Annotated in this window: 53 protein-coding genes and 1 riboswitch (1 of these 54 running past the window's edge); of the genes, 20 read left to right on the forward strand and 33 right to left on the reverse strand. The window is 62.5% G+C overall.

Annotated features, from left to right (window positions below):
- Window positions 1-16 precede the first annotated feature (16 nt).
- The 3 genes from AC1Q80_RS09255 to AC1Q80_RS09265 all read left to right on the forward strand — a co-directional run bounded on the left by AC1Q80_RS09255 (window position 17) and on the right by AC1Q80_RS09265 (window position 1,809).
- Complete coding sequence (locus tag AC1Q80_RS09255) at window positions 17-439, forward strand: SRPBCC family protein (protein ID WP_492360219.1); 423 nt, start codon at window positions 17-19, stop codon at window positions 437-439.
- Complete coding sequence (locus AC1Q80_RS09260; protein WP_209791366.1) at window positions 432-785, forward strand: VOC family protein; 354 nt, start codon at window positions 432-434, stop codon at window positions 783-785. Before AC1Q80_RS09255 ends, AC1Q80_RS09260 begins: the two co-directional genes overlap by 8 nt.
- A 127-nt stretch (window positions 786-912) precedes the next feature.
- Window positions 913-1,809, forward strand: coding sequence for a hypothetical protein (locus tag AC1Q80_RS09265; protein WP_209791367.1), 897 nt, complete (start codon window positions 913-915; stop codon window positions 1,807-1,809).
- Window positions 1,810-2,052: 243 nt separating this feature from the next.
- Here AC1Q80_RS09265 and ccoP read toward each other — a convergent pair whose 3' ends face one another.
- From ccoP to ccoN, 4 genes are read right to left on the reverse strand one after another with little or no spacing between them, the layout of a single operon-like run.
- Entirely contained in the window at window positions 2,053-2,916 is an 864-nt protein-coding gene (ccoP, locus tag AC1Q80_RS09270; protein WP_492360220.1) for a cytochrome-c oxidase, cbb3-type subunit III, read from the reverse strand.
- A 3-nt stretch (window positions 2,917-2,919) separates the two neighbouring features.
- Entirely contained in the window at window positions 2,920-3,072 is a 153-nt protein-coding gene (locus AC1Q80_RS09275) for a cbb3-type cytochrome c oxidase subunit 3 (RefSeq protein ID WP_077503813.1), read from the reverse strand.
- A 13-nt stretch (window positions 3,073-3,085) separates the two neighbouring features.
- Window positions 3,086-3,817: a cytochrome-c oxidase, cbb3-type subunit II gene (gene ccoO / locus AC1Q80_RS09280; RefSeq protein ID WP_209791369.1), complete on the reverse strand. Its 732-nt coding sequence runs from the start codon at window positions 3,815-3,817 to the stop codon at window positions 3,086-3,088.
- 13 nt (window positions 3,818-3,830) lie between these two features.
- Window positions 3,831-5,453 (reverse strand): cytochrome-c oxidase, cbb3-type subunit I, encoded by a 1,623-nt coding sequence (ccoN, locus tag AC1Q80_RS09285; protein WP_173420254.1) that lies wholly within the window; start codon window positions 5,451-5,453, stop codon window positions 3,831-3,833.
- Window positions 5,454-5,507: 54 nt separating this feature from the next.
- Here ccoN and AC1Q80_RS09290 point away from each other — a divergent pair, with 54 nt between their 5' ends.
- Entirely contained in the window at window positions 5,508-6,167 is a 660-nt protein-coding gene (locus AC1Q80_RS09290; protein WP_492360221.1) for a hemerythrin domain-containing protein, read from the forward strand.
- Window positions 6,168-6,322: 155 nt separating this feature from the next.
- Here the strand turns inward: AC1Q80_RS09290 and AC1Q80_RS09295 are convergent, their stop codons facing one another.
- The 8 genes from AC1Q80_RS09295 to hemN all read right to left on the reverse strand — a co-directional run bounded on the left by AC1Q80_RS09295 (window position 6,323) and on the right by hemN (window position 14,340).
- Window positions 6,323-7,030 carry a PAS domain-containing protein gene (locus AC1Q80_RS09295; protein ID WP_492360222.1) on the reverse strand — a complete coding sequence of 236 codons (708 nt, stop codon included), beginning with the start codon at window positions 7,028-7,030 and terminating at the stop codon, window positions 6,323-6,325.
- Window positions 7,031-7,370: 340 nt separating this feature from the next.
- Window positions 7,371-8,300 carry a lipid A biosynthesis lauroyl acyltransferase gene (locus tag AC1Q80_RS09300; RefSeq protein ID WP_173421031.1) on the reverse strand — a complete coding sequence of 310 codons (930 nt, stop codon included), beginning with the start codon at window positions 8,298-8,300 and terminating at the stop codon, window positions 7,371-7,373.
- A gap of 11 nt (window positions 8,301-8,311) precedes the next feature.
- The gene (locus AC1Q80_RS09305) at window positions 8,312-9,340 is read right to left on the reverse strand and encodes a zinc-binding dehydrogenase (protein ID WP_173420257.1); all 1,029 of its coding nucleotides are present in this window, start codon (window positions 9,338-9,340) and stop codon (window positions 8,312-8,314) included.
- 158 nt (window positions 9,341-9,498) lie between these two features.
- Window positions 9,499-10,782, reverse strand: a complete 1,284-nt coding sequence (locus AC1Q80_RS09310; protein ID WP_173420258.1) for a beta-ketoacyl-ACP synthase — start codon at window positions 10,780-10,782, stop codon at window positions 9,499-9,501.
- Between the two features lie 12 nt (window positions 10,783-10,794).
- On the reverse strand, window positions 10,795-11,997 hold the full coding sequence (locus AC1Q80_RS09315; RefSeq protein ID WP_176352469.1) for a beta-ketoacyl-ACP synthase: 1,203 nt from the start codon (window positions 11,995-11,997) through the stop codon (window positions 10,795-10,797).
- Window positions 11,998-11,999: 2 nt separating this feature from the next.
- Complete coding sequence (locus AC1Q80_RS09320) at window positions 12,000-12,485, reverse strand: 3-hydroxyacyl-ACP dehydratase FabZ family protein (protein WP_492360223.1); 486 nt, start codon at window positions 12,483-12,485, stop codon at window positions 12,000-12,002.
- Window positions 12,486-12,601: 116 nt separating this feature from the next.
- The gene (locus tag AC1Q80_RS09325; RefSeq protein ID WP_115420040.1) at window positions 12,602-12,886 is read right to left on the reverse strand and encodes an acyl carrier protein; all 285 of its coding nucleotides are present in this window, start codon (window positions 12,884-12,886) and stop codon (window positions 12,602-12,604) included.
- A 104-nt stretch (window positions 12,887-12,990) separates the two neighbouring features.
- Complete coding sequence (gene hemN / locus AC1Q80_RS09330) at window positions 12,991-14,340, reverse strand: oxygen-independent coproporphyrinogen III oxidase (protein WP_492360224.1); 1,350 nt, start codon at window positions 14,338-14,340, stop codon at window positions 12,991-12,993.
- Between the two features lie 215 nt (window positions 14,341-14,555).
- Here hemN and AC1Q80_RS09335 point away from each other — a divergent pair, with 215 nt between their 5' ends.
- A complete protein-coding gene (locus AC1Q80_RS09335) occupies window positions 14,556-15,293 on the forward strand; it encodes a Crp/Fnr family transcriptional regulator (RefSeq protein ID WP_173420262.1) in 738 nt (245 codons plus the stop codon).
- 18 nt (window positions 15,294-15,311) lie between these two features.
- Here AC1Q80_RS09335 and AC1Q80_RS09340 read toward each other — a convergent pair whose 3' ends face one another.
- The 6 genes from AC1Q80_RS09340 to AC1Q80_RS09365 form a co-directional block, all read right to left on the reverse strand.
- Window positions 15,312-15,701, reverse strand: coding sequence for a L,D-transpeptidase (locus AC1Q80_RS09340; RefSeq protein ID WP_492360372.1), 390 nt, complete (start codon window positions 15,699-15,701; stop codon window positions 15,312-15,314).
- A 277-nt stretch (window positions 15,702-15,978) separates the two neighbouring features.
- Window positions 15,979-16,953 (reverse strand): adenosylcobinamide-phosphate synthase CbiB, encoded by a 975-nt coding sequence (gene cbiB / locus AC1Q80_RS09345; protein ID WP_492360225.1) that lies wholly within the window; start codon window positions 16,951-16,953, stop codon window positions 15,979-15,981.
- A complete protein-coding gene (gene cobD, locus AC1Q80_RS09350) occupies window positions 16,954-18,027 on the reverse strand; it encodes a threonine-phosphate decarboxylase CobD (protein ID WP_492360226.1) in 1,074 nt (357 codons plus the stop codon).
- Window positions 18,024-19,328, reverse strand: coding sequence for a cobyrinic acid a,c-diamide synthase CobB (locus AC1Q80_RS09355; RefSeq protein ID WP_492360227.1), 1,305 nt, complete (start codon window positions 19,326-19,328; stop codon window positions 18,024-18,026). The genes cobD and AC1Q80_RS09355 overlap by 4 nt, the downstream gene beginning before the upstream one ends.
- A complete protein-coding gene (gene cobA / locus AC1Q80_RS09360) occupies window positions 19,325-20,167 on the reverse strand; it encodes a uroporphyrinogen-III C-methyltransferase (RefSeq protein WP_492360228.1) in 843 nt (280 codons plus the stop codon). The genes AC1Q80_RS09355 and cobA overlap by 4 nt, the downstream gene beginning before the upstream one ends.
- 136 nt (window positions 20,168-20,303) lie before the next feature.
- The gene (locus tag AC1Q80_RS09365; protein WP_492360229.1) at window positions 20,304-20,756 is read right to left on the reverse strand and encodes a cobalamin biosynthesis protein; all 453 of its coding nucleotides are present in this window, start codon (window positions 20,754-20,756) and stop codon (window positions 20,304-20,306) included.
- 454 nt (window positions 20,757-21,210) lie between these two features.
- Here AC1Q80_RS09365 and AC1Q80_RS09370 point away from each other — a divergent pair, with 454 nt between their 5' ends.
- The 5 genes from AC1Q80_RS09370 to AC1Q80_RS09390 all read left to right on the forward strand — a co-directional run bounded on the left by AC1Q80_RS09370 (window position 21,211) and on the right by AC1Q80_RS09390 (window position 25,714).
- On the forward strand, window positions 21,211-21,996 hold the full coding sequence (locus AC1Q80_RS09370) for a TSUP family transporter (RefSeq protein WP_492360230.1): 786 nt from the start codon (window positions 21,211-21,213) through the stop codon (window positions 21,994-21,996).
- Window positions 21,997-22,298: 302 nt separating this feature from the next.
- Entirely contained in the window at window positions 22,299-23,597 is a 1,299-nt protein-coding gene (locus tag AC1Q80_RS09375) for a lipoprotein-releasing ABC transporter permease subunit (protein ID WP_492360231.1), read from the forward strand.
- Window positions 23,598-23,940: 343 nt separating this feature from the next.
- Window positions 23,941-24,531 carry a hypothetical protein gene (locus AC1Q80_RS09380; protein ID WP_492360232.1) on the forward strand — a complete coding sequence of 197 codons (591 nt, stop codon included), beginning with the start codon at window positions 23,941-23,943 and terminating at the stop codon, window positions 24,529-24,531.
- 124 nt (window positions 24,532-24,655) lie between these two features.
- A complete protein-coding gene (locus AC1Q80_RS09385) occupies window positions 24,656-24,832 on the forward strand; it encodes a hypothetical protein (protein WP_492360233.1) in 177 nt (58 codons plus the stop codon).
- Between the two features lie 288 nt (window positions 24,833-25,120).
- Complete coding sequence (locus AC1Q80_RS09390) at window positions 25,121-25,714, forward strand: methyltransferase family protein (RefSeq protein ID WP_209791381.1); 594 nt, start codon at window positions 25,121-25,123, stop codon at window positions 25,712-25,714.
- A gap of 14 nt (window positions 25,715-25,728) precedes the next feature.
- On the opposite strand, the gene AC1Q80_RS09395 is transcribed toward AC1Q80_RS09390, so the two are convergent.
- The 6 genes from AC1Q80_RS09395 to cobU form a co-directional block, all read right to left on the reverse strand.
- On the reverse strand, window positions 25,729-27,171 hold the full coding sequence (locus tag AC1Q80_RS09395) for a hypothetical protein (protein ID WP_492360234.1): 1,443 nt from the start codon (window positions 27,169-27,171) through the stop codon (window positions 25,729-25,731).
- 100 nt (window positions 27,172-27,271) lie between these two features.
- Window positions 27,272-27,697, reverse strand: a complete 426-nt coding sequence (locus AC1Q80_RS09400) for an EamA family transporter (protein ID WP_173420275.1) — start codon at window positions 27,695-27,697, stop codon at window positions 27,272-27,274.
- Entirely contained in the window at window positions 27,697-28,341 is a 645-nt protein-coding gene (gene cobO / locus AC1Q80_RS09405; protein WP_112815655.1) for a cob(I)yrinic acid a,c-diamide adenosyltransferase, read from the reverse strand. Before cobO ends, AC1Q80_RS09400 begins: the two co-directional genes overlap by 1 nt.
- Window positions 28,342-28,459: 118 nt before the next feature.
- The gene (gene cobN / locus AC1Q80_RS09410; protein ID WP_492360235.1) at window positions 28,460-32,236 is read right to left on the reverse strand and encodes a cobaltochelatase subunit CobN; all 3,777 of its coding nucleotides are present in this window, start codon (window positions 32,234-32,236) and stop codon (window positions 28,460-28,462) included.
- Between the two features lie 62 nt (window positions 32,237-32,298).
- Complete coding sequence (cobW, locus tag AC1Q80_RS09415; protein ID WP_492360236.1) at window positions 32,299-33,363, reverse strand: cobalamin biosynthesis protein CobW; 1,065 nt, start codon at window positions 33,361-33,363, stop codon at window positions 32,299-32,301.
- A gap of 3 nt (window positions 33,364-33,366) precedes the next feature.
- A complete protein-coding gene (gene cobU, locus AC1Q80_RS09420; RefSeq protein ID WP_492360237.1) occupies window positions 33,367-33,891 on the reverse strand; it encodes a bifunctional adenosylcobinamide kinase/adenosylcobinamide-phosphate guanylyltransferase in 525 nt (174 codons plus the stop codon).
- A 138-nt stretch (window positions 33,892-34,029) separates the two neighbouring features.
- Window positions 34,030-34,431: riboswitch (cobalamin riboswitch) on the reverse strand.
- A gap of 212 nt (window positions 34,432-34,643) precedes the next feature.
- On the opposite strand from cobU, the gene AC1Q80_RS09425 reads away from it, so the two are divergent.
- On the forward strand, window positions 34,644-36,872 hold the full coding sequence (locus AC1Q80_RS09425; protein WP_492360238.1) for an adenylate/guanylate cyclase domain-containing protein: 2,229 nt from the start codon (window positions 34,644-34,646) through the stop codon (window positions 36,870-36,872).
- Between the two features lie 184 nt (window positions 36,873-37,056).
- Here AC1Q80_RS09425 and AC1Q80_RS09430 read toward each other — a convergent pair whose 3' ends face one another.
- Both AC1Q80_RS09430 and AC1Q80_RS09435 read right to left on the reverse strand, forming a co-directional pair.
- Window positions 37,057-37,587, reverse strand: a complete 531-nt coding sequence (locus tag AC1Q80_RS09430; protein WP_492360239.1) for a dihydrofolate reductase family protein — start codon at window positions 37,585-37,587, stop codon at window positions 37,057-37,059.
- A gap of 112 nt (window positions 37,588-37,699) precedes the next feature.
- A complete protein-coding gene (locus tag AC1Q80_RS09435) occupies window positions 37,700-39,157 on the reverse strand; it encodes a cobyric acid synthase (protein WP_173421032.1) in 1,458 nt (485 codons plus the stop codon).
- A 250-nt stretch (window positions 39,158-39,407) separates the two neighbouring features.
- Between AC1Q80_RS09435 and AC1Q80_RS09440 the strand changes: the two genes are divergently transcribed.
- The 4 genes from AC1Q80_RS09440 (at window position 39,408) to AC1Q80_RS09455 (ending at window position 43,644) form a co-directional block, all read left to right on the forward strand.
- Window positions 39,408-39,551: a hypothetical protein gene (locus AC1Q80_RS09440; protein ID WP_107027614.1), complete on the forward strand. Its 144-nt coding sequence runs from the start codon at window positions 39,408-39,410 to the stop codon at window positions 39,549-39,551.
- Between the two features lie 869 nt (window positions 39,552-40,420).
- Window positions 40,421-41,419 carry an ABC transporter substrate-binding protein gene (locus AC1Q80_RS09445; protein WP_173420281.1) on the forward strand — a complete coding sequence of 333 codons (999 nt, stop codon included), beginning with the start codon at window positions 40,421-40,423 and terminating at the stop codon, window positions 41,417-41,419.
- A gap of 274 nt (window positions 41,420-41,693) precedes the next feature.
- Window positions 41,694-42,605, forward strand: a complete 912-nt coding sequence (locus AC1Q80_RS09450; RefSeq protein WP_173420282.1) for an ABC transporter permease — start codon at window positions 41,694-41,696, stop codon at window positions 42,603-42,605.
- Window positions 42,598-43,644, forward strand: a complete 1,047-nt coding sequence (locus tag AC1Q80_RS09455) for a quaternary amine ABC transporter ATP-binding protein (RefSeq protein WP_492360240.1) — start codon at window positions 42,598-42,600, stop codon at window positions 43,642-43,644. The genes AC1Q80_RS09450 and AC1Q80_RS09455 overlap by 8 nt, the downstream gene beginning before the upstream one ends.
- A gap of 218 nt (window positions 43,645-43,862) precedes the next feature.
- Here AC1Q80_RS09455 and AC1Q80_RS09460 read toward each other — a convergent pair whose 3' ends face one another.
- Together AC1Q80_RS09460 and AC1Q80_RS09465 are read right to left on the reverse strand one after the other, a co-directional pair.
- Window positions 43,863-44,729, reverse strand: a complete 867-nt coding sequence (locus AC1Q80_RS09460; RefSeq protein WP_492360241.1) for a D-alanyl-D-alanine carboxypeptidase family protein — start codon at window positions 44,727-44,729, stop codon at window positions 43,863-43,865.
- A 200-nt stretch (window positions 44,730-44,929) separates the two neighbouring features.
- Window positions 44,930-46,045 (reverse strand): acyltransferase family protein, encoded by a 1,116-nt coding sequence (locus tag AC1Q80_RS09465; protein WP_492360242.1) that lies wholly within the window; start codon window positions 46,043-46,045, stop codon window positions 44,930-44,932.
- Between the two features lie 438 nt (window positions 46,046-46,483).
- Here AC1Q80_RS09465 and AC1Q80_RS09470 point away from each other — a divergent pair, with 438 nt between their 5' ends.
- Both AC1Q80_RS09470 and bmt read left to right on the forward strand, forming a co-directional pair.
- Window positions 46,484-47,773, forward strand: a complete 1,290-nt coding sequence (locus tag AC1Q80_RS09470) for an O-antigen ligase family protein (RefSeq protein ID WP_492360243.1) — start codon at window positions 46,484-46,486, stop codon at window positions 47,771-47,773.
- Between the two features lie 83 nt (window positions 47,774-47,856).
- On the forward strand, window positions 47,857-48,873 hold the full coding sequence (bmt, locus tag AC1Q80_RS09475; RefSeq protein WP_492360244.1) for a betaine--homocysteine S-methyltransferase: 1,017 nt from the start codon (window positions 47,857-47,859) through the stop codon (window positions 48,871-48,873).
- A 147-nt stretch (window positions 48,874-49,020) separates the two neighbouring features.
- On the opposite strand, the gene AC1Q80_RS09480 is transcribed toward bmt, so the two are convergent.
- Together AC1Q80_RS09480 and AC1Q80_RS09485 are read right to left on the reverse strand one after the other, a co-directional pair.
- Window positions 49,021-50,175 carry an aminotransferase class I/II-fold pyridoxal phosphate-dependent enzyme gene (locus tag AC1Q80_RS09480; protein ID WP_173420288.1) on the reverse strand — a complete coding sequence of 385 codons (1,155 nt, stop codon included), beginning with the start codon at window positions 50,173-50,175 and terminating at the stop codon, window positions 49,021-49,023.
- Window positions 50,176-50,233: 58 nt separating this feature from the next.
- On the reverse strand, window positions 50,234-50,869 hold the full coding sequence (locus AC1Q80_RS09485) for a helix-turn-helix transcriptional regulator (protein WP_492360245.1): 636 nt from the start codon (window positions 50,867-50,869) through the stop codon (window positions 50,234-50,236).
- A 134-nt stretch (window positions 50,870-51,003) separates the two neighbouring features.
- Between AC1Q80_RS09485 and AC1Q80_RS09490 the strand changes: the two genes are divergently transcribed.
- Window positions 51,004-51,351: a hypothetical protein gene (locus tag AC1Q80_RS09490; RefSeq protein WP_492360246.1), complete on the forward strand. Its 348-nt coding sequence runs from the start codon at window positions 51,004-51,006 to the stop codon at window positions 51,349-51,351.
- A gap of 234 nt (window positions 51,352-51,585) precedes the next feature.
- Window positions 51,586-52,029 carry a CBS domain-containing protein gene (locus tag AC1Q80_RS09495; protein WP_492360247.1) on the forward strand — a complete coding sequence of 148 codons (444 nt, stop codon included), beginning with the start codon at window positions 51,586-51,588 and terminating at the stop codon, window positions 52,027-52,029.
- Between the two features lie 221 nt (window positions 52,030-52,250).
- Here AC1Q80_RS09495 and AC1Q80_RS09500 read toward each other — a convergent pair whose 3' ends face one another.
- The 3 genes from AC1Q80_RS09500 to AC1Q80_RS09510 form a co-directional block, all read right to left on the reverse strand.
- Window positions 52,251-54,398 (reverse strand): vWA domain-containing protein, encoded by a 2,148-nt coding sequence (locus tag AC1Q80_RS09500; RefSeq protein WP_492360248.1) that lies wholly within the window; start codon window positions 54,396-54,398, stop codon window positions 52,251-52,253.
- Window positions 54,399-54,400: 2 nt separating this feature from the next.
- Window positions 54,401-54,928 (reverse strand): RNA polymerase sigma factor, encoded by a 528-nt coding sequence (locus AC1Q80_RS09505; RefSeq protein ID WP_492360249.1) that lies wholly within the window; start codon window positions 54,926-54,928, stop codon window positions 54,401-54,403.
- A gap of 100 nt (window positions 54,929-55,028) precedes the next feature.
- Window positions 55,029-55,778 carry a phosphodiester glycosidase family protein gene (locus AC1Q80_RS09510; protein WP_492360250.1) on the reverse strand — a complete coding sequence of 250 codons (750 nt, stop codon included), beginning with the start codon at window positions 55,776-55,778 and terminating at the stop codon, window positions 55,029-55,031.
- A gap of 155 nt (window positions 55,779-55,933) precedes the next feature.
- On the opposite strand from AC1Q80_RS09510, the gene AC1Q80_RS09515 reads away from it, so the two are divergent.
- On the forward strand, window positions 55,934-56,266 hold the 5' portion of the coding sequence (locus tag AC1Q80_RS09515; RefSeq protein ID WP_492360251.1) for a hypothetical protein. It continues 54 nt past the right edge of the window; the window shows 333 of its 387 coding nt (coding positions 1-333); it begins with the start codon at window positions 55,934-55,936; its stop codon lies off the right edge, out of view.

Here is a 56,266-nt window from a genome sequence, read left to right on the forward strand (position 1 = left end):
CAAGGTGAGCGAGCGCATGACGACACTGGCAGCGAACATCATCCACATCTCCATCGAGCGCGACTGGCGCGACGTCTACGCTTTCATGGCAAAGCCGGAAAAGATGCCGCTCTGGGCATCGGGCCTGTCGTCCGGCCTCACGCGCGACGGTGACGACTGGATCGCTCCGGGACCGCTCGGCAATGCGCGCGTGCGCTTTGCGCCAGACAACGCCTTCGGCGTCGTCGACCATCTGGTGACGCTTGAAAACGGCCTGAAGGTGCAGAACGCCCTGCGCGTCGTGCCGAACGGCGATGGTGCCGAGGTGATGTTCACGCTGCTGCGGCAGGCCGATATGAGCGATGAACAATTCGCCGGCGATGCCGAATGGGTGGCAAAGGATCTGGCCGCGCTGAAGTCAATTCTGGAATCTGAAAACGACAGGACACATCATGGGTAACAAGGGCAATGACCGCCGCATCGACTATGTCGAGTTCAACGTCTCCGACATCGCCGCAAGCAAGGCGTTCTATGGCGGCGCCTTCGGCTGGACCTTCACCGATTACGGCCCGCAATATTGCGAGTTCCAGGACGGCCGGTTGACCGGCGGTTTTACCACGACAGGCCCGGTCAGATCAGGCGGGCCGCTGATCATCATCTATGCCGACAAGTTGGAAGATGCCTTGACGAACATCGAGGCTGCCGGCGGAAAAATCCTGCAGCCGATCTTCCCCTTCCCCGGTGGCCGGCGCTTCCACTTCGCCGACCCTGACGGCTACGAGCTGGCGGTCTGGTCGGCGCAATAGCGGGCAAAGGCGCCGGCTTCATTCCACTGTGGACAGCCGGCGCTCACGTCTTGAGATTTTACGCCGACTTAATCTTTGCAGCCCAAGATTGTGCGCGAAAACGAAAAGCGGCAAAGGGCGCTGGGCAATGTCAGACGAGCACGAGTTTCTGCGCAATTCAGTCATCATCGGCGCCCATCCCGACGACGAGCTTTTGTGGTTCACCTCGATCCTGAAGAAGGTCGACGAGGTCATCATCCTCTACCGCGACATCTGGTCCGAGCCGCAGATGGGCGACGCGCGCGTTGCCGCGATCAAGGCCTATCCGCGCGGCAATATCCGTTTCCTCGAGATGGAAGAGACCGGCTCGTTCGACTGCGCCGACTGGACGAACCCGAAGCCCGGCCCCTATGGCATGGAATTCGGCACCGAAGGGACACGCCGCGAGGCCAAGCGGGTGGTCAAAAAGTCGCTGTCGCAATTCATGCCCGGCAGCTTCCGCCACTCGACGCGACCGATCGCCCAGGCCTATCGCGACAACTACGAAACGCTCTACCGCACGCTGCTGCCGCTGCTGAAGCCCGACATGAACGTCTTCACCCACAATCCCTGGGGCGAATATGGCCACGAGGATCATGTGCAGGTGTTTCGCGTGCTCGACCGGCTGCGCGACGAGATCGGCTTCAAGCTGTGGATGTCGAACTATTGCACCGAGCGGTCGATGCCGATGGCGATGCAGTATTTCAGCCGCAAGCCGGTCAACTATATCAGGCTGCCGGCCGACAAGGCCTTTGCCGAGGAGGTCGCTGCCGTCTATCGCGACAACGGCTGCTGGACCTGGCGCGACGACTGGATCTGGTTCGACGACGAATGCTTCATGGAAGCGCCGCGCAGCAAGCCCGAGGGCAACGGCTTTCACCTCCTGCCGATGAACCTGTTCAATTTCGGCACCGTCGTGCGCCGGCCGGTCAGCGCGCCGCTCATTCTGGGTGCTGCCCTTTCCAGCGTCGTCGTCGGCGCCACCATCGCTGCAGCGCTCGAATGACAAAGGCCGCGTCTTTCGACGCGGCCACTTCCTGTAACTCAAAGATGGGTGCCGCCCCTCATCCGCCTGACGGCACCTTCTCCCCGCACGCGGGGCGAAGGCAGCCAGCCTCACCGGCCGCGCCAATCATCAACGTTGAGGTTGGGCGAGAGTATCGCTTCCAGCGGCTCTCTCCCCGCTGGCGGGGAGAGATGTCCGGCAGGACAGTGAGGGCAAAACCTCACGCCAACCGCCGGCGTTCCCTTACTCGCCCCCACCCAGCGAATGCACGAACACCGCAAGCTGCTTGACCGTGGTGTCGCCGAGGCGCGGCAGCCAGGCGGGCATGACGCCGTGCTTGGGTGCCTTCATCTGCGCGGCGATTGCCTGCTCGCTCGAACCGTTGAGCCAGAGCGCATCGGCAAGATCGGGCGCGCCGAACTCGCGGTTGCCCTTGGCGTCGGCGCCGTGGCAGGAGGCGCAATTGGCCTCGAACAGCGCCTTGCCCGGCTCAACCATTGCCGCATCCGAAGGCGTGCCGGTGAGGCTGACGACATAGGCTGCCGTCTGCTTGATTTCCTCCGGCTTGAGGATCTCGGTAAAGGACGGCATTTCGGAGACGCGCGTGTCGTCGTCGCCAGTATAGCGAATGCCATGCGCCACCGTCTGGTAGATCTCCTCCGGCTTGCCGCCCCACAACCAATCGTCATCGTTGAGGTTGGGGAACCCGGCCGAGCCGGCAGCACCCGAACCGTGGCACTGCGCGCAATTGACCTTGAAGGCCGAGGCGCCGGCTGCCACCGCGAACTGGTGAAGCTGCGGGTCGGCGATGATCTGATCGAGCGAACTTGCCGCGATCTTTTCCAGGTTGCCGGCCTGAGCCGCCTTGGCATCAGAAAGCTCGACGCTGAGCTCCGCGCGGCTGGAGTAGCCGATGACGCCCTTGGTCGCATCGGTCAGAAGCGGCACCGCCGGATAGACGACCATATAGCCAATTGCCCAGACGATGGTGGCGTAGAAGGTGTAGACCCACCAGCGCGGCATCGGGTTGTTGAGTTCGCGGATACCGTCCCATGCGTGGCCGGTTGTTTCGACGCCGCTGATCTCGTCGACATGTTTGTCCGCCATGGATCAATCCTCCTTCAGAGGTATGGCTGCGGCCCGTTCGGCGGCCTGCTTGGCGCCTGGCCGGAAGATGAAGGCGACGACGCCCAGGAAGAAGATCACCATGCCGAGCAGTGCCCAACTGTCGGCGAATTGGCGCATGGCCGTGTAGGTTTCCATGTGCGTATCTCCCTTAGCGATAGCCGGTGGTGTCGTCATAGGTCGAGAAGTCGACGAGCGTGCCGAGCATCTGGAGATAGGCGACAAGCGCATCCATCTCCGTCAGCCTCTGCGGATCGCCGTCGAAATCCCCGAGCTTGGCCTTGGGGTAGCGCGCCTCGATGCCTGACGTATCCGCATTCGGGTCGGCCTGCGCCTTGATGTCGGCGGCGGCGTTCTCCACCATTTCGTCCGAATACGGCACGCCGACGGCCCTGTTGGCCTTCAGCTGGCCGGCGACGTTGCGCACATCGAGCGGCGTCGCCTTGAGGAAGGCGTAGCTCGGCATCACCGATTCCGGTACCACCGAGCGCGGCTCGATCAAGTGCTGCACGTGCCACTCGTTGGAGTAGCGGTCGCCGACGCGGGCCAGATCCGGCCCTGTGCGCTTCGATCCCCACTGGAACGGATGGTCGTACATGGATTCCGCCGCCAGCGAATAGTGGCCGTAGCGCTCCACCTCGTCGCGGAACGGACGAATCATCTGGCTGTGACAGACGTAGCAGCCTTCGCGAATGTAGATGTCGCGTCCTGCGAGCTCCAGCGGCGAATAGGGCCGCATGCCTTCGACCTTCTCGATGGTGTTTTCGAGATAGAACAGCGGCGCGATTTCAACGATGCCGCCGATCGAGACGACGAGCAGCGAACCAACGAGCAACAGCGTTCCGTTGCGTTCCAGGGTGGCGTGTTTGTCGAGAATGGACATGGTCTATGCCCTCCTATTCCGCAGCCTTGAGCACGGGCGTCGAACCGAAGATCGGAGCTTCGTCGCGCACGCGGCCGAGGATGGTCATTGTTACGTTGAAGGCCATGAGCAGAGCGCCGGCGAGGAACAGGGCACCGCCCAGTGCACGCAGCACGTAGTAGGGCAGCATGGCCGCGACCGATTCCGCGAAGGAATAGACGAGGAAGCCCTGGTCGTCGTATTCGCGCCACATCAGGCCCTGCTGGATACCGGCAACCCACATGACGGCGGCGTAGACGACGATGCCGAGCGTGGCGAGCCAGAAGTGCCAGTTGACCATGCGCACGCTATAAAGGCGCTCGCGGTTCCACAGCTTCGGTGTGAGATAGTAGATCGCGCCGAAGGTGATCAGTCCGTTCCAGCCGAGCGCGCCCGAATGCACGTGGCCGATGGTCCAGTCGGTGTAGTGGCTGAGCGAGTTGACGGTCTTGATCGACATCATCGGACCTTCGAAGGTCGCCATGCCGTAGAACGCGACGGCCATGACCATCATGCGGATGATCGGGTCGGTGCGGATCTTGTCCCAGGCGCCCGAAAGCGTCATCAGGCCGTTGATCATGCCGCCCCAGGAGGGCATCCACAGCATGATGGAAAAGACCATGCCGAGCGTCTGCGCCCAATCCGGCAGAGCCGTATAGTGCAGGTGGTGCGGGCCGGCCCAGATGTACATGAAGATCAGCGACCAGAAGTGGATGATCGACAGGCGGTAGGAATAGACAGGGCGATTGGCCTGCTTCGGGATGAAGTAATACATCATGCCGAGGAAGCCGGCCGTCAGGAAGAAGCCGACGGCGTTATGGCCGTACCACCATTGCGTCAGCGCGTCCTGCACGCCTGCAAAGGCCGAGTAGCTCTTGGAGCCGAGGAAGGACACCGGGACCGCCAGGTTATTGACGATGTGCAGCATCGCGATGGTGACGATGAAGGCGAGGTAGAACCAGTTCGCCACGTAGATATGTGGCTCCTTGCGCCTGAGCAGCGTGCCCATGAACACCGCGAGATAGGCAACCCAGACGATCGTCAGCCACAGGTCGACATACCATTCCGGCTCGGCATATTCCTTCGACTGGGTGATGCCCAGCAGATAGCCGGTGGCAGCCATGACGATGAACAACTGATAGCCCCAGAACACGAACCAGGCGAGATTGCCGCCGAACAGGCGGGCGCGACTGGTGCGCTGGACAATGTAGAACGAGGTCGCGATCAGCGCGTTGCCGCCGAAGGCGAAGATCACCGCCGAGGTGTGCAGCGGCCGCATGCGGCCGAAGTTGAACCACGGCTCGATGTTGAGGTCCGGAAAGGCCAGTTGGAGCGCAACCACAACGCCCACGAGGAAGCCGACGACGCCCCAGAAGACGGTGGCGATGACGCCATACTTCACCACGTCGTCGGAATATTCCGACAGCGGCGCGGCCGCCTTGCCTGCGGATGCCGTGCTGAAATCGAGGCGTCGCAGCATGACAATGGTGCCACCGAGCAGCACGAAGAACAGCACCCACATATGGGCTTCAAACTGCCGGTCCTGGGCAAACCCGGCGCCTAGCAGCGCCAGGAATGCACCGATCCCGAGCAGGATCGTCTCGAAAGTGTATTTCATGGTTGGGTCCCCAACTTTATCCGATGCAGACGCGTGCGCACACCGAGAGATGGCATGGCAGCGCAGCTTGCCGGAACCTGTCAGAATCGGGGCGCCTGCACCTTGATTCAGATCAAGGCCAGCCACGCCGACTTGCATCACCCTCAGGAAACAATGAGGGAGCGCCATAGGAGTTGGCGTCAGAACAGCATGAAGAGAACGAATGACAACGGCCGGATCAGGCCATGGACCGGTTTGCCGCCACGCCCTGCCCTTTCGGGCGAACCGCGGGCCTGGCTGGCGCGCGCGCATCAGGAGCAGCTTGCGCTCTGCAACAGCCTGGAGGAAATCGCCGACAGCCTGCCGGCCGAAATCGACCGGCAAAAATGCGCCTACGCCGCCAAGATGCTGGAACCGCTGATCCGCGAACTGCATTCCGGCGAAGAAAGTGCGGTGTTCCGCTGGGTCGAGCAGAACTGCGGCGACGACCCTTCGATATCAGCCACGCTCGCGCGGCTGAAATACGAGCACTGCGAGGATGAGTGCTTTGCCGAGGAACTGACGGAGATGTTGGTGAAGCTCGGTGCAGCCGATGACAGCGTGAATGCGGAGACTGCAGGCTACATGCTGCGTGGTTTCTTCACAAATCTGCGCAGGCACATCGGTTTCGAGCAGGAATGTCTTCGCACGCTGCTTCCGGCCAGTTCGGACGTCGTCCACGCCGACATCAACTGAAGGCGCCGCAGCCCCGCTGCCTGATTCCCTGGGTCGAACACGATCCGGGGATGAATTGATTCTGCCCGTTCAAGGCGTCGCACTGGCCGTGCGCCAAGTTCGGTGCGGGGCGCCTGGGGCGGCGCCGCGGTTTCGCAACCGAGCCGACGATATCCTCAGGCGGCGATCGCGCGGCGGCGGTCCGCATGTTCCTGGATCACCAGGATCGCGCCGATGAGCCTGCCGGTGCTCGACATGCATGGCGTCAGCTTGCATCGCACGACGACCGTTCGCGCATCGACGGTCTTGGCGAAGGTGTAGTCGACCACCTCGCCGGAAAAACAGCGATCCAGATAGTTCTTCACCCGCAACTCAAAGCGCTGGATGCCGATGAACTCGACGATGTGCCGGCCGATGAGATCCATCGGGCGGCTCTCGAGATGGTTGGCATTGAGCGGATTGGTATAGAGATACCGATAGTCCGGCGTGATGACCGCAATGCGGTCCGGAAAGCTGTCGAGGATCGCTTCGTTGAGGAGCCCCTCGTCGGCCCGCCCCTTATGCGGCGCAGGCGCGCGCTCCAGGCGCAACTCGGCGGCGTTGACCGCGCCTTTGGCGGCGAAATAGCGATTGATCAGCGACTGCAGCAGCTGCGAGTGGCGCAGCACGCAAGAAATGTCGTCGGCCTCGACACGCAGAATATCGATCAGAAACTGGAACTGCAGGCGGGCATCCTCGACGCTCACTGCCTTCTCATCATAGACCGACTTCAAAATCGGATCGAGTTCGCGATCCAGAAGTCCGATCAGATGCTCGTCTGCCGTACGTACGGCATACTGCAGCTGTGAATACTTGAACCAGAACAGCTCAATCAGTGCGTTCAATTCGAAACCCCAATTCCCCCACGGCCGAGGCCGCGCCGATGCACTAAAACGACAGGCTTTGATGGTGTAGACGCTGATCCGGGTTTTGACGCCTCCCTCACACCTGTCGCGAAAACCGCGCGTCTTTGGCTACCCAAAGCGCTTGCAGTCTGTCCCCCGCGACACAACGGTGAGTTTACACTCATTGCTGCGCCGTTCAACATCTGAAAGGAAAGCTTGCCGCCTGCAAACGTTTTCACAACCGCAAAGGCGCCGTTTTCCGGCGTCAGAGGTAGAAAGCCGACTTGGAATCCAGCGTTGCAACCGCGCGAGCGCAACACTTCTTCGCCTTCAAGGAGAATCAGTCCTTGAGATGGCGCTTGATGTGCCAGCGATCATGGTACCACAGCCATTGGCCGGGATATTCCCGAACCCAGCTTTCGACCTTGTCGTTGAGCACCTGCGCGGTGGCGTTGACGTCGACGGCGCCATCGGCCTTGCGCGGGATGTCGATCGCCGGTTCCAGCTCCAGCCGGAAACGGTTGCCGGGCAGCCGGATGCAGCGGGCGGGATAGACCTCGCAGTTGAACTGGCGCACGAGCTTGGCCAGCAGCGGGTTGGTCTGCACATCCTGCCCGAAGAACTTGGTCTTCAGGCCCTTGCGGAACTTCTGGTCGACGAGCACGCCGACGCCGTTGCCCCGCTCAAGCTGACGCGCCAGCGCAAAGGATGAGCCCGCATGCGACGGCACGAGATTGCCCATGCGCTGCTTGCGGAACTCGAAGACCTTTTCGGCGACGTAAGGGTTGTTTGGCGGGCGGAAAAGAACCGTCACTTCAAGCCCGAAGGCGGAGCCCGCGACGGGCAGCATCTCGAAGTTGCCGCTGTGAGCGGTAAAGACGATAAAGGGGCGCGGATTGTCGCGCAGTTCAAGGAACAGCGGAACGCCGGAGACTTCGACACGGCCGGGCGTGGTCGCCTCGGGGTCGAAATCGAACAGCCGGTCGAGGAAGACATATTCGGCCGCCATGCGGCCCATATTGCCCCAGCTCTCCATGGCGATCGCTTCGATCTCGGCTTCGCTCTTTTCGGGAAAGGCGTTGCGCAGATTGGTCAGCGTCAGCTTGTGCCGGCCGGTCTTCGGGCCGATGAAGCGCGCGACGCGATCCATGAAGCGGATCGCGCCGTCGGCCGGAAACAATTTCAGGATCGTCAGAAGTAGAAAGACGAATTGCGCAATCAGCCACTGCCGGAAATGATCCGCCGCCAGAACCAGCCGTGTGATCAGCATGCGCACGTGGATCAATCCATCTTCAGGATGATCTTGCCGAAGATCTGGCGCGATTCCATGCGCTCCAGAGCCCGGTCGATCTCGTCGAAGCCGACCTCGGTGTCGATGACCGGATGCACCAGGCCACGCGCCATCTTCTGCATGGCGTTGGCCATGTTTTCCATGCGGCAGCCGAAGGAGCCGAGCAGCTTCAACTGCTGCTGGAACAGCATCATCAGGTTCATGTCGGTCGACACGCCGGACGTCGAGCCGCAGGTGACCAGGCGGCCTCCCCGCTTCATGCAGAGCATGGAGCCGGCCCAGGTGTCCTTGCCGACGTGTTCGAACACGACGTCGACGCCCTTCTTCTTGGTGAGCTTGCGCACCACACCTTCGAAGCGGTCGGTGCGGTAGTTGATGACGTGATCGGCGCCGAGCGCCTTGGCCTTCTCGATCTTGTCGTCGGAGCCGACGGTGGTGATGACGGTGCAGCCGATCTTCTTGGCAAGCTGGATCGCCGCCGAGCCGATGCCGGAACCGCCGGCATGGACGAGAATGGTTTCGCCCGGCTCAAGCTTGGCATTGTCGAACAGCATGTGCTCGACCGTGCCGAAGGTCACCGGTGCAAGTGCTGCCGCAACGGCGTCGATACCCGGAGGTGCCGGCACCAGCAGGCGGGCAGGAAGATTGATCTTCTCCTGCGCGAAGCCGTCGAGGTGGAAGCCGTGCACGCCGCCGACATGTTCGCAGAGGTTGTCGCGGCCTTCGCGGCACGGGCGGCAGAGGCCGCAGGTGCGCGCGCCATAGATCGACACGAGCTGGCCGGGAAGCACGCTCGAAACACCCGGGCCGATGGCGTCGACGACACCGGCTGCCTCGGCGCCGATGACGAGCGGCATCTTGCGCTTGGCAAACGCCATGCCGCGCCAGCCCCACACGTCGATGTGGTTGAGCGCGACGGCCTTGACCCGAAGCGTGACTTCGCCAGGGCCTGGCGCTTCCGGCTCGGGAACGTCGGTGATTTCGAGCTTGCGGTCATCGAGCAGTTGCAGGGCGCGCATGATCTTTCCTCTGCCTTGGCGGCATCATTTCGTCGTGAAGGTTCCGCTGCTTGTTCCCTCAAACCGGGTCCGGTTGAAGGGAAAACCGTGCAGCAGGTCTAATGCATTACAGCGTCCGCTGCGCACCAAACCCGGCACGCAGCGCTGTCGCCGTCGGCTTAGGCCGGCTCGGCGGTCATGACAAGGCTGGCGTTCTGTCCGCCAAAGCCGAACGAGTTCGACAGCACGGCAGAAACCTGCTGGCTGCGCTTCACGTTCGGCACGACGTCGAGCACGATGGCCGGGTCGGGATTCTGGTAGTTGATCGTCGGCGGCAAGGTGCCGGTCAGCATCGTCTGGATCGAGAACACCGCCTCGACAGCACCTGCAGCCGTCAAGGTGTGGCCGATCATCGACTTGTTCGACGAGACCGGGATCGAGGGCAGATGCTCGCCGAAGACGGCCGACATCGACAGATATTCCATCTTGTCGTTTTCCGGCGTCGAGGTGCCGTGGGCGTTGATGTAGCCGATGCCGCCTTCGTCGATGCCGGCGTCGGCAAGAGCCGCGCGGATCGTCGCGATCGCCGGGCCACCATCGGGCGAGGAGCGCGTGCGGTGGAAGAGATCGGCCTTTTCGCCGCAGCCCTTCAGGATACCGTAGACGCGGGCGCCGCGGGCGACGGCCGCTTCCAGCGATTCCAGCACCAGGGTTGCAGCACCCTCGGCAATGACGAAGCCGTCACGATCCTTGGTGAAGGGCTTGGACGCCTTTTCCGGCGGGTCGTTCTGGGTCGACAGCGCCGACAGAAGAGCAAAGCGGATGAGCGCCTCGGCGCTGACGGATCCGTCGGTCGCGACCGTCAGCGCGCGATCGGTGCGGCCCTGGCGAATGGCTTCGACGCCGAGCTGGATCGCCGTTGCACCAGAAGCACAGGCCGTCGACAGCGTCACCGGCAGGCCGCGGGTGCCGAACCGATCGGCAAGACGCTCCGAAATCGCGCCGAACAGCACGGCTTCATGGAACGCGGGATCGGCCTTTTCGCGCATCGCCGTCAGGAAACGGTTATAGGCATCGCCCGGCTGGGTCGACGGCGGCGAACGGTCGGCGAGTTCGAAACGCGCGCTCCATTCCGGCTCGATTGGCGGAGCGGCGAGAAACAGCGGGCCGTTGAAATCGCCGGACAGGCCGGCCTGCGCCAGCGCCTCGAGCGTGGTCTCGCGGGCCATGGCATAGGAGCGCTCGACCGAATTGGCCACCGGCACCTCGATGAAGTCGACCATGCCGGAGATGCGGGTATTGAGACCCTCCGTCGGGAAACGGGTTATCTTGCGGATGCCGGAGGCGCCGCCGGTCAGCGCCGCCCAGTTGTCCTCGAGCCCCTGGCCGAGCGAGGTGATGACGCCCATGCCGGTGACGGCGACGATCGGACGACCGAGATGATCCTTGTAAGCATTGCTCATCAATCGTTCCTCTTATTCGGCCGAAAGGACCGCGACGCCTTCGCCGCGGGAGTGACCGATGGTGGTCACGACCGCCGACCGGGCGGCAGCCGTCATCGGCTTTTCGAAGCTTGCGTCGAAGGCCGGAACCTTGGCGCCGTGGCCGAGCGTGAGTGCCGCAAGCGCAAGGCCTGCCGGAAACTGTGCTTCGATGCTGTGGCCGACGAGCCCGCCATAGGCGCGCACCGGCGCGTCGGCAAGCTTGCCTTCCAGAAACGCCTTTTCGCTGGCGACGAGGTCATGGAAACCGGATGTGCCGGAGAAGACGACCGTCTGCGCCGGATCGAGCTTTTCGGCCGGCTTTGCAAGGTCCGCAAGGCGCGCTTCCAGCTTGCCGTCGACGCGGCTGCCGCGGTCGCTGCCGATCGCGTCGATCGTCGCATAGATGCGCGCGCCGCGCGCTTCGGCGTATTCGCGGGATTCCAGCACCAGGAAGGCGCCGACGGATCCGGGGATCATGCCGCCGCCGTTTTCACGGCTGCGCGACCAGATCGGATGCCAGTCGCCCGTTGCCTGCCCCTGGATAGCTTCGATCATCAGCATGATGTCGAGACGCTCGGCCGAAAACGCACCGCCGACCAGCGTATGTGTCGACTGTCCCGCCTTGATGCGGAAGAAGGCCGTTTCGATCGCCGAAATGCCGGCTGCCTCTTCGCCCATGAAGGTGCGCGACGATCCCGTCACCTTGTGCACGATGGAGATGTTGCCGGCGAGAAGGTTGGAAAGCTGCGCCAGGAACAGCGTCGGGCGCAGTTCGGTCGTCAGCTTCTCGTTCAAGAGCTGCTCGCGGTCGTTGCGCTTCAGCGCCTCGTCGACGATCAGCGAATCGACGTTGATGTCGCGCTCGCCGCCACCGGCAGCCACGATCATGTCCATGCTGCCGCAAGCGTCGAGATTGTCCTTGAGACCGGCATCGTCAAGCGCCAGACCGGCGGCAAAGACGCCGAGGCGCTGCCAGTTTTCCATCTGTCGCTGGTCGCCGCGCTTGGCGATCTGCTGGGACCAGTCGATCTCCGGCAGCGGATGCACCGGATAGGGTTTGAACTTTTCCGTCTCGACGCGTGCAGCCGGCGTCTCGGTTGCGCTCAAAAGCGCAATATGCGGCTCGACGCCGACACCCAGGCTCGTGACGATCCCGACACCGGTGATCACCACGTCGTTTGCGGATTTGCTCATCTTCACTTCTCCGAAGCGGCGTCTGCCGCAATCGCCGCCACCAGGCCCACCTCGACGGCGCGCTTGCGCACGATATCGCCGAGCGGCACCTGATCGAAAGGCATCGTTCTGAGTTTCAACTGTGCGTCACAGACCTTCTTGCCCGCAGACGTGATCTTCGCCTTGGTGACGGCAAAGCCGGAGCCGTCGTGCTCGAGAAAGGCTTCGATATCGAGTTCGGCCGAAGGCTCGACGAAGGTCCGCATCTTGGCGCCGTCGACCGACATCAGAAACGGCATTGCCGCGAAATTGGTCGAGGCCAGAACGAGAAATCCCGAAGCCTGCGCCATCGTCTCGATCAGAAGCACACCCGGCACCAGCGGATAGCCTGGAAAGTGGCCCTCGAATACCGGGCTCTTTTCGGGAACGACGGATCGCGCCGTCAGCCGGCCAGCCGAAAGATCGACCGTTTCGACACGATCGATCATCTGGAAGTATTCAAGGAGCATGGAGGCTCACCCCGCTTGGTTTCGGGCTCAAGTAAAAACGCCAATGCCGCCTGTCAAGCGCGAGGCGCGACCGGCGGCATTGGAAATCGAGTGGAAAGGCTTTAACCTTGGCCCAATCAGGCCTTGGCAGCCCGCAGCTCGTCGATCTTGGAGCAGAGGTTCTTGAGAACGAAGTATTCTTCGGTCGAAACCTTGCCTTCGTTGACTTCCTGCGTCCACTGTTCCAGCGGAATCTTGATGCCGAATTCCTTGTCGATCGCAAAGACGATGTCGAGGAAGTCCAGGCTGTCGATGCCCAGATCGTCGATCGTGTGGCTTTCCGGCGTGATCGTCTCGCGATCGATCTCGCTCGTTTCCGCGATGATGTCGGCAACCTTGTCGAATGTAGCAGTCACGCGCATACCTCTTTATTATTTTATTCCGAGTCTCGGCGATCCTATAGGTAAATGCGCCGCAAAAGCCAATGGCCTTGATAACAAGCACTGCGATTTGAAATGCGGTGTTGCTAAACGGCGACCGAATGGCGCCCGCGCCCTGACTGAAGATGAGCGTCGAAAACCGCCGCCACTGAGCGGGCAAATGGCCGGCCGCGCTCGGTCAGTCGGAAGATGCCATCCTCGATCGCCGTCAGCCCGTCCACATCTCTTGCGCGAAACAGCTTCGCCTCTTCGACGACGACACCGGCAAGGCCGGGGAAGTCCGCTTTGAGCTGTGCGAAGGAAAAGGAAAAGTCGCACATGATCGCGGCGATCACCCGCGCTCGCAGGCGGTCATCCGATGTCAGCATGTAACCGCGCACCGCCGCCAGACCCGATTGCTCCACCTGGCGCAGATATTCGCCGGTTGCCGGCATGTTCTGGACATAACCTTGACGGAATTGACCGATCGAAGAGGCACCGAGACCGATCAGGGTTTCGGCGCTGTCCGTGGTATAGCCTTGAAAGTTCCGGCGCAGGCGCCCTTCCCGGCTGGCGACCGCCAGACTGTCACCGGGCTTGGCGAAATGATCGATGCCAACAGCCTCGTATCCGGCGGCGACAAGCATTTCGGCTGCCCGGCTCATCTGGGCAAAGCGCTCGACGATACCGGGCAGGCTTTCGTCCGGGATCATCGACTGGTGCTTCTTCATCCACGGCACATGGGCATAGCCGAAGAGCGCGACACGGTCGGGCGACAGCGACAGCACGGCGTCGATCGTGGCTTCGAGCGAAGACAGGCTCTGATAGGGCAAACCGTAGAGCACATCGCAATTGACCGAACGCACGCCCCGCGCCCTCGATGCCTCGATCGCGTCCCGCGTCTGCTCATAGGTCTGGATGCGATTGATCGCCTTCTGCACCACGGGGTCGAAGTCCTGGACGCCGAAGCTCGCCCGGGTCATGCCGATCGCCGCCAGCGCATCGTGGCGCGCCTCGTCGAGGTCGTTCGGATCCATCTCGACGCTGATCTCGCAATCGCTGGAAAACTGAAAGTGACGGCTGAAGGCGTGCTTGAGCGCGATCAGATCGTCCGGCCGCAGCAACGTCGGCGATCCACCGCCCAGATGCAGCGCCGTGACCTTCGCTTGGCCACTCACCCGCCCGCCGATTGCCGCAATCTCACGGTGCAGACCGTTCAGATAGGTCGTCACCGGGTCGTATCGCAGCGTCTGCTTGGTGTGACAGGCACAGAACCAGCACAGCCGGTCGCAATAGGGCACATGGGCATAAAGCGACAGCGCCTCACCCGGTTCAATCGCCTCGAGCCAGGATTGGTACTCAGCCTGACCGACCGCTTCGGAAAAATGTGGCGCGGTGGGGTAGCTGGTATAGCGGGGCACGGGGCTCGCATGTTTCAGGATCAGAGCGTCGTCCATCGGTCTCTCCGTCAAGTTGACAAAGGCATAGGACGGATGAGAAGGCACACCTTTGATTTTGATCAAGTTGCCGAATTAACACGTTAAATTTGACAATTCGCAATTTCGCATGAGACATTGTTTCGCGCTTCCGGAATTAGCACCTGTCAACTCTTGATTTAACCGCCCGCATCCTCTTTGGTCCCCAGAACAAACCCGATGCAGGGAAGAAAGATTTGCAGACCGTGACCGAACATCGCCGCAAGGATATCCACAATTCGGACATTCCAGCCGTCTGCTCTGCCTGCGAGGCACGCCACGGCGGCGTCTGCGGCACGCTGACCCCAGACCAGCTTCTCGACCTGAGCCGGCATTCGACCCGCAGGCGTGTCGAGCCCGGTCGCGAGGTCGTCGGCCAGGGCGAGATGACCGACAGCTACGCCAACATCATCAGCGGCGTCGTCAAGCTTAGCAAGGTTCTGTCCGATGGCCGCCAGCAGATCGTCGGCCTGCAGTTCGCACCCGATTTCATGGGACGCCCCTTCACGCGCGAAAGCGCGTTGACCGCAGAAGCGGCGATCGACACGGACATCTGTTCCTTCCCGCGCAATGTCATCGAGCGGCTCGTCTCCGAGGCGCCGGGGCTTGAACACCGCCTGCACGAACAGGCGTTGAAAGAACTGGACGAAGCGCGCGACTGGATGCTGACGCTCGGTCGCAAGACCGCGCAGGAGAAGGTGGCAAGCTTCCTCTACATCATCGCCACCCACATCGATCCGGAAAACGGCACGGCAACGGAGTTCGACCTGCCATTGTCGCGCGCCGATATCGCCGACTATCTCGGTCTGACGATCGAGACCGTCAGCCGGCAAGTCACCAAGCTGCGCAAGGACAATGTCATTCGGATCGAAAACAGCCGCCGCGTCACCGTGCCCAGCATGGACAGGCTGATGCACGTCGCCGGCATCGACTGAACCCCGCCATCCCGCACGTCAGCGGGTGATGACGATCCGCGTGTTGCCAAGCCCGTGTTCACGCGCCAGCGCGAAGAATTCCGCCGCATTGTCGGGGTGCAGCCGCACGCAACCGTGTGAGGCGGGGCGGCCGAGCCGCTTCAGGTCATAGGTCGCGTGCACGGCATATCCGCCGTTGAAGAATACCGCGTAAGGCATTGGCGCATTGTCATATTTCCGCGACTTATGATTTCGTGAGAGCCACTTTGCCTTCCAGCTCCCCTTGGGGGTGACATAGCCTTTGCGTGCCGTGGAAACTTTCCAGCGGTACATCACGACGCCGTCCTGCTTCACGACCATCGTCTGGGAGGAAAGACTGATCTTGGCAACGAGATTGGCAGCGCTCAGCGGCTGAGCGGGAAACTGCATCAAGGCGGCAATCAGCACAGTCAGGAATGTGTGTCGCATGCTTCGCTCTCCGCGTGCGAAACCTCAACTGCAAGATCCCAAGCTTTCGGCAAGATCATGCAGCAGGCCTCAGGCGCTGCAGCGTCTCCCACGCGTCACCGGGCGCGTGTGCGCTGCAATCGGTGGAACCAAACGTTCGCAGAGAATAACTGGCTCGTCATGATACGAGTTTAATACATATGGAAAGTAAAGTCTTAACTCCAAGATCGACTTGGGGTGAATACAGGGCGATCACCAATCAAATCATGGCGATCAGAAGAACAGCCAAGGTCATCACCGAACAGGCGCCGTAGAATACGGCAATGCCTGCGTCGATATCTTCCCTTTCGGCAATCGCGCGGCCTGGACCATTGATCATCGGCTCGCTGACCCTGACACCACCATAGATCCTCGGCCCGGCAAGCTGCAGGTCCAGCGCGCCGGCCATCGCCGCCTCCGGCCAGCCGGAGTTGGGAGAGCGGTGCAGGCCGTGGTCACGCAGCGCCACGCCGATCGCATCGGCCGCGGCGACGCGACCACGACGCAACAAGGCGCCAGCGGCAATCAAAAGGATGGACAGCCTTGCGGCCGGCAGGTTGGCGACGTCGTCGAGCCGGGCGGACGCCCAACCGAAATGGAGATACTTCGGCGACTTGTGGCCGATCATCGAATCGGCGGTGTTCAGCATCTTGTAGGCAAGCAGACCAGGAAGGCCGGCAACCGCATACCAGAAGGCGGGGGCAACGACACCGTCGGAAAAGTTCTCGGCAAGGCTTTCGATCGCGGCCCGGCAGACGCCGGGCGCATCGAGCGTCTTCGGATCGCGCCCGACGATCATCGAAACGGCGGCACGCCCGCCTTCAAGGCCACCGTGCCGCAAGCTTTCGGCAACGCGCCCGACGTGGTCGCCAAGACTCTTCTGCGCGAGAAAGACCGCAACGACGACGGCCTCGAGCAGAAAACCGAGCAGTCCCATCGCGCCGAACAATGTGTGCAGGACCGCCCCGACGACTGCGCTTGCAAGCAGCAGCAGGCCGATCGCGACGACACCACGCAGCCTCAAGGCTGCGGGTTCAAGCGCATCATGCCTGTTCAGCACACCATCCAAGACCGCAATCGCCTTGCCGAAGAAGACGACGGGGTGCGGCAGACGCGACCAGAGCCAGTCGGGATCGCCGACGACACGATCGAGCAGCAGCGCGACCACCAGAATGACAAGGATCTCGCTCGACACTCAGCGCTCCCCTGGGCGTGCTACGTCCCCGGGGCGTGCTACGTCCCCGGGGCGTGCTACGTCCCCTGCACGCAGGGTGTTCCAGCGGCCCAAAGCGTCCGCCAGCCGCTGATCACCTTCTGCATCCGGCGCAAGCCCGATCCTGAGCCAACGGGCTTCATAGTCGAATTTGCGTGTCAGGATCTGCGCCTCGCAGAGATGCCGATGCAAGGCGCTGGCATCAGCATGCTCCACCAGCACGAACAGGCCTGTTCCGCCGATGCGTTTGAGCCCGGCGCCATCAAGCACTGCATCGAGGCCGGCGCGGCGCTCGAAAATACCCGCGGCGATCGTTTCCGTTTCGCCGGACATCAGTGCCGTGGAGATGACCAGCGCCGGTCCGGACACCGCCCAGGGGCCGAGCCACTCGCGAAAGGCGTCGAGCACGGCATCGTTTGCCACGACGAAGCCGAGGCGCAGACCGGCGAGACCGAAGAATTTCCCGAAGGAGCGGAAGACGACGAGGTTGTCGTTGGCGCCCACATGGCCGGCGACGCTCAAATCCGGCTGAAGATCGCCAAAAGCCTCGTCGACGACCAGCACGCCGCCGTTCGCCTTCATCACCGCCGCCATTGCCAGGATGTCTTCCGGCTGAAAGGCGCGTCCGGTCGGGTTGTTCGGGTTGACCACCACCGCAAGACCGTGGTCGGGTCCAAGCTCCTCGGCACGCTCAACCCGATCGACCGCAAGACCGGCTGCCATGAGCACGCGCGTATATTCGCCATAGGTGGGGCCGAAAACGGCAACCCGGCGGCCCGCCGGAACGAGGCGCGGCAGCAACTGGATCACCGATTGTGTACCAGGCACCGGCAAGGGCTGGACGCCGTTGGTGCTGTAATAGCTGGCGGCAGCCGCGCGGGCGCTGTCGATCGTCAGCTTGTCGGGCAGCCTGTGCCAGGCCTGCTGCGGCACTGGCGGCAGCTCGACCGGCCGTGGATTGATGCCGGTCGACAGGTCGAGCCAGTCCTCGAAGCGACCACCGAAGCGGGCGGCGGCTTCCGTGATGCCGCCACCATGCACGATCGGCGCGCTCATGACCGATCCGCGATGTCGATGAGGTGCATGAAGGAACCGGCGACGTTGTCGCGCTTCAGGCCTGCCTGCCCGAGATCGACGCTGGCGGCATCGCTGACGGAAAACAACCGGTCGGCGTCACCTTCAGAGACGATGGTCGCGTAGTGGAATTCGTGCGCCGTCATGGGTCCATCGAAGAACGTGGTGTCGAGAGGCACGACACGGCGGTAGCCGAGGTGCCGCCTGCGCTCGGCAAAACTGGTGACGAGCGGCAGCAGGCCGAGCATCTGGTAGCGCGCGCCATCGGCGGCGACAAGCCCCTCGCCCAGCACCATGTAGCCGCCGCACTCGCCGAAGATCCGCGCGCCCCGCCTGGCGGCCGCAGCCATGCCGGATCGGAACGCTGTCGCCGCCTGCAGCCGGCCCGCATGAAGCTCCGGATAACCACCCGGCAGATAGACTGCGTCCGCCGCCGCGTCGGGGCTCTCGTCGGCAAGCGGCGAGAAGAAGGAGATGTCCGCCCCGGCGCTGCGCCAGCCGAACAGGAGGTGCTCGTAACTAAAGGCAAACGCCACATCCCGCGCCACCGCGATATGCTGCCCGAACGGCTTGAACCTGACGACTTCGGTCTGCGCCCGTTCGGAGGGCGAGAGGGCGGAGGCCGCACGGATCGCATCGAGATCGCAGGTTGCCTCGATCCGATCCGCCGCATAGTCGATAAATGTCTCGAGCGCGCCATGTTCGCCCGCTTGCACCAGGCCAAGATGCCGCTCGGGCAGCTTCAGGGCGCCATCCTGCCTGAGCACGCCGAAGACAGGCATGCCGACGCGCGTCAGCGCATCGCGCAGCATCATTTCATGCCGGTCGCTTCCGACCTTGTTGAGGATGACGCCGGCAACCCGGATATCTCCGCGGTAATCGGCATAACCGCGCACGAGTGCCGCGACCGAATGCGACATGCGGGCACAATCGACCACCAGGATGACAGCAAGATCGAGCGCCGCGGCAAGATCGGCCGGCGTGCCGCTGCCGTCAGCCGCGCCGTCATGCAGGCCCATCATCGCCTCGACAACCAGCGTGCGCCCGTCGCTTGCGGCGTGCGCAGCGTTTGCTGCCAGAAGGTCGGGGCGCATGGCCCACGGGTCGTAGTTGAGGCACGGCTCGCCGCTGGCGAAGGTGTGGAACGCGGGATCGATATAGTCGGGGCCCGCCTTGCCGGGCGCGATCACCATGCCCCGCCGCCGCATGGCGCGCATCAGGCCGAGTGTCACCGTGGTCTTGCCGGAGCCCGAACAGGGTGCGGCGATCAGCAATCCGCTCATGCGGGATCCCTGAGCTCGCGGCTTGCGAAGGGGTCGGCAACAAGCTGTCGCCCGCCAAGTGCTCCGATCCAGTCTAGCGATGCCCTGAGGCGCACGACCTCGCCGACGACGACAATTGCCGGCGGCTGCAGACCGGAAGCAGTGACATCGGCCTCGGCGCGCGCCAGCGTCGTTTCAAGCACCGTCTGTTGCGGTGTGGCCGCGTTGCAGACGAAGGCGACCGGCTCGTCCGGCAAACGTCCGCCGGCAATGAGATTGGCGGCAATCGTGCCGATATGCTTCATCGCCATATACATGACGATCACGGGCGAGCCCGAGGCGATGCCCTGCCAGTTGATCCTGTCCGGCACCAGGCCGGAAGAATCGTGACCAGTGAGGAAGGTGACAGCGTGGTTGACCTCGCGGTGCGTGACGGGAATGCCGGCATAGGCAAGCCCGCCGATCCCCGCGGTAATGCCCGGCACGATGCGGAACGGAATGCGGTTTTCAACCAGCGTAAGGGCCTCCTCGCCACCTCGCCCGAATACGAAGGGATCGCCGCCCTTCAGCCGCAGCACGCGCTGGCCCGCGCGCGCCAGCTCGACAAGCCGCAACGAGATATCGCGCTGCTTCGGCGACGGCTTGCCGCCGCGCTTGCCGGCAAATTCGAGTACGGCGCCCGGCCGGGCGAGCTTCAGGCAATCCTCGTTGACCAGCGCATCGTGCACGATGACATCGGCCTGCCGCAACGCATTGGCGGCATGAAGCGTCAAAAGGCCGGGGTCGCCGGGACCGGCACCGACGAGCCAGACACTACCGGCCTCAAGCTCGGGCAGGCCGGAAAAGATCGTATCGCTCATGCCGCTACTCCTGCCATTCGCTTGCACGCTGCCGTTGACTTGCCTTGGCAACAAGCAGATTCAGACCAGCAAGAAATCCACATAGTCTTTTGAAATCGTTCGTACATTTCATGCAAGGCATACCCAGGAAGAAAGCTCATGGCGTCACCGTTGTCGTCGTGCTCACCGGCAGCCGCTCGACAGGTCCGGCGATTGCCGCCGTCGCATGCGATGCGGTGAGTTTGCCAACGAGCAGCACACTTGTTGGCCCCGCGCCGACGAGTGCCGCGCCTTCTGCAACGCCGTGGCAACCGGTGTGGGCAAAGACGATTGCCGAGGGGTTCTGCAGCCGGGGCGCCTCGGCCTCCAGCGTCGCCGCATCGAAGAACCGCGCCTCTACGGCAAAGTGTTCTGCGGCAGCATGAATTGCGGGCTCACCGCGCCTCACGTCGAGCGAGGCGACGAAGCCGATATCGGCTTTCGTGGCACCCACCTTCGCCAACGCCTTTTCGGCAAGGGCAATCACCTCATCTGCCGGCGTGCCGCGCTCGCAGCCAAGCCCAAGCACGAGTGGTCCTGGCGGTGGCGGCGCTGTGCTGGATGATATCATGCTCGACCTCGGCCCCCTCGCGGCAATCCACACGAAGCGCCGCCCGGCTCAAGTCCGGGTCGGTCTGGACAGCACCGGTTCAAGCCCCCTGCCTGGGTCGGCCGCACCGGACGCTCTTTCAGTCCGCCTGAAGCGGACGCCGTCGCACATCCCTCATTTTTACCGGAGGCAATCGCACGGGTCAAACCGGATTGCGCCATCGCCATGTCGCGTTTGGGGAAACTGCCACCCACTTGCGGCGCGCGCAAAGCGCCAGAACCGGCAATCGACCGGAGACGGAAGAAGCCCACCAAGGCACGCAGAATACCAGAATAAGACACTGATTTTATGTGATAATCTACCTGTCACGGCGAGCATAAAAGATGCGCCATGACAGAAGGCTTTGCATTTCGCCGCGGCCTCTGACACAAGGCGAGAAAAGCCAGCATACTCCTCCCTCCCCAGAGTCCCTCCCGTGCAAGATCTCGCTTTCCACCTGCTCGTGTTCCTTTTCGTTGCCGCCTTCGTTGCCGGCTTTATCGATTCGATCGCCGGCGGTGGCGGCATGATCACCATTCCCGCCATGCTGATTGCCGGTATCCCGCCGCTCCAGACCCTGGGCACCAACAAGCTGCAGGGACTTTTCGGCTCCGGCTCGGCAACGCTTTCCTATGCGCGCAAGGGCCATGTGAACCTGAGAGAGCAATTGCCGATGGCGCTGATGTCGCTGTTGGGCTCCGTGTTGGGCGCGCTGCTTGCAACCATCGTTCCCGGCGACGTTCTGAAGGCGGTCCTGCCCTTCCTGCTGATTGCCATCGCCCTCTATTTCGGCCTCAAGCCGAACATGGGCGACGTCGACCAGCACCGCCGCATCACGCCCTTCCTCTTCACGCTGACGCTGGTGCCGCTGATCGGCTTCTACGACGGCGTTTTCGGCCCCGGCACCGGTTCGTTCTTCATGCTCGGCTTCGTCACGCTTGCCGGCTTCGGCGTGCTCAAGGCGACCGCCCATACGAAGTTCCTGAACTTCGGCTCCAACATCGGCGCCTTCGGTGTCTTCCTGTTTTTCGGCGCCATTCTGTGGAAAGTCGGCCTGATGATGGGCGTCGGCCAATTCCTGGGCGCCCAGCTCGGCTCGCGCTATGCGATGGCCAAGGGCGCCAAGATCATCAAGCCGCTGCTCGTCGTTGTGTCGATCGCACTCGCCATCCGCCTGCTTGCCGACCCGACACATCCACTCCGGATCTGGTTGGGGCTCTGAGCCGGAGCGGCTTTGGCGTGGTTTGACAGAGCGCCGAGACCGGTCTTGCTGTCGCTGACGATGGTCGAGCGGCAGCCAGCGAAGACGTCGCAGCCTCGCGCCTCACCTCAGGGCACTCATGGAGATTTCGTGTAACCGGGCCGATGTCCGGTTTCTTCCTTCTGGCATCGTGGGACGCCAGCGCCCGGTGTTCGCCGCGTCCGCCGATCTGATGGGCTTGCCGGTTGAGATCATCGTCAGGCAATGTTCGATTGCTAAGGGTGAAGTCTCGCACGACGATGTAACGCGACCGGGAAGCCAGGATGACCGCCGTGACGGAAGATCAGGTTCGGGCCGCTGGCCAGTCCGCAAAGTCCGCCAGCCGCCCCTTTTCCGCCTTCGAGCGCATGGTCGCCTGGCGCTACCTGCGCTCGCGGCGCAAGGAAGCCTTCATTTCCGTGATCGCCGGCTTTTCCTTCATTGGCATCATGCTCGGCGTTGCGACGCTGATTATCGTCATGGCGGTGATGAACGGCTTTCGCACCGAACTCATCTCGCGCATCCTCGGCATCAACGGTCACATGATCGTGCAGCCGATCGATGGCCCGCTCAACAACTATGCCGATCTTGCCACGCGTTTTTCCGGCGTGAAGGGCGTGACGATGGCGATCCCGCTCATCGAGGGCCAGGTGCTGGCGCAGGGTGTGGGCGACAGCTCGACCGGCGCTCTCGTCCGGGGCATCCGCGCCGATGATCTTGGCAAGATGAAGTCGGTCTCCGAGCAGATCAAGTCCGGCGACCTCGTCGGCTTTGCCTCAGGCACCGGTGTCGCGATCGGTTCGCGCATGGCAGAAAAACTCGGCATCCCGGTGGGCGGCTCCATTACACTCACTTCGGCCACCGGCGACGTGACGCTGCCGCTCGTGAAAGCCTATACCGTTTCGGCGATCTACGAGATCGGCATGTGGGAATACGATTCGACCATCATCTTCATGCCGCTTGAAGAGGCGCAGCAGGTCTTCAACGCAGAAGGGCTTGCGCAATCCATCGAGATCTTCGTCGAGCACCCCGACGCCGTCGACGAAATGCGCCAGCCGGTCGAGGATGCCGCCGGGCGGCAGATCTTCATCACCGACTGGCGCGACCGCAACCAGACCTTCTTCGCGACGATCGAGGTCCAGCGCAACGTGATGTTCATGATCCTGACGCTGATCGTGCTGGTCGCGGCGCTGAACATCATTTCCGGCCTGATCATGCTGGTGAAGGACAAGGGAAGCGACATCGCCATCTTGAGGACGATGGGGGCGACCGCAGGGTCCGTCATGCGTATTTTCTTCATGACCGGCGCAGCGATCGGTACGGCCGGAACCGTTGCTGGCGTGTTGCTCGGCGTTGTCGTCTGCCTCAACATCGAAGCGATTCGGCAGTTTTTCTCCTGGATTTCAGGAACCACCATCTTCAGCCCGGAACTCTACTTCCTCAATCAGCTCCCGGCCGACATGGACGCCGCCGAGACCATGCTCGTCATCGGCATGGCGCTGAGCCTTTCCTTCCTCGCCACGATCGTCCCGGCCTGGCGCGCCTCGCGCCTCGATCCGGTTGAGGCCCTGCGGTACGAGTGACAAACCGAGCCAAAGCGCCCGCATTCGGTCGGCGTGATGACCGAGGCCGTGTGTCTCGCAGCTCTCGCGATATATCGGTTTGAGCGAACCTTCTGTCCGATACGTGGCAGCGCTGGAGCTCAGCAGCAAATGCCACGTGACGCTGGCGCCCCCGCGGACAGGCGGCTCGCGAGAGGGACACGACGACACCCGCCCGTGGCGATGATTTCAGCAAGAGGCAAAGCTGGGTCTGAAATGAAGGCGACTACCCTGCGCATAGGCGATGGTCATTGGGTGATCGCGATTGATTTCACACGAGGTTCGGGAGACAGAATGCGGCAGCAATCAGCCCGGCAAGAGTCGCATGGAAATCAACAGCATTAGAGACCGAGCCCAGGGCGTTACGGATGGACCGGTTTCTGAAGCCGAGGTTGAATTCGCGCGGGAGATTCTACGATCCCAAACTGGCAACATCGGAGACGCCCTCTATATCGTCGGCTATTGCGGTGCCCCAGCTGATGCTCAGTTGATCGAAACCTATCTCCATAACGAGGAGAAGGATGTCTACGGAGATCTCGCGCTCAAAGCACTTTGCCGCTATCTAGGCCTTGTTGTCTGGTACCGGGACCTGATCGTTAAGTTTGTTTTCGCCGATGATGATACTGACTTCTACGGAAGCAGGCTTGCCGGCATACAGGTGGCATCCGATTACCTGAAGAAAAGACGCGATAGCCTGATCGCAGGCAAGCTTGTCTCCATTTTCCGCGATCTGCAGGATAAGGAGCGCAACGCGGCGCGTTATGCCCTTGTCGAGACACTTGGTCTGCGCAGTGTAATTGCCGATCCGTTCCGGCTTTCCGACAATGTTCCAGACGAAGACGCGCCTCGAATAGTCGAGGAAGCGTGCCGTCAGTTCGGACTCAGCCTTGGCGACCACGCAGCAGTCTCGGCCTGAAAGCCTGGCCAACTCTCGCGGCCGCTGTCGAAATACGACACCTGCCGTATGTCGCCGGCTCGACAAGCGTCCTAGGCCAGATCTCCCGCACTCAGGCGGGAGGTACACATCCAGGAGATAAACAATGAAGATCATGATCGCCGTAGTGGCATCCCTCGCGATGGCGAGTTCCGCCTTTGCCGCCGTCTCGTCGACGTCCGTCGAGAAGCCGGCATCGGTCAAGGCCAAGCAAGTTGAGTTGGCATTGGGCAAAAACCGTTCGGGCCAGACGACGCCTTCGAGCGGCAGGACCTTTCGTTAGTCCGGCGTCATGCAGAAGGGCGGCCGAGGTCGCCCTGAATGTCTGCACTTTACCGCCGGGCGGGAGGCGGTGATGTCATCGCCAAGGCCGCGCGGGTGTCACCTTTCACCGGCAATTCGCCGGTGAAAATCTGGTAACCAAGATGAAAATCGAGTGAGCCAGCCCCTTGAACCTCTAGTCACTAGAGATTGCAACCTGCGAAAAATGCGTCGCGGAGAGTGGGTGGAGATCAGACAGGCCGCCTGACCACAAGCGCCGCATTGTCATTTCGCGCGCTCAGAGGTTCCGATGTTCACCACCCTTCCCGCCATCCTGATGCTCGTCGTCGGTCTTTTCACGCTGGCGCTGGCGGTCCTTCGCCGTCGACAATCCGGCCGCTCGCCCGTGGTCTTGACCTACGGCGACGACGCGGAAGGCTTTGCCGGGAAACTCTTTCGCGTGATCGTGGCAGTGCTGGTGGTTCACCTGCTGGCAATTGCCGCCTTTCCCGAAGCAGTCAACGCCGCGCTCGGCCGGATCCCGCTGCTCGACACCCCGTCCATCTCCGCAATCGGCCTTGCCCTCATGGCGCTTGGCGGCGGGCTGACGATGCTGTCGCAATGGGCGATGCGGCATTCCTGGAAGATCGGCATCCCCGAAAAACAGGACGCGCCGCTCGTCACCTCCGGCCTCTACGCGTTCTCGCGCAACCCGATCTATGTCGGCATGGTGACGGCGCTGATCGGCACGGTGCTGGCCGTTCCCAACGTCATCTCGGTCGCGCTGGCGCTTTCCGCCTGGATCTCGATCTCCTACCAGATCCGCATGGAGGAGACGCACCTCTCCCGCGCCTTCGGCGAGGCGTATGGCGTCTATTGCCGGCGGGTCCGGCGCTGGGCCTGACGGATATCCCGCCCTCAGTCGGCGATGCTTTCAGCGTCGGCCGAACGGAACGATTGGCCCCGGCGGATCAGGAAAACGGCCGAAAGACCGGCAACAACGCTGGACACGTCAAGCACGAGGAATGAGGTCACCGAAATCGGCACGACCTTCCACAGGATGCCTTGATTCAGGCTATACGCGATCCCACCTCCGACGAGAAAGGCCGAGAGTGAGAGGGTGACCACTGCAACACTCGACCGGACGGCTCTGTTCTTGAGAAAGTGATGGAGCAGCATTGTCATCAATGCCACGACCGCCCAGACCCGGTAATTCAAGAGCCATGTCTCGGCGGCGCCGACCTGCATAGCGCTGTCGAGGAACCACTGCGGCGCGATGCCAAGCATCGGTGCGGCGGCGGCGAAAAGACTGTAAAAGACCGCCGCTGCCGCCGGCGCAGCAAAGCCGGCGATCAGCAAGGCGCGCATCAATCCGCGCACCGAAGTGGCCTGCAGCGTACCCTGCTCGCCGATGCCGCGGCGCCCGGGAAACCAGATCGCGGTGCAGATGGCAGCTGACAGGGCACCGACAAGGCCACCGAAAGGTAATAGAAACGCCTGATTGCTGGCGGTGTCATCTGCGTAGTCAAACAGAAGCGTAAATATCGCGCCGACGTGCAAGCCGACGAAAAAGGCGAAAAGCCAGGCCGAACGGCGTGAGCGATTGGGTGTGAGCGCAAGAACCAGCGTGGCGCTGATTGCCGCCGCGTAAGCGCCACCGTAGTAGTATCGCAGCACTGCCCACAGCAGTTTCGATGCACCGAGGGCGCTTTCCGGACTGAAGAGCATCTCAAGAAACATCAGCGGGACGATAACGATCACGGGCCCAGCGAGAACGGAAAACCAGAAATAGCGCTCCTCCGCCCGCAGCTGGCGATTACGAACGAGGGCGCGCTCGCCAGGCGAAACTGGAGTGAGCCTCGAAGCGGTCGTTGCCCCCGGTTCGCCAACGGCTCTATTGCGTTTTTGGTCCAGCCCCTCGCGCAGGAGCCATAGCGCCAAGCTCGCAGCAGCCATGAGCGCACCCACTCCAGCGATCACCTGGAAGCGGGACTCCAAAAAAATGTCAGTGAGCACCGGATAAGGTACGGCAAATCCACCCGGGTCCCAGCTCGCGAAACACATGGTCAGAACGTAGACCCCGATCAGGCCGGCAACAGCGGTGAAACCACACGCCAACGAAAGCGCCAGCAGCAGCCACGCGCTGCGGACATATCGGCTGAGCGCGATCGTCAGCCGCGCCGCAATCATCGCCGGGAAAGTACTCAGGAAAGGAGCAAGAAACTCCGTAGGGTAGCGCGCAGTCGATATCGCGACGTAGTAGACAGCAGCACAGAATGCCACCAGCGCTGCCGTCGTCCAGGCTGCAAAGGTAAGATAGTCCCTTTCAAGGCGCCTGCGCCAATCGTCATCAACCTGCATGTCGCCCCCGCTTGCCGCAACCATTTCGTGTATCAGGATTACGGCTTGACTGAGGCGAACATTCAGGGAACAAATTTGCGAGCGGCGCGTGATACCAAGCTCAAAACACCGCCAGCAACAGCGCCCCCGCAGCGATGAAGGCGACGCCGAGCCAGTTGATCAGGTTGAGCTTCTCGCCGAGAAACAGGACGCCGAAGATGGCGACCATGACGATCGAGAGCTTGTCGATCGGCGCCACCCGCGCGGCATCGCCAAGCTTCAGCGCCCGGAAATAGGCGAGCCACGAGGCGCCGGTGGCAAGGCCCGACAACGCCAGGAACAGCCAGGTGCGCCCCGGGATTTCCGAGGGCTTCTGCCATTGCCCTGTTGCAGCAACGATGCCGGCGAGCACGAAAAGGATGATGACCGTTCTGATGAGCGTGGCGAAGTCGGAGTTGATCTGCGCAACCCCGACCTTGGCAAACACTGCCGTCAGCGCCGCAAAGGCCGCCGACAGCAGCGCCCAGAACTGCCAGCTCTGGCTCATCAGAATTCGACGCCCTTCTGCGCCTTGATGCCGGAGCGGAAGGGATGCTTGATCAGCTCCATTTCCGTCACCAGATCGGCCGCCTCGATCAGATCTTCCTTGGCGTTGCGGCCGGTCAGGACCACGTGGGTCATGTGCGGCTTTTCTTCCTTCAGGAAGCGCACGACTTCGGCCACGTCGATGTAATCGTAGCGCAGTGCGATGTTGATTTCGTCGAGCAGCACCATCGAGTTGCGCTCGTCGCGGATCAGTTCCTTGGCCTTCTCCCAGGCCTTTTCCGCCATCGCCACGTCGCGGGCGCGGTCCTGTGTTTCCCAGGTAAAGCCTTCGCCGAGCGTGTAGAACTGGCAGACATCGCCGAAATGTTTCTCGATCAGGTCGCGCTCGCCGGTCTCCCAGGCACCCTTGATGAACTGCACGACGGCGCAGGGCATGCCATGGGCGATGTGGCGGAAGATCATGCCGAAGCCGGCGGTAGACTTGCCCTTGCCCTTGCCGGTGTTGACGATGATGAGACCCTTCTCGTCGGTCTTCGTCGCCATGATCTTTTCGCGGGCGGTCTTCTTCTTCGCCATCTTCATCGCGTGACGCGCGTCGTCCTTCTCGGCGACGCCCTCACCCGTGCTCACCACATCTTCGCTCATGACGTTCTCCTGATCCTGTGATTCCATCGTCGGACCCGGGCGTAATGCTGACCGCGATCCCATTCTTTGCACTTGCGCAACTCCGTCCGGAAAACCGCTTGGCGGCTTCCTGACTTGCTCATTCGTTTCCGGCGCGAAGCCGCACTGCCGCCGTCGTGCGGCCGCTCAGTTCAAACCGCGCCGAGTTGGAGCGCGGGGTCCACAGATTGCGGTCGATCGCCTCCAGCAGCCGCTCGGAAAGCTCGGCCAAGGCCGCCGGGTTCTTGTCGCGCAGGAAGTTTGACACCCGCTCATCGACGATGAACGCCTGGTAGGCCGCCTCAAAATGATGGTCGCGCACCGCCCCCGTCGTCGCGGCGAAGGCGAACATGTAGTCGACCGTTGCGGCGATTTCGAAGGCACCCTTGTAGCCGTGGCGCATGACGCCATCGATCCATTTGGGATTGACGACGCGGGCTCTGACCACACGGCCGATCTCTTCTTCCAACGAGCGGATCACCGGTTTTTCCGGCCGGGAATGGTCGTTGTGGTAGATCGCCGGCTTCGTACCGCTCAGATGCTCGGCGGCAAGGCTCATGCCGCCTTCGAACTGGTAATAGTCGTCGCTGTCGAGCAGGTCATGTTCGCGATTATCCTGGTTCTGGACGACAGCCTCGATGGTGCGCAGCCGCTCTTCGAACAGGTCGCGTTCAGCCTTGCCCTCCTCGCCGGCGCCATAGGCATAGGCGCCCCAGGTGAGATAGGCGTCGGCGAGATCGGCGCGTTTGTCCCAACCCTTTTCATCGATTAGTGCCTGCAGGCCGGCGCCGTAGGCACCGGGCTTGGCACCGAAGACGCGGTAGGAGGCGCGGCGCGCTGCCTCCGGCGGTTCGACACCTGAGGCCTCCAGCCGCTGCGTCTCGGCACGCATGCGCGCGGCGATCATGTTGTCGGCGTCGTCTTCCTCCAGCGCGCCGACGGCACGGATCGCCTTGTCGAACAGCGCGATCTGGTCCGGGAAGGCATCGCGGAAGAAGCCGGAAATCCTGAGCGTCACGTCGACGCGCGGCCGACCGAGCACCGCAAGCGGCACGATTTCATAGCCCATCACCCGGCGCGAGATCATATCCCAGACGGGCTTGGTGCCGATCAACGCTAAGGCCTGGGCGATGTCGTCGCCGCCGGTGCGCATGTTGGCCGTGCCCCAGGCCGTCAGCCCGAAGGAGGACGGCCATTCGCCATGATCCTGCAGATAGCGGCGGATCAGAAGCTCGGCGGATTTCTTGCCGAGCTCGTAGGCCGCCGGCGTCGGCACGGAGCGGCTATCGACGGAGTAAAAATTGCGCCCGGTCGGCAGAACGTCGGGCCGCCCTCGCGTCGGCGCGCCGGATGGTCCGGGCGCCACAAAGCGTCCATCGAGGCCGGTCAGGAAACCGGCCATTTCGGCAGCACCCGAGTTGACGATTGACGGTTTCAACCGTGCCTCGATCTCCCCAAGCACAGCGCGGGTGGCCGCCCAGTCCTCGGGCGCCGGCGTCTCGGCACACACGAACGCCGCCGCCAACAGCTCGATGCGTTCGACCGTATCGCCGGCCGTGCGCCAGGGCTGGTCGGAAACCTCGGCAAGCAGGTCCGCGCGCAAGCCGGTCCAGGCATCGGACATCACGCAATCGAGCGGATCGAAGCCGAGTGCGGCATCCGCGGCGATCGCCCGCTGCAAGCTCTGGTCACAACCTTCGCCGAGGCCGCGCGGCACGCGGGCGAGCGCCACCGTCAGGTCGGTCAAGAGCCGCCCCTCCGGCGCCACGCCGAAGATGTGCAGGCCGTCGCGGATCTGCATTTCCTTGAGGTCGCACAGATAGGCGTCGAGCTTTTCCAGCGCCTTGTCGTCGCTGTCGCCCTTGTCGATGCCGGCATCGTGGTCGAGGCCGATATCGCGCACGAGGTCGAGGATCTGACGGCTCAAGAGCCTCAGCCGTCGCGGATCGCCGCCGGCTGCGTCATAGTATTCGTCGACCAGCGCCTCGAGGTCCTTGAGCGGCCCGTAGGATTCCGCTCGCGTCAAGGGCGGCGTCAGGTGGTCGATAATGACGGCGCTGGTGCGGCGTTTCGCCTGCGTGCCCTCACCCGGATCGTTGACGATGAAGGGGTAGACATGCGGCAGCGGCCCGAAGATCGCCTCGGGATAACAGGTCTCCGACAGCGCCAAGGCCTTGCCCGGCAGCCATTCGAGATTGCCGTGTTTGCCCATGTGGACGATCGCCTGCGCTCCGAACTGGTTACGCAGGTGGGCATAGAAGGCGAGATAGCCATGCGGCGGCACGAGGTCCGGCGAGTGGTAGCTTTCCTTCGGATCGATGTTGTAGCCGCGCGCCGGCTGGATGCCGACGACGACATCGCCGAAGCGGGCGAGCGGCAGCGCAAACACGCCGTCGACGAAGAACGGATCGGTTTCCGGCGCGCCCCAGCGGCCGCTCACCTCATCCTGAATCTGTTTCGGAAGCGAATCGAAGAACACCTTGTAATCGCTCAGCGAAATTGTTTCGCGAATCTCGCGGTCACGGCTGGCCGCATTGGTCGGCCCGGCCATGAGATAGCGGATAAGCGCGTCGCCATCCTCCGGCACGCCGGTCACGAGATAGCCCTCGCTCGCCATGGCACGCAGCACTTCGACGGTGCCCGCCGGAGTGTCGAGCCCGACGCCGTTGCCGAGCCGTCCGTCGCGGTTGGGGTAATTGGCCATGATGATGGCGATCCGGCGTTCGGCCGGCCTTGCGCGGCGCAGCCTCGCCCAGTTGACGGCGAGCCTCGCAGCAAACCGCACCCGGTCGGCAAGCGGCTCGTGCCCGACGATGTTAGCTTCCACCTTGGCATCGTAGATCGAGGCCGCCTTGAAGGAGACGGCGCGCGCGAGGATGCGGCCATCGACCTCGGGCAAGGCGACGTTCATGGCAAGATCGCGCGCCATTAGCCCCTGCGGCGAGGTCGCCCATTGCGCCCGCGACGACCCCGAGAAGATCACCTGCAGCACCGGCGCGCCGGTCGATTCCAGCACGGTCGGCTGCCGGTCGGCGCCGGGAGACGAGACGGCAAAGCCTGTGGCGTTCATCACCACGTCCGGTGCAGCTTCCGCAAAGATCGATTGCAGCGTGCCGACCGAAACGGCATCCTTCAGGCTGGCGACGAACAGCGGCAGCACGCGCATGCCCTCAGCGGCAAGCGCCTCGATCAACGCCTCGACCGGCCGCGTCTCGCCGCTCTGCACCAGGGCGCGATAAAAGCAGATCCCGATGGTCGGGGGTTCGAATCCCTCCCCGGCGACCGTCCTTTCCCGGACACGGGTCTGCCATTCGCTGACGCCGATGACGCCCGCCCCCGGCCACCAGATACCAGCCTTCAACAGAGGTTTTGCCGGCTGCGGCTTTTCCGCACCGGAGATCAGCGCCTCGGCATAATCGAGGAACAGTCCGGCATTGTCGGCGCCACCTTCGGTGAAATAGGCCCAGAGGCGCTGGCGATCGTCGGCTGCAACGGTCGAGAACGGCTCCAGCCCCGGATCGGGCTTGTCGTCGCCCGGCAGCACCGCGATCTGGAAGCGGTGGGTGACGGCGGCGGCATGCAATGCTTCCAGCACGTAACGGAAATAGCTGGCGCCACCGAGCGGCCGGACCACGATGAGCCTGGCATGCCGCGCCGTGCGCTCGACGTAAGTGTCGACCGACATCGGGTGCATGAGGTTCATCAGGCTGGCGATACGCAGACTTGCCCCATCGTCGCGCCGACCATGGGCCGCGGCGATCGAGGAAAGCTCGGTGTCGGCGGCCGACAGGAAAAGCACGTCGGCCGGCGTTTGCCCCAGATCGATCGCTTCGTTGCCGTCGGCGATCGTTCCTTTCTGGGCGAGAAGCAGATGCATTGTTCTATCCGTTCAAGCAGTTCCAGGAAGGTTTCTTCCTGGATCTACGTTGCTTCAAGGCGTCAGGCGAGCGCGGTGATGGCCGCGCGCACCGCAGCTTCGTCCATGTCGTGCAGGCCGATGACGACGAGGCGCGTTCCGCGCTTCTCGCCGGCAGCCCAGGCGCGGTCGTAATACTGGTCGATGCGGGCGCCAACAGCCTGGATCAAGAGGCGCATCGGCTTGCCGGGCACATCGGCAAAGCCCTTGAGGCGCAGCACGTCGTGCTCGGCAATGACACCCTTGAGGCGGTCGATAAAGGTGGCCGGATCGGCGATCGCGCCGAGCTCGACAACGAAGCTGTCGAACTCGTCGTGAGAATGCTCCTCGCCCGCTTCATGCTCCATCTCGTGGTGCGACTTGCGGTTGGCGATATCGCTTTCCGTGCCGACGCCAAGGCCGAGCAGGATGGCCGCGGCAACTTCGCCGTTCTTGGCTTCGATCATGGTCGGCTTGCGGCTGGTGCGCGAAGCCACTTCGTCGCGCACGGCCTTGAGGCCCGAGGCGTCGATCAGGTCGGTCTTGTTGAGCACGATCAGGTCGGCGGCGGTCAGCTGGTCCTCGAACAGTTCCTCGATCGGGCTTTCGTGGTCGAGATTGTCGTCCTCGACGCGCAGCGCATCGACCTTGTCGTGGTCGTCGGCAAAACGGCCAGCGGCAACGGCAGCGCTATCGACCACGGTGACGACGCCGTCGACAGTCACTTCGCTGCGGATATCCGGCCAGTTGAAGGCGGCGATCAGCGGCTGCGGCAGCGCCAGACCCGACGTTTCGATGATGATGTGGTCAGGACGGTTTTCGCGCTCGAGCAGCTTTGTCATGGTCGGGATGAAATCATCGGCAACCGTGCAGCAGATGCAGCCATTGGTGAGCTCGATGATGTCGTCTTCCGAGCAGGCTTCCGCGCCGCAGCCCTTCAGGACGTCGCCGTCGACGCCGAGATCGCCGAATTCGTTGATGATCAGCGCGATGCGCTTGCCGTCGGCGTTCTGCAGCAGGTTGCGGATCATCGTCGTCTTGCCGGCACCGAGGAAGCCAGTGATGACGGTCGCCGGGATCTTGCCCTGGTTGGCTCTCGCAGTGGTCATGGATCAACCCTTCATTTTCAGCGGCAATCCGGCCGCGACAAAGTAAACTTCCGCGGATTTCTCCGCAACGATCTGGTGAAGCCGGCCGGCATGGTCGCGGAAGTCGCGGGCCATGCGGTTCTCGGGCACGATGCCGAGGCCGACTTCGTTGGAAACAAGGATGAGGCGCGCCCGAGCCTCGGGCAGAAACGCGGCAAGGGCAGCGAACTCCGCCGCCATGTCGCGTTCTTCCATCATTAGGTTGGTGACCCAAAGCGTCAGGCAGTCGACGAGCACCACGCGATTTTCGTCGTCGATGCGTGTCAGCAGCGAGACGAGATCGAGCGGCTCCTCATGCGTCGTCCAACCTTCGCCGCGCCTTTCTTTGTGATGGTCGATGCGCTCGCGCATCTCGTCGTCCCAGGCCCGGCCGGTCGCGACATAATGCATGGCGAGCCCAGAGGCTTCGACGAGCCTTTCGGAGAAGCCGGATTTGCCGGAACGGGCACCGCCGAGGACCAGAACCGGCCCGGCATGGGAATTGCTCATGTGCGTTGCGGCCTCACGTGCTCGGTCGCGAGTTCGAGCGGCAACAGCATCTCACCGCGCCAAAGGCGCGTTCGGAAAATGGTCGATAAGCCAAGACAACCTCCGTGATGGCGTGGGAAGCGGGCTTCCCTTCGGGCGGAATGCCCCTGTCGGACGGCAGGTCTCCTGGCTCACGGCGTCACGCGCCCAGACATCGCTTCGCGTCGTGACGCGAAAAACAACGCAAGGGCCCGAACGGCCCGCCTCACCTTCCCGGCGTTTTCATGTTTCGTGAAAGGCGGACGATTCGTAGAAGAAGAGGCGTCCAACCCGGCTGATCACGAAGCCACGCCAGTGGCTTTTCCGGCTGAATTCCGAACCGCCTTCGATTGCCCATGCAATCCAGAGGTAGCCGGTCTTCAGCCCGATGGCGAACCCTGACCGTTCTACAGTCGCGGGGTCGGCTGCGATAAGGATGCCCGATTTGGGTCCATCCGTCACATTCCCAATTATTCCCCCGCATCGCCACGATCCGGGGAAACCATCCAACGTCAGATGATTAGGAAGCGGGCGGTGCAAAGTCAATCGACGCGTGCGACACCTCCCCGGCCGAATTGCGTCGCGCGACGATTTGCCGAACGCGAAGTACCCCGGGGCCGCAAGTCGTCGTCACACGGCATAAGCGCTGCACCACGGCGGCGAACTTCATTTTAGCGATTGCAGATAATGCGATAAACTAGCCCAACAAGAGGCTTCGTTGATCCGGTAGGCAAATGGAACGCAGGCTCGCCGCCGTGATGATTGCCGACGTTTCCGGCTATGGACTGCTCACCCAAGCCGACGAGGAGGGTACATGCGCGCGATTTCAGGCCGATCTGCACGACCTGTTCGAACAACGGATCGCCGCGCACCATGGACGGCTGATCAAGACCATGGGCGACGGGTTGCTGGTCGAGTTCCACAGTGTCGTCGAAGCGGTCCGTTGCGCGGTGGAGGTTCAGCGCGCGAAATCCGATAGCCGCGGCTCCGAAGAGGGGCGGCTGGAATTTCGCATCGGCATCAATCTTGGCGATGTCATCGTTGAAGGCGACGACATTCAAGGCGATGGCGTGATCATTGCCGAGCGCCTGCAGAGCCTCGCCGAACCGGGTGGGATCGTCATTTCCGGCACCGCCTACGATCAGGTCGAGAAACACCTCGATGTCCGTTTCGTCTCTCTCGGCGAACAACGCCTGAAGCATATCGAAAAGCCGGTTCGGGCTTATCGCCTGGCGCTGAACGAAGCCCACGCGGGCAGCGCGAAAGCCGCAACGCGCCGCATGACGCGCTGGCCGGCACTTGCTACATCCGCGGTCGTGCTTGTGGCGGCGAGCGGCGTCGCCTGGTGGCAGCCGTGGGAGCCACCCGTGGAAACGCCCCAAGTCCGACTATCGAACCTGAGTGTTCCGGACAAACCGTCGATCGCGGTGCTTCCGTTTGCCAATGTGAGCGACGATCCGAGGCAGGAGTATTTCGCCGATGGCATGACCGATGGGCTCGTCACCGAGCTCGCCCAGGTCTCCGGCCTGTTCGTGATCGCGCGCAACTCGACCTTCACCTACAAGAACAAGGCGGTGACACCCAGGCAGGTGTCCAAAGAACTCGGCGTCAGATACGTGCTTGAAGGCAGTGTGCAGCGTGCCGGAGAGCAACTGCGGATCAATGCCCAGCTCGTCGATAGTCTCAGCGGCGGCCACGTTTGGGCCGGAAAGTTCGACGGTTCACTGTCCGATGTCTTTGCACTACAGGACGAAGTGATGCGCGGCATTGCCGACGCGCTGGCACTTCGGCTGGACCCGGACCAGCAGATGGCCTCCGGGCGCAAGGAAACGATGGTGCCTGCGGCCTTCGATGCGTTCCTGCGCGGCTGGGAGCATCACCGTCGCACGACCCCGGAGGACTTTGCAAAGGCAGTGCCCTATTTCGAGCAGGCGATTGCGCTCGATCCCGCCTATGGGCGCGCCTACGCCGCCGCGGCCATGGTCTACGCGCGCATCTGCATGTGGCGCTGGCATTATCAGCTGGGTATCTCGCGGACCGAAGCGAGAGCCAAGGCGACGCAATATCTGCGGATCGCCCAGAAGCACAAGACAGCGCTCGCCTATCAGGCGTCCGCTCTCCTGTCCGAAGCGGACTGGCAATATGCCGACGCGCTGGCCGCACTCAAGGAAGCGATCGCGCTTGAACCGGGCGACTCCTGGAGCTACGCGCTGACGGCCCTCGTGCTGACCTCCGTCGGCCGTCCGGCGGAGGCCCTGCCCTACATCCGCACGGCCATGCGCCTCGATCCGCATTCTCCGTCCTTCTTCATCTACGTCCTTGGACTGACGCAATTCGGCCTCGAGGATTTCGAGGCGGCAGCGGCAGCAACGAAGCGCAGCATCGAACTCAACCCTCAGGATGACGGCTCATTCCTTCTTCTTGCCTCCGCTTCCGGGCACCTCGGTCGCCGCGCGGAAGCGGAGGCGGCCATAACCCGTTTCAACGGGCTTCGCCTCGCACGCGGCGGCACTGCGGCCAGCATCGCGACGAGCCCGCCCCTGGACCTGGCGACGCAGGAGGACAGCGCGCGCTTCTATCGGGGACTGCGGCTGGCGGGCCTGCCCGAGACCTTGATGAACACCGACTTCATCGCCGCCAACAGACTGGAAGCCGACGAAGCCCGCTCACTTCTCCTCGGGCATCGGCTGCATGGACGCATGCTGGATTCGGGCGAGGAACACGAGGCTGTGATTTCGATCGCGGGCATGGCCACTCTGACGGGAGACTGGGCCTCCATCGGCGCCGGTCGCATGACGGACGTCGAGGTCAAATTTGACCGGGACGAGGTTTGCTTCCTGTGGCTCAAGACAACGAACCTGTGCGGGACGGTGCTGCGAAATCCCGGAGGACTTCGCGCCAAGGAAAACGAGTTCATATGGTATCACGGCGACAGGGCCTTCACGTTCTCGCAGGTCCCCTAGCAGCTCGATATCGACACAAGTGCCCCTTGTGGCATCCCCGCGCATTTGCCGGCGTGCCAAACTTCAGGACACGCACTGCCGTCGCCCGTCGACCGGAGCCAGATCGATCGCAAGCGCCTGCGGATGATTGTTGGCGGCCATATCGGGCCCCAAACGGCGGAGTCCGTCTGTCGAAACGCAGCGATCAAGCAGGAACGTATGTCAACCTCATCACGTCTTCGCCAACGTGATCGGTGGAAACAAGGCGCAGTGGTGGTCGCGGGCCGGCGAAGAATGGCGTGCCGCTACCAAGCACGACGGGGTGGAAGTAGAGCCGATACTCATCGATAAGGCCGAGTTCGGTCAGGCTTCGCGCCAGATCCGGTCCGGAAACGGCGATCTCTCCAGTGAGCCGGGCTTTCAGGCCACCGATCACCGCCTCAATGTCACCTTCGACAAGCGTGGCGTTGGGGCCGACAGACTTCAACGAGCGTGACACGACCCACTTCGGCTGGCGTCGCCAAGCCGCTGCGAACGCCTGCCGCTCCGTATCCCATTCAGGATGGTCTTCGTCCCAGTAGCGCATGATCTCGTACATGCGGCGACCGTAAACGCTGCCGGTCAGGCCACGCACGTGGTCTATCCAGTGACGAAAGAGCACGGGGCCAGGCGCGAACCCCTGGTAGTCGACATAGCCGTCCAGAGACTGGTTCATTCCAAACACAAGCTTCGCCATGCTGCAAACCTCCCGCGGGTGGTCAGAATAGCGTGAGGCGACAGGACGCAAAAGTGAGGTTGGGCATAAACGGTGCGCCGCCTTGTCGGAGCGACGAACGAACAAACAAACGCTACCGCCCCAGAAGCCCATCCAGCCAACGCCCGTCGAGCACGGCTTCAAGCTCGCCGGCGACATCGTCGAGCGCCGCATCCACCGACTGGCGATAGTTGGTCGCTCCACCTTCGATGCCGAAACTCTTCAGAAGCGCCGCGCGATAGGCGTCGCTCGCAAACAGGCCGTGCAGGTAGGTGCCCATCACCCGGCCGTCGGCAGACAGCGCACCGTCCGGGCGGCTGTCGATGCGCACCGATGGGCGGTCGCAGTCTGCGCCTGTCGTCCGGCCGAGGTGGATCTCGTAGCCTTCCAGCGCAACGTCGTGTTCCAGCGACCAGGCGCGGCTGTTGCGGAGCGTCTTTTCCGGCGCCATCTCAGTTTCGACGTCGAGCAGCCCGAGCCCGGCGACCTCGCGGTCGCTGCCCTCTATGCCGAGCGGATCGGTGACGCGCGCACCCAGCATCTGGTAGCCACCACAGATACCGATCACGCGGCCCCCGCGTCGCACATGGCGCTTGAGATCCTGGTCCCACCCCTCGGCCCTGAAATCCTTGAGGTCGCTGATCGTCGATTTCGAGCCGGGAATAACGACCAGCCCGGCATCGGCCGGAATCGGGCTTCCCGGCCTGACGAACACGAGATCGACCTCCGGCTCGGCAGCGAGCGGATCGAGATCGTCGAAGTTGGCAATCCGCGACAACACAGGAACGGCGATCTTGAGCGCCCGCCCCCCGCCACGTGCCAGCCTTTCAAGAACCACCGAATCCTCGGCCGGTAGCCGCCCGGCCGCTTTCAGCCACGGCACGACGCCGAAACAGGGCCAACCGGTGTAGCGACCGACAGCGGCGATGCCATCATCGAACAGCGTGACGTCGCCGCGAAACTTGTTGATCAGATAACCGCTCACCATGCGCCGGTCCTCGTCAGGCAGGATCGCATGGGTGCCGACCAGCGAGGCGATGACGCCGCCACGGTCGATATCCCCGACCAGCACGACGGGCACGTCGGCGCGCGTCGCAAATCCCATATTGGCGATGTCGCCGGCCCTCAGATTGATTTCGGCAGGCGAGCCCGCTCCCTCGACCACGACGAGATCGGCGCCGGCTGAAATCTGCTCGAAGCTTTCCATCACCGCGCCAAGCAACTTTGGCTTCAGCGCCTGATACTCCCGGCCCTTCGCCTGCCCCGCGACCTTGCCCTGCACGACGATCTGGCTGCCGACATCCGACTGCGGCTTCAACAGCACCGGGTTCATGTGCACCGAGGAAGGCACGCGCGCCGCCAGCGCCTGCAACCATTGCGCCCGACCGATTTCGCCGCCGTCATCGGACACTGCCGCGTTGTTCGACATATTCTGCGGTTTGAACGGCATGACTTTCAACCCGCGATTGGAGGCGAGCCTGCAGAGGCCCGCTACCAATACCGATTTTCCGACATCCGAGCCGGTTCCCTGAAGCATGATCTTGCGTGTCATGGCGCCACCGGTAACACCGAATTGACCATCGGCAAAGGCCTGCTTTGACACGATTTCGCCGCATTTGCGGCGCGTCGATAACAGTCTGTTTCGGCCGCTTATCAAGCTTGTCGAGTTTCTCTCCGAAACTAGCGTAAATGCGACATCCTGTGACGAGTTTGGTATTCAATTTCGCGCGGCGCGAGCCTATATCAGCGCCACCGAAACACACCCGGATAACAACACGTCCGGCCTCTCAAGGTCCATGTCCATGCTGTACATCTTCAGCAAACCGAATTTCGTTCAGATTGCCTGGAACTCCAAGGCACCCGTCAGCCAGTCGCGCGTTCGCAACGTCGTGCTCGATGCTCCCTTTGGACCACTTGGGTTTATCCGCACGTCCAACGTCGGTTGACTTTGCGGCCCGTTGATCGGGCGCGCTTTTGGCAATGGCTTTGCACTCCAGCAGCTAACGCCTTCTCCTCCAGCCGTCTCCCCTGTGGAGACGGTTTTTTTTGGCCGAATGACCGGGAAACCCGAGGCTCCCGGTTTGTGCATGTCGACCTCACAAAACCGCGACGCACTTTTGCGCGACATGCCCGAAAACGCGAAAACCGCATCAACCTCCTTCGAGGGATGCGGCTTCCAAAAAACGCTGGTCACTCCGGCAATACACACCGAAGGCTCGCTTCACACCCGGGACGCACTACCTTGATCCGGGCCGGCGGCCGTTTCCCGCCGCGCAACAACAATTAGCCGGACATCGTTACCGGATGGTTATTGAGGATTTAACGAAAGATGAATCGCGGCTTTTTTTGAACTTTTTTCGCGACATCGGCAGAAAATACCGGTGACGCATTCGCGACAGGAAAAGTCCTGATTGCAACAGATCAAAAATGGGCATCGCGGCGACCGCTATATTTTGCGGCACTAATTGTCGCAAATGCTTAAATTTGGGCGCCCTGAAGCCAAAAAATTCCTCTTCAATCATGTCGCAGACAGACGCCGCGGGCACGCGGACCCGGCCGTTTTCCGATTCAAGAGGTTGATTTCCCAACGAGAATACTTAGGCTTGCAGATCGGTATAGAGGAAATCCGGCCGGCGACAGGGTTCCGCGGCAAGGACACAAAAATTCCCATGACCGTCGCAGCGGGGGCTACCCTTGGCTTGTCTTTTGCCGAACCCCAGGCTGCTCATTTGGTTCGGGTGAACGGGATGCGAGGGCGTCCCCACGATGCCCGTTTGATCGTTGGCTGCAGTTAAAGACTGGGAGGTCTTGCAACATGAAGAAACTCCTCGCTTCCACCATCCTCGCCGCCGGCCTGTATGCCTTGGCGGGTTCCGCGCAAGCCGCGGAATGCGGAGAAGTCAGCATTGCCGAGATGAACTGGGCGTCTGCGGGCGTCGCCGCTCACGTGGACAAGTTCATCCTCGAAAACGGCTACGGTTGCACCGTAACGCTGGTCACCGGCGACACGATGCCGACCTTCGCCTCCATGAACGAAAAGGCCCAGCCGGATATGGCGCCGGAACTGTGGGTCAACGCCGTTCGCACGCCGCTCGACGCGGCGATCAAGGAAGGCCGGCTGATCGAAGCTGCCAAGATCCTGAGCGAAGGCGGCGTCGAAGGCTGGTGGATCCCGAAATTCCTCGCCGATGCCAACCCCGACATCAAGACCGTGCAGGACGCACTGAAACATCCCGAGCTTTTCCCGGCGCCGGAAGACGCCTCGAAGGCCGCCGTGCACAATTGCCCGTCGGGCTGGAACTGCCAGGTCTCGACCGCCAACCTCTTTAAAGCGATCGATGCTGAAAAGCTCGGATTCCAGCTGGTCGACACCGGCTCGGCCGCCGGTCTCGATGGTTCGATCGCCAACGCCTTCGCCAAGAAGACCGGCTGGCTCGGATATTACTGGGCACCGACCGCCATTCTCGGCAAGTACGAGATGACCCGCCTCTCCTTCGGCGTCGATCACGACAAGAAGGAATGGGACGCCTGCTCGGCTGTTCCCGATTGCCCGAGCCCGAAGGTCAATTCCTACCCGGTCTCCGACGTCTTCACGGTCGTGACCAAGTCCTTCGCCGACAAGGCGGGCGTTGCCATGGATTACGTCAAGGCACGCAAGTGGGACAACGGCACGGTCAACAAGGTTCTTGCCTGGATGGACGAGAACCAGGGCACGAACGAGGATGCTGCAAAGCACTTCCTCGAAGAATTCCCTGATATGTGGACCCAGTGGGTCGCACCCGACGTTGCCGAAAAGGTAAAGGCTGCGCTCTGATTTCAGCTGATGTTGCAGGCGCCCGCTTGAAATGCGGTCGCCTGTATCGGCGCCTTCGCCTTCGGGAGAGGCAGACTGCATGGCGCTCGATGCTCCCGACGACGAACGGGAGCCGTTCGCGTCGCATTCAGGTAAGCGGGCGTCACGTTCCGCTGTCACATTCCTCACGCCGGGACCCGAAGAGGTCACCCGTTAAGTCTGCGCAAGGATCGGCAACGACCGGTCCACTGACGCAGTCGGCGTCATAAGACTTCCGGCCAAGAAGGGGAAAAATATGGCATCCATCTGCAGTGTCTTGCCAGCGTTGCTTTGCAAGTTCCCTGCCATTGACGACGGAACGATCCGGCTCGCCCGCAAGACCATCGACGATGGTTTCAAAGGGTTCGTTCGCTCCTATGGCGACGCCATCGATACGGTCGTGCAGCCGCTACAATGGTTTTTGAACTACCTCGAAGGCGCGTTCGTGGCGTCGCCCTGGATCCTCGTGCTGATCGTCATGGTGGCTGTGGTCTATTACGGCAGCCGCAACATCAACATCACCATCGGAACGGCGCTGTCGATGATCGCTATCGGCCTGGTCGGCCTGTGGAACGACACGATGATCACGCTGGCGATGGTCACCGTCTGTACGCTGATCTCGATCCTGATCGGCATTCCGATCGGCATTCTGATGGCCCGCTCCGACCGGGTGCAGGCGATCGTCAATCCTGTGCTCGACGTGATGCAGACGATGCCGAGCTTCGTCTACCTCATCCCGGTTGTGATGATTTTCGGCATCGGCAAGGTTCCGGGCCTGATCGCCGTCGTCATCTACGCTGTACCGCCGATGATCCGGCTCACCAATCTCGGCATTCGTCTTGTCGACCAGGAAGTGCTGGAAGCCGCCGACGCCTTCGGCTCGTCCGCCTGGCAGAAGCTGAAGAACGTGCAGATGCCGCTGGCGCTGCCCACGATCATGGCCGGCATCAACCAGACCATCATGATGTCGCTGGCGATGGTCGTCGTCGCGTCGATGATCGGCGTCGGTGGCCTCGGCAAGAACGTGCTGCAGGCGATCGCCAACCAGTTCTTCACCGTCGGTTTCCTCAACGGCTTCGCCCTTGTCGGTATCGCCATCATTTTCGACCGTACCAGCCAGGCCTTCGGCAGGCGGCTGCAGAAGCATTCGGAGGTTATCCATGGCTAGTCACGCGATCGAGGTGAAGAACCTCTACAAGATCTTCGGCCCCAATGGCGGCGACTATGTCGATGCGGTCAAGCGGGGCCTGGGCAAGGCGGAACTCAACGAGAAACACGGCCACGTTCTCGGCCTGCAGGACATTAACATCTCGATGCCGGCCGGCGGCGTGATGGTGGTCATGGGGCTTTCGGGCTCCGGCAAGTCGACGCTGATCCGCCACATCAACCGGCTGATCGACCCGACTGCGGGCGAAGTGCTCTATGACGGCGTCGACGTCTGCAAGATGAGCGACAACGACCTGCGCGAATTCCGCCGCCACAAGACGGCGATGGTGTTCCAGAAGTTCGCGCTGCTGCCGCACCGCACCGTTCTCGACAACACCGTCTATGGTCTCGAGATCCAGGGCGTCGGCAAGGCGGAAAGCGAAAGGCGCGCGCGCGGCTGGATCGAGCGCGTCGGCCTCCAGGGCTTCGAAAACCATTATCCGAATCAGCTGTCCGGTGGCATGCAGCAGCGCGTGGGCCTCGCCCGGGCGCTGACCAACGACGCCGACATTCTCCTGATGGACGAAGCCTATTCGGCGCTCGATCCGCTCATCCGCGTCGACATGCAGACGGTGCTTCTCGATCTGCAGAAAGAGCTGAAGAAAACGGTCGTCTTCATCACCCACGACCTCGACGAGGCGCTCCGGCTCGGCGACAAGATCGCCATCCTGCGCGACGGCCGCGTGGTGCAGCAGGGAACCGGCCAGCAGATCGTGCTCTCACCCGCCGACGACTACATCACCGCCTTCGTCAAGGAAGTGAACCGCGGACGCGTCATCAATGTAGAGACGATCATGCGGCCGCTTACGGGCAATCCGGAGGGCCTGCCGCTGGAAATGGGCATGGTGCTGGAATCGGCAGCGCGCGCCATGACCGGGGCCCACGTCAACGCGGCCCATGTCGTCGATGAGAACGGCCGCCCGGTCGGCGCACTCGACCTGCCGACGATCATTTCGGCGATGGTGACGCCCACCAGCCACGAGGACAAGAGAGCCGCGTAAGACCGCGGGTCAAAGCCCGACATCGAGGGCGCTCGGCTTTTTCCTCCTGGAGGATTGGGCCGCAGCGCCCTTCGCATCTCTGTAGGTCGGCCTTGGCATTTCACGAATTTGGGTCGTCAGACGTGGCACGCGGTGTTGCGGGAAGCGCCTGTGGTTCTGCCAACCACGCGGGGCCAGTGCCAGCCCCGCGTTGAACCGAAATAAGGAACCCTCAGCCTTCAGTTGGTCTTCGTCGTTTCGGCTGCAGCCGGCTCGACGGTGCTTGCGGACGAGAGCGAATCGCTCGTGGCAGGGAAATACTTGTCGAGCAGGCCGATCATCTGGTTGTCGCGCTTCTCAGCGGTTTCGCCGCCCATGACGACGCCGACGAGGCGCTTGCCGTCGCGGGTTGCCGAGGTCACCAGGTTATAGCCTGATGCCTTGGTGTAACCGGTCTTGATGCCGTCGGCACCCTCATAGCGGTTCATCACGCCGTTGTGGCCGCGAAGCTTCATGCCCCTGAACTCGATCCTGCGGTTCGAAAACAGCGCAAACTCTTCCGGGAAATCACGCATGAGCGAGATGCCGAGCGTCGCCATGTCACGCGCGGTCGTCACCTGCTCCGGATCAGGCAGACCATTGGCGTTCTTGAACACGGTGCGAGCCATGCCGAGCTGGTGTGCCTTCTCGGTCATCACCTTGGCAAACGCCGTTTCCGTTCCAGCCAATTGCTCGCCGATGGCAATGGAAGCATCATTGGCCGACAGCACGATCATGCCCATCACGGCTTCGCGCACGGACACGGTGCGTCCGACGCCGACGGCGAGCTTGAAGGGCTCCTTGCTGTTGGCATTTTCCGACATGGTCAACCGCTGGTCCCAGGTCAGCCTGCCGTCACGAAGGGCTTCGAATGCCAGATAGATCGTCATCATCTTGGTCAAGGACGCGGGGTAATTCAGCTCGTCGGCATTTTCAGCCTCAAGGACCGTGCCCGTCTGAGCATCGAGAATGAAATGGGCCTTTCCGGCAAAAGCGGAGGACGCACCGCCAAGCAGCAGACCGAGTGAAACCGCGGCCGACGCGAGTGTCCGGAGTGTAAAATGCATGATGTTCTTCTCGTTTGAGGCTATCGATCAGCGCGCGAGATCCGCGGGCAGGCTGGCGACTACATAAGTGCGCCCTTTTACAGCGATCGCCATCAGGCCGCAATCGCCTATGGGCTGCGGCCTTTCGTCGTGAACACCCGCCCGGATTTGGCCACAATGGCTCCATTCGACGGCAGGCTTCCGCCCGAGATCGACCCCTTCTAACCGTTGCGCGACGCGACCGCCCTCGCCCCGAAAGGCCAGCCGGACAGAAACGGTTTCTCGATGAAACGATAGGTCAGATACGAGGCGACGAGCACGGCGGCCGTTGCCGCGAGGGTGACCAAGGTCGCGAAACCCTGGCCGAGCGCCAGCACCGTGTCGCCATCGGCGGCGACATGGGTCGGCACCTTTAGGCCGAAGCGCAGAACCTGAGTCACCACCCAACCGACGATGGAATGGGTCAGGTAGACGCTGTAGCTGACGGTGCCCAGCCACACGAAGAACGGCCACTCGAGAAAGCGTCGCAGGGACGTATCCGCCTCAAGGCTCGCAACGGCCACGATCGTCAGCGCGAAAAGCGGAGGCAGGAGGATCTCCGCACGGGTGCCACCAAGACCCCAGATTGCCAGAATTACGAGCGCCAGCGCGCCGGCTGCCATCGGCGTGGCCGCCTTTCGGGGAACCCGGACGTGGAGCGAGGCGGCCCATGCCCCCAGGAAAAAGGAAAATACGCAGCGGATGATCGCAAAGATCGGATCTGTCTCAAGCCGCCCGCCTTCCAGGGCCAGCAGGACGATGGCCGCCCCACCCGCCAGAACAAGGCACCAGCGCATTTCCAGCCGCAACAGCCCCATGGTCAGGGCGAAGATCAGATAGGTCCAGAATTCGACCGAGATGGACCAGCTCGGAATGTTGAACCCGAGTTCGTTCAGGACCACGCCCTGCAGCAGAAAAAGATTCGCAAGGAAGGCGCTCGCGTCGGAGACGACGAAGGCGGGGTTGTTGGAAACGATCCCGGTTCTCTGCTCAAAAACGTATTTGAGGCACTCGATGCCGAGGAAGATCAGCAGCGTGAACAGATGAAGCGGATAGAGCCGCCAGAATCGCCGACGCTGAAAGCTTGCAACCTCGGCGGGGGTCGACAGTCGGTTGGCATAGTTGAGCGCAATGACGAAACCACTGAGCACGAAGAAGAAGTCCACCATCAGGTAGCCATGCCGGATGAAGGCGTTTTCGCTGAGCAGGCTGCCATAGCGGAAATGGTGCACGGCAACGGCAAGGGCCGCGAATCCGCGCAGGGATTCAAGTGCCAGAAGCTTGGATTTCTTCGCCATTGGGGAGAATGCTCCATCCCTGACGGCTTGCGCCGCCATTTCATCTCGTTGCGCCGCAAGCTTGGATTTTCTGCTTCGAAGGATGCAGGCTCCGCAAGGACAGTCCTGCCGCAGTTTCGCCCGCGAAGGCTTAAAATCCGGTAATGAGCGTTGGGCGCAACGCGGAAGCCTGACGGGTCCGGGCGAGGCAAAAAGAGGCCGGTCCTGAGGATACGGTCCCGGAATGAGCCGATGCGTCGTTTCACCCGACCTTAACCCAATTGCGCCATGCTTGATGGCAAGTCTTGGGCCCGCTCGGCGCGGCTGCAGACGTAGACTGCAAAACAGAAGGTGGCGCCCTGTTGGCGGCGTCCTTGCCCCAGTAATCCCGGCGCCCCCATGCAAGCGACCCCAGCCACGGCAAACTCTCCTTCACGACGGCACCTTGTGCCGGCGGGGTTGAGCGACGACGCGGGGCTTGCACTGCTGACACGGCATCTGGCGTCGCTCCTGTCCGGTTTCGGGCTCTTTCTCATGGTCTTCACGCTCATGCCCTTTCAGGGCGCGATGGAGACGGACCCGAACGCCGCCAACGACGGCAACATCATCAACCAGGTCGGCTACATCGTGCTCGGCGCGGTCTATCTCTTTGCGATGTTGCTCGTGGTCGACAAGCGGGTGCTGGCGCGGCTCGTCTCGCCGGCCTGGGTGGCAATCTTCGCTATCGCCTACTTCTCATGTCTGCAGTCCTACGATCCGGCAGCATCTGCCCGTGGCCTGACGCTCAGCCTCGTGGCGATGATCATGGTGGCGGGTGTGCTGGTATTGCCGCGCAGCGAAGAGGATTTCGTTCACGCCGGCGCAAATGCGATCCTGCTGCTCATCCTGATCGACTATGCGGCACTCGTCGTGGCGCCGGACCTCGCCGTTCACTCGGCCGCCGGCGGCGAACCCTGGCATGCGGGCTTCTGGCGCGGCCATCTCTTGCACAAGAACGTTTCGGCGCCGGTCTTTTCCATCCTGTGCATGTTCGGCATCTATTGCCTGCGCGCCGGCGCCCCGCTTCGCGGCTGGGCGATCACGCTCCTTTCGGTCAACTTCGTGCTGCATACCGGCTCGAAAACCACCATCGGCTTCCTGCCGATCGCCATCGCGCTGGTGCTTGCCGGACGCGCCGTTCGCAGCCCGGGCCTGATGATCTTTGCCCATCTCGTCATGTCGGTCGTGATCTTCGGCCTGACGCTCGGCACGATCTATTCCGACACCCTGCTCGCAGCCACCAAGGCCATCATCGACGACCCCACCTTCACCGGCCGCGACGATATCTGGAAGTTCGCCAGCGACAGCATCGCCGGACACCCCTGGTTCGGCCAGGGCTACTCCAGCTTCTGGCTCTCGCCCGTCATCATGGGGCTCGAGGCGAATTTCGAAGCGAACTGGGACGTGCGCGGCATCGTCGCCGGCCACAACAGCTACCTCGACGCGGTGCTGACATTCGGCGTGCCGGGCGGCATCGCGATCAGCCTGCTACTCTTCGTCAAACCGCTTTTCGATTATATCCGCGCCTCGCGCCGCCCGGAGGGCCGCGCCTTTGCCGACTTCTGCGTGATGGTCGTGATCTTCATGACCTACAACGCCATGCTCGAAAGCTTCTTCCTCAACCGCGCCGACCCGATGTGGCTGTTGACCGCGCTCGCGATCTTCGGCCTGGGCCTTGCCGGGCGCATGGGCCTGCGCCGCCAACAATAGTCGCCGGCCGACCGCAGGGATGCTTGCAAAGACATAAAGATATCTTTATATCTCATTGCATTCATTCTAGCCGGGAAAAGCCGATGACCCTTGCCGCCAATGTTCTGTCCGATCTCATCGCCGAAAAGGGCGTCCTTCTTGCCGATGGCGCCACCGGGACCTCGCTGTTTGCGATGGGCCTCGAAGCCGGCGAAGCGCCCGAGATCTGGAACGAGACCCGGCCGGAGAACATCACCAAGCTGCACCAGGATTTCGTCGACGCCGGCGCCGACATCATCCTGACCAATTCCTTCGGCGGCACCCGCCACCGTCTGAAGCTGCACCACGCCCAGGATCGCGTCCACGATCTCAACAGGCGCGCAGCCGAGATCGCCCGCGCCGTCGCCGACAAGGCGCCGCGCAAGGTCATTACCGCCGGCTCGGTCGGCCCGACCGGCGAACTGCTGATCCCGCTCGGCGCGCTGTCCTACGAGGATGCGGTCGCTGCCTTTGTCGAGCAGATCGAAGGCCTGAAGGCCGGTGGCGCCGAAGTCGCCTGGATCGAGACCATGTCCTCGCCGGACGAGATCCGCGCCGCCGCCGAAGCCGCCGCCAAGGTCGGCCTGCCCTATGTCTATACCGGTTCGTTTGACACCGCCGGCAAGACCATGATGGGCCTGCACCCCAAGGACATCCATGATGTCGCCAAGGATCTCGGCGATGGCCCGGTCGCCGTCGGCGCCAACTGCGGCGTCGGCGCGTCGGACATCCTCTCCTCGCTGCTCGACATGACCGAGGCAAATCCTGAAGCAACCGTGATCGTCAAGGGCAATTGCGGCATTCCGGAGTTCCGCGGCTCCGAGATCCACTATTCCGGCACGCCGCCGCTGATGGCCGAATATGCACGGCTGGCAGCCGATGCCGGCGCCAAAATCATCGGCGGCTGCTGCGGCACCACTTGCGGCCACCTCGCCGCCATGCGCGTGGCGCTTGACGAACATTCGCAGCGCGAACGCCCGACGCTCGATATCATCATCGAAAGGATCGGCCCGTTGCGCAACAAGACCGCCAACGAAGGCCCATCGGCGCCCGCCCGCGAACGGCGCAGCCGCCGCGGCTGAGAAGGCCTCCGCTCAGACAAGAAAACGCTCCGGCATCATCCGATCCGGAGCGTTTTCATTTTCGGTGCTCTGACCCAACACGCGCAGGCGCTTGCTCCAAAGCAAGGTCGATCGACGCCATCACAGGAGTGACGGCGCCGGCGAAAATCAGGCGCTTCTCTTCATTGCACCGCCGCTCTGCAGATGCTGGCGCCATGCCGCGAGCCCGACTTCGATATCCTTGCGGCCGAAACCGACACGAAAGCGATCCTGGGCGACCGGCAGCAGATCAGAGACGAACAGGCTCGAAGGCAACAGCAGGACACCCGCCTCCTCCACCAGCTGACGGCAATGGGTCTCGACGCCATCGGACCCGAGGTAGCGGGCAAAGCCGACGCAGCCACCGTCCGGCTCCCGCCATTCGTAGAGATCGGGGAACTCGGCAAAGAAGGCGCCGAGCTTTTGAAGGTTTTCGGCGCAAAGCGCGCGGTTGCGATCAAGCAAATGCTCGCGCGCCTTGAGCGCAATGGTCGCCAGCACTTCCGAAGGTCGCGAATTGCAGATCGACAGATAGTGCTTCATCTTCTCCATGCGTTCGAGCAGATGATGATCGCGGCAGGCGATCCAGCCTATGCGCAGGCCCGGCAGGCCATAGGCCTTGGACATGACGTTGAGCGAAATGCCACGGTCGAACAACTCTGCCGCCTGCGGCAATCGCAGCGCCGGGTCGCGCTCAAGCCCGCGATAGACCTCATCGCTGAAAAGGTGGATGCCACGTTCGGCGCAAAGTTCGGCGAGCGCCTTGAATGTCTGCTGATCGGCGATCGAGCCGGTCGGGTTGTTGGGGAAGTTGACGGCGATCAGCTTTGTGTTCGGCTTCAGCGCCGAATGAACGTCCGCAAGGTCCAGGCGCCAGTTGTTTTCCGGGCGCAGCGGCACGCCGGTGACCGAGGCCGCTATCGTGACCGGCAGCGTTTCCATCGATTGGTAGTTGGGCACGGTGACAATGGCATGGTCCTCAGGACCGAGCAGCGCAAGCATGGCGCAGTAAAGTCCCTCCTCCGCCCCGGCAAAGCAGAGGATATCCGCAGCCGAAAGCCCCTGATAGGTCGATGCAATTGCTAAGCGCAACGCCGGCGCACCATAGGTTTCGGTATAGCCGAGCGTCAGCTTGTCCCAGGCTTCCCGGTCCGTATCGTCGGCGAGCGCCAGCAATTCGCCTATGCCGATGGTTTCGGCGTCGCTGGCGGTCATATGATGGCGCGCCTTGAACTCCCAGCGGGAGAAATGCGTTTCGAGGCGGAAGTCTGGCAAGGTTGTCATATCGTGTCCTCCGGTCGCCGCGCCGCGCGGACGGGCGACATGATTGTCTTCGTCGTGATCAGGAAAGGTCGCTGCGGGCGGCAGTGAGATAATTATAGATCGACGCGCGCGAGGTGCCGATCAGGCTGGCAAGGTGATCGACGGCGTTGCGGGTCTTGAACAGGCCGCGCTCTTCGAGTGCCGCCACAAGTGCTACGCGATCCGACCGCTTCAGCGCAGAGAGTGCGAGCCCCTGCTCCTTCAGCCAGTCGTGCAGCGAGGCATTGATCTCCTCGCGCCAGTCGCGCGAAAACAGCGCCTGCGGCCGCGGTTGCTCGGCGCCGGCAAAGGCGGAAAGCAGCTTCACGGCGTTGTCGATCATCGAAACGTCGAGATTGATGCAAAGCAGGCCCGCTGCGTCACCCCCGGCATCTCGCAGCACCGCCGAGACCGACTTGATGCGCCGGCCGTCGGCACCGGTCTTCTCGTAGGGCCCAAGCACGCTCTCCGTACCGGAAACTGTGCCGAACTCTTCCTCGATCAGCGAGTCCTCGCCGACGGCACGCCCCGACGAAGCGTTCCAGATGGCAGCGACGGTGCCGCTCTTGACGTCATGCAGCACGACCTCGGCATGCGGATAAAGCAAGGCGCTGATGGCCGCGCCAGAAGGCGCGTGCATGGCAATGTCGAAGGCGATGGCGGGCTCTATGTTCATGCGACAGGCATGATCGATTCTAGACTTTTTGTCAATTCTAGACATTACGTTTAATTCAAATATTCACCAATGCTTGCGCACACGGCCGGCCTGTCCTATCCCGAGGGAGACGAGATTCGCCTGGAGAGACTGACATGAATGCCGGACCCGCTTCCTTTCCCGACAGGGACACCGTTGCCGACAAACTCTCGGCATTTGGCGAGGCAGATCAGGCCTTTATCAGGTTGCTGATGGAAAACCTCGAGCAGGACGATCGGCTGCTGGATGGCCTTTACCGTTATCTCGATATCGCCACCGAAGCGCGCTTTCTCAATACGCTGAAGCTCGACAAACTCGGCCAATGGCTCGGCAATGAGGCGCCCGCCCGGCTGCAGATGCGGCTGATGGAAGCCGCCCGCTCCAGCCAGCACCCGGCCTACCAGGCATTCAAAACCGGATTGACCAAATCCGGCGGCTTGGAGCGTGCTTTTCCCAAAGTGTGAGCATACGCCTCACATAGGTGGACAGGCCGCGCCTTGCAGTTCGTGCCGCACCTTTCAATTCTCGAAAGAGCTCGAGCCGGCTGAGATTGCACCACCGGAGAACAAATTCCTCCGATCGCGATGTTGAACCGAAAGTCGCCCTCGGCATCGTAAAGGGCGTCAAGCATTGATCTTGCCGCAACTGTATGCGCAACTTTGGATCGTTGCGCCGCCTCGATCCAGAAGGAAGATCCGATGCCTTTCGTTCGTGAGCTCTTTGAGAAAGCCCGTGCCCGCCTCATCCTCTTGCCCGAAGATACGACAATTCTCGACGTCGCCCGCCTTTTGCACGCGGGGACGGACATCGTCGTGCTGCGAGACAGCTCCGGAAGCCTCGCCGGTGTGCTGACGAAGACGGATATTGTTGAGCTTCTCGTTCTGTCGGAGCGGCTGGAGGGTTCCGCGACTGCCGCTTCCGTGATGAAGCAAGACGTGTTGGAGTGTCGGATGGGAGATGACATCCATGCACTCTGGCTTCAGATGCACGCGTCCGGCATCAAGAACGTTCCGATCGTAGACGAAGGCAGGCAACCCATCGGCATTCTTAACGCACGAGACGCCCTCGAAAACCTCCTGGAGGATACGGAGAAAGAGGAAACATTGCTGCGCCACTATGTGATGGGGCTCGGCTACCGCTAGGCAGCGGATGCCGGCCTGATGCAGACATCTTGGCATTGAGTCCAGCATTGCCGGCTTTGCCGCGTCGACTTTCCTCGTGGCGGCAAAGCTACATATCCCTGTCGAGCAGCGAAGCACCAAACTCCTTTCCCCGTTTTCAGGGAGAAAGTTCCGGACGGCGGACAGGCGGCGCCGTACGTTCAGATCGATACCCCTCTACCGGGCATGGCACTGCCTAGCCCTCAATTGGCCGAGCTGCCACCACCGGAAAGCCCCTTGGCGAGCCGAACCAGATTGACGAACTCGCCGCGATAGCCGAACGGGTCCGCCCCCTTGGATGCCGCCGCGAGATCGACGACGGCGTCATAGGAATAATCCGACAGCGCCCTCGCGCCGGACAGTTTCTGACCGAAAGCGGCAACGGCCACCGAGAAGCGCACGTCATTCGGTGCCTCGGCGAGCGACGGCACGGCGTTCGCCTCGGTCACCGGTGTGGTGATCAGTTCGCTTCTGTCGCCATCCGGCTTCTTGTAGCGGATTTTCAGGAACGCCAGTTCGCCGGCATTGGCCGTGGCATCGGCCTTCGGCTTTTCCGCTGCCTTGTATCGCAGGTCGTCGTTGAGCACCGCCGGGCTGCCCTTCGGCGTCACCTCGTAGATCGCCGTAACGCTGTGACCCGAGCCGATGTCGCCCGCATCGACCTTGTCGTTGTTGAAATCCTCGCGCTTCAGCGCGCGGGTCTCGTAGCCGATCAGCCGGTACTCTGCGATTGCCGCCGGGTTGAACTCCACCTGCAGCTTGACGTCCTTGGCGATCGGGAAGAGCGACGAGCCCGCCTCCTCCACCAGCGTCTTCTGCGCTTCGGCGAGCGTATCGATATAGGCGGCCGTGCCGTTGCCGTTCTGCGCGATCGTCTGCATCAGCGCGTCGTTGTAGTTGCCGCGGCCGAAGCCAAGCACCGAGAGGAAGATGCCGCTCTTGCGTTTCGCCTCGATCATCTCTTTGAGCTCGTCATCGCTGGCCGGACCGACATTGAAGTCGCCGTCGGTCGCCAGCATCACCCGGTTGACGCCGCCCTTGACGAAGGCCTTCTCCGCCAGCCGGTAGGCCGCATCGATGCCTTCGGCCCCGGCGGTCGAGCCGCCCGGCTGCAGCGTGTCGATTGCGGATAGGATCGTCGCCTTGTCCTTGACTGCTGTCGGCTCCAGCACCGTGCCGGCATTGCCGGCATAGGTGACGATCGACACCGTATCCTGCGGCTTCAGCCTCTCGACGAGCAGCCGGAAGGCGGCCTTTAACAGCGGCAGCTTGTCCGGCTCGTCCATCGAGCCGGAAACGTCGATCAGGAACACAAGGTTCGCCTTCGGCGCATCTGATGGCACCACGTCGTAGCCCTTGACCGCTACATGCATCAGCCGGGTGCCGCCGTTCCAGGGTGTCGGCATGACCGTCACCGTCGCCTTGAACGGCTCGGCGGCAGATGTCGGACGCGGCCAGTCATAGGGGAAGTAGTTGACCATCTCCTCGACGCGCACAGCATCGCGATCCGGCATCTGGCCCTCCATCAGGGAGCGGCGCGCAAAGGCGTAAGACGCCGTGTCGACATCGACCGAAAAGGTCGAGACCGGATCGGCGGCAACGCTCTTCACCGGATTGCTGTCAGCCTTGGCGAAGCGCTCGCGGTTTTCCGGCTGTACCGGCTGCATCTCAGGCGAAACGACCGGCGCCGGCAGATAGGTCAGCCGGCCCTGCACGCCGCCTTCCGCCGAAAGCTGTGCGGCGCTGTCACTCATCGCCTGGTTGGCCATGGCATCCGCTTCGGTCTCTGCGACAGGCGCCGGGCTCGCGACTTGCGGCGCGGATTGAACCTCGACGGTCTTCTGTTCACGGGCGCGTGCAAGCAACTGGGCAATTTCCGGCTCGTCGGCCGTTGCCTGTGCCTTGCTGTCGGTGTCTTCAGGCGCAGGCGAGCCGGAACCCTCCAGCTTTTTGGCCGCCGCCAAGCTCTCATCCGCAGTCGCTGCCGTCGAGGACGGCTTCGCAACAGGCGCTGCCTTCTGCTTCGGCTCTTCCTTGACGGCGATTTCCGTGCCGATGTCGTCCGGCAGGGTCGTGCTACGCGTCAATTCCAGCGTCAGAAAGGCGGCGGCAGGCACGACCAGAAGTGTGGCGAGTGCCGATCCGGCAAGCAATTTCCTGTTCATGATGGGGCTCCATATCCGGTTGAAGATGGAGCTTTGACGAACCGGCGGCACCGATCCTTGGGTGGCGGTCGAATTTTCTTGCGTCTCGTCGAATGCCTGCATGGCGGCGGCAAGCGCGCGGGCGCGCGCCTCGTTCGAAGCCTTTGGCGGGGTCAGCCCGGAGAGCTTGTCGAATTCGTCGGTCATGATCACACGGCCTCCTTGCCAAGCACTGTCTTCAGCCGCTTGCGCGCCTCATGCACATGCCAGGACACGGTCGCTTCCGAGCATCCGAGCACGTCGGCGGCAGCGGCATGACTCATCCCCTCGGCATAGACGAGCAACACCGCGTCGCATTGTTTTTCCGGCAGCGCCCTTACCGCCGTCCACAGCGCCTCCTGGCGCTCGTCCTCGTCCGTTTCGCCGCCGCCAAGAACCGCCTGCTCGCTGGCATAGGCCTGCATCCTGTTGCTGTCACGCATCTGGCGTCGCTTATGGTCGCGGGCGGCATTGAGGGTCAGCGTGTAGAGCCAGGTGCGAAAGCGGCTGGTGCCGCGAAAGCCGCGAATGGCAGAGCCGAGCCGCACACAGACATCCTGGGCGATATCTTCCGCATCCGCCGCATTTCCCGACCAGCGCCAGGCGACGGCATGGACAAAATCATAGTTCCGCTCGACCAGCTGGCCGAACGCCCGTCTGTCTCCAGACACTGCTTTTTCGACGAGTTCAGCGTCCAATGGCGTGCCCGCTCCCACCTGTTTCAGACCTTAGACGTTGCACGGCGACAATTCCTTGGGCCGCCGACGAAAAAAATCGTCGCGGACCCATAAAGAAAAGCTAGCGCGGGAATTTCCCGACGACGGCAATCATCGGCCCCATCGGGAACAACCGGTCGTGCCGGTTGATATCGGGCGCATAGAGGCTGGAGATCGTGCCGTCGAGAAAGAGCGCGTTGGGACAATCGAGCGCGTCGCGGAAGAGCGTGGCGAAATCGTGAAACCGCACCGGCCGCTTCGACACGGCGAACACCACCTCGCCCGTTGCCGTCACGCCGACACCGTTGCGGGTTTTCAGGCTGGTGCTATCGGGCAGGAAGCGCGGATGCAGCGCCCCGTCGATCACCAGCATCGGGCCGGACTGGGTGGCAAACCGCGGGGTAATCCTGGCATCGCGATAGGCATCGGCCGCCATCACGCCTGCCTTGCCGTCATCGACATAGAAGACGCCGTTCGGCAGAAGATGGAAATTGCCCCAACCGGTGTTGGTGTTGAGCGGCGCCTGCTCGCGCCCCTCCTCGATATGGAGGCCCACCGGCGACAGATCGTCGTGATACATGCCGCCGTTCATGGCAAACAGCATGTATTCTTCGCGATGGCGCAGCTCCAGCGACAACGCCCGGAACGAGCGGAAGGGAACGCCCGCCTGATCCTTGTTGTAGAGGCGAATGTCATTTTCCGCCGGGTCGACGGTGCAGGCGATATAGTCCTGCCCGAGATGGCTGACATCATGGCAGGCGCCGAGCGCCGGGCCGGCAAGGCCGGCGGAAAGAACGGCGCCGACGAGAAAAGGTTTTGGGAAAAGCGGCATGGCAAAAGGTCCAATCGAATCAGACGTCAAGCATCACTGAGATTGCGGCGGTTCTGGCGCAGGATCATGGAAGGGGTCCCGCAACCTATTCTGAGGACATCTCACTTCGAATCGTGTCAACTGAACACCGCTCAACCTCAGACTGTAGGGCCACGATGAAGTTCACCAGCATCGCACGCGCAGCGCTCTGCGCCATTGCTGTAGGTTCAGCCGCCACCTCGGCGGCCGAAGAGGTCAGCACCGCTGCAACTGAAGAAGTGAGCATCCCGGCGAGATGCCTGCTGCAGATCAAAGGCGTCAAATATATTGCAGGGACCTGCGAGTTCCGCCCGATCGGCGGGGGTGATTTCGTACTGCATGGCGGGGATTATTTCACCTATGTCTTCATGTCGAGCGAGGACGGCACCAACATGGCCGAGGCCCATTGGAATGCGCACCCAAGCTCCACGCGCGCCCACAACCCGCTCGGCAAATTGGTGCGCGACGGG

This window comes from Ensifer sp. GW823-FHT05D09 (assembly GCF_058795755.1).

Bases quoted from the DNA above. Each gene is read 5' to 3' on its own strand.
- AC1Q80_RS09255 (WP_492360219.1), top strand. From the start codon at position 17: ATGACGACACTGGCAGCGAACATCATCCACATCTCCATCGAGCGCGAC.
- AC1Q80_RS09260 (WP_209791366.1), top strand. From the start codon at position 432: ATGGGTAACAAGGGCAATGACCGCCGCATCGACTATGTCGAGTTCAAC.
- AC1Q80_RS09265 (WP_209791367.1), top strand. From the start codon at position 913: ATGTCAGACGAGCACGAGTTTCTGCGCAATTCAGTCATCATCGGCGCC.
- ccoP (WP_492360220.1), bottom strand. From the start codon at position 2,916: ATGGCGGACAAACATGTCGACGAGATCAGCGGCGTCGAAACAACCGGC.
- AC1Q80_RS09275 (WP_077503813.1), bottom strand. From the start codon at position 3,072: ATGGAAACCTACACGGCCATGCGCCAATTCGCCGACAGTTGGGCACTG.
- ccoO (WP_209791369.1), bottom strand. From the start codon at position 3,817: ATGTCCATTCTCGACAAACACGCCACCCTGGAACGCAACGGAACGCTG.
- ccoN (WP_173420254.1), bottom strand. From the start codon at position 5,453: ATGAAATACACTTTCGAGACGATCCTGCTCGGGATCGGTGCATTCCTG.
- AC1Q80_RS09290 (WP_492360221.1), top strand. From the start codon at position 5,508: ATGGCAGCGCAGCTTGCCGGAACCTGTCAGAATCGGGGCGCCTGCACC.
- AC1Q80_RS09300 (WP_173421031.1), bottom strand. From the start codon at position 8,300: ATGCTGATCACACGGCTGGTTCTGGCGGCGGATCATTTCCGGCAGTGG.
- AC1Q80_RS09305 (WP_173420257.1), bottom strand. From the start codon at position 9,340: ATGCGCGCCCTGCAACTGCTCGATGACCGCAAGCTCGAAATCACCGAC.
- AC1Q80_RS09310 (WP_173420258.1), bottom strand. From the start codon at position 10,782: ATGAGCAATGCTTACAAGGATCATCTCGGTCGTCCGATCGTCGCCGTC.
- AC1Q80_RS09315 (WP_176352469.1), bottom strand. From the start codon at position 11,997: ATGAGCAAATCCGCAAACGACGTGGTGATCACCGGTGTCGGGATCGTC.
- AC1Q80_RS09320 (WP_492360223.1), bottom strand. From the start codon at position 12,485: ATGCTCCTTGAATACTTCCAGATGATCGATCGTGTCGAAACGGTCGAT.
- AC1Q80_RS09325 (WP_115420040.1), bottom strand. From the start codon at position 12,886: ATGCGCGTGACTGCTACATTCGACAAGGTTGCCGACATCATCGCGGAA.
- hemN (WP_492360224.1), bottom strand. From the start codon at position 14,340: ATGGACGACGCTCTGATCCTGAAACATGCGAGCCCCGTGCCCCGCTAT.
- AC1Q80_RS09340 (WP_492360372.1), bottom strand. From the start codon at position 15,701: ATGCAGTTTCCCGCTCAGCCGCTGAGCGCTGCCAATCTCGTTGCCAAG.
- cobD (WP_492360226.1), bottom strand. From the start codon at position 18,027: ATGAGCGCGCCGATCGTGCATGGTGGCGGCATCACGGAAGCCGCCGCC.
- AC1Q80_RS09355 (WP_492360227.1), bottom strand. From the start codon at position 19,328: ATGAGCGGATTGCTGATCGCCGCACCCTGTTCGGGCTCCGGCAAGACC.
- cobA (WP_492360228.1), bottom strand. From the start codon at position 20,167: ATGAGCGATACGATCTTTTCCGGCCTGCCCGAGCTTGAGGCCGGTAGT.
- AC1Q80_RS09365 (WP_492360229.1), bottom strand. From the start codon at position 20,756: ATGATATCATCCAGCACAGCGCCGCCACCGCCAGGACCACTCGTGCTT.
- AC1Q80_RS09375 (WP_492360231.1), top strand. From the start codon at position 22,299: ATGACCGCCGTGACGGAAGATCAGGTTCGGGCCGCTGGCCAGTCCGCA.
- AC1Q80_RS09380 (WP_492360232.1), top strand. From the start codon at position 23,941: ATGGAAATCAACAGCATTAGAGACCGAGCCCAGGGCGTTACGGATGGA.
- AC1Q80_RS09385 (WP_492360233.1), top strand. From the start codon at position 24,656: ATGAAGATCATGATCGCCGTAGTGGCATCCCTCGCGATGGCGAGTTCC.
- AC1Q80_RS09390 (WP_209791381.1), top strand. From the start codon at position 25,121: ATGTTCACCACCCTTCCCGCCATCCTGATGCTCGTCGTCGGTCTTTTC.
- AC1Q80_RS09395 (WP_492360234.1), bottom strand. From the start codon at position 27,171: ATGCAGGTTGATGACGATTGGCGCAGGCGCCTTGAAAGGGACTATCTT.
- AC1Q80_RS09400 (WP_173420275.1), bottom strand. From the start codon at position 27,697: ATGAGCCAGAGCTGGCAGTTCTGGGCGCTGCTGTCGGCGGCCTTTGCG.
- cobO (WP_112815655.1), bottom strand. From the start codon at position 28,341: ATGAGCGAAGATGTGGTGAGCACGGGTGAGGGCGTCGCCGAGAAGGAC.
- cobN (WP_492360235.1), bottom strand. From the start codon at position 32,236: ATGCATCTGCTTCTCGCCCAGAAAGGAACGATCGCCGACGGCAACGAA.
- cobW (WP_492360236.1), bottom strand. From the start codon at position 33,363: ATGACCACTGCGAGAGCCAACCAGGGCAAGATCCCGGCGACCGTCATC.
- cobU (WP_492360237.1), bottom strand. From the start codon at position 33,891: ATGAGCAATTCCCATGCCGGGCCGGTTCTGGTCCTCGGCGGTGCCCGT.
- AC1Q80_RS09425 (WP_492360238.1), top strand. From the start codon at position 34,644: ATGGAACGCAGGCTCGCCGCCGTGATGATTGCCGACGTTTCCGGCTAT.
- AC1Q80_RS09430 (WP_492360239.1), bottom strand. From the start codon at position 37,587: ATGGCGAAGCTTGTGTTTGGAATGAACCAGTCTCTGGACGGCTATGTC.
- AC1Q80_RS09435 (WP_173421032.1), bottom strand. From the start codon at position 39,157: ATGACACGCAAGATCATGCTTCAGGGAACCGGCTCGGATGTCGGAAAA.
- AC1Q80_RS09440 (WP_107027614.1), top strand. From the start codon at position 39,408: ATGCTGTACATCTTCAGCAAACCGAATTTCGTTCAGATTGCCTGGAAC.
- AC1Q80_RS09445 (WP_173420281.1), top strand. From the start codon at position 40,421: ATGAAGAAACTCCTCGCTTCCACCATCCTCGCCGCCGGCCTGTATGCC.
- AC1Q80_RS09450 (WP_173420282.1), top strand. From the start codon at position 41,694: ATGGCATCCATCTGCAGTGTCTTGCCAGCGTTGCTTTGCAAGTTCCCT.
- AC1Q80_RS09455 (WP_492360240.1), top strand. From the start codon at position 42,598: ATGGCTAGTCACGCGATCGAGGTGAAGAACCTCTACAAGATCTTCGGC.
- AC1Q80_RS09460 (WP_492360241.1), bottom strand. From the start codon at position 44,729: ATGCATTTTACACTCCGGACACTCGCGTCGGCCGCGGTTTCACTCGGT.
- AC1Q80_RS09465 (WP_492360242.1), bottom strand. From the start codon at position 46,045: ATGGCGAAGAAATCCAAGCTTCTGGCACTTGAATCCCTGCGCGGATTC.
- bmt (WP_492360244.1), top strand. From the start codon at position 47,857: ATGACCCTTGCCGCCAATGTTCTGTCCGATCTCATCGCCGAAAAGGGC.
- AC1Q80_RS09480 (WP_173420288.1), bottom strand. From the start codon at position 50,175: ATGACAACCTTGCCAGACTTCCGCCTCGAAACGCATTTCTCCCGCTGG.
- AC1Q80_RS09485 (WP_492360245.1), bottom strand. From the start codon at position 50,869: ATGAACATAGAGCCCGCCATCGCCTTCGACATTGCCATGCACGCGCCT.
- AC1Q80_RS09490 (WP_492360246.1), top strand. From the start codon at position 51,004: ATGAATGCCGGACCCGCTTCCTTTCCCGACAGGGACACCGTTGCCGAC.
- AC1Q80_RS09495 (WP_492360247.1), top strand. From the start codon at position 51,586: ATGCCTTTCGTTCGTGAGCTCTTTGAGAAAGCCCGTGCCCGCCTCATC.
- AC1Q80_RS09500 (WP_492360248.1), bottom strand. From the start codon at position 54,398: ATGACCGACGAATTCGACAAGCTCTCCGGGCTGACCCCGCCAAAGGCT.
- AC1Q80_RS09510 (WP_492360250.1), bottom strand. From the start codon at position 55,778: ATGCCGCTTTTCCCAAAACCTTTTCTCGTCGGCGCCGTTCTTTCCGCC.